Annotated in this window: 54 protein-coding genes (1 of these 54 cut by a window edge); 27 read left to right on the top strand and 27 right to left on the bottom strand. The window is 73.5% G+C overall.

Annotated features, from left to right (window positions below; all coding sequences use genetic code 11):
• Positions 1 to 85 precede the first annotated feature (85 nt).
• The 3 genes from AC07FV_RS21955 (at position 86) to AC07FV_RS21945 (ending at position 1422) form a co-directional block, all read left to right on the top strand.
• The gene (locus AC07FV_RS21955) at positions 86 to 595 is read left to right on the top strand and encodes an NUDIX hydrolase (protein ID WP_479089029.1); all 510 of its coding nucleotides are present in this window, start codon (positions 86 to 88) and stop codon (positions 593 to 595) included.
• Between the two features lie 123 nt (positions 596 to 718).
• On the top strand, positions 719 to 1111 hold the full coding sequence (locus AC07FV_RS21950; RefSeq protein WP_479021077.1) for a YidH family protein: 393 nt from the start codon (positions 719 to 721) through the stop codon (positions 1109 to 1111).
• Entirely contained in the window at positions 1108 to 1422 is a 315-nt protein-coding gene (locus tag AC07FV_RS21945) for a DUF202 domain-containing protein (RefSeq protein ID WP_479089252.1), read from the top strand. Before AC07FV_RS21950 ends, AC07FV_RS21945 begins: the two co-directional genes overlap by 4 nt.
• A 37-nt stretch (positions 1423 to 1459) precedes the next feature.
• On the opposite strand, the gene AC07FV_RS21940 is transcribed toward AC07FV_RS21945, so the two are convergent.
• Positions 1460 to 2401, bottom strand: a complete 942-nt coding sequence (locus tag AC07FV_RS21940) for an NADP-dependent oxidoreductase (protein ID WP_479089028.1) — start codon at positions 2399 to 2401, stop codon at positions 1460 to 1462.
• Between the two features lie 73 nt (positions 2402 to 2474).
• Here AC07FV_RS21940 and AC07FV_RS21935 point away from each other — a divergent pair, with 73 nt between their 5' ends.
• The 3 genes from AC07FV_RS21935 (at position 2475) to AC07FV_RS21925 (ending at position 5190) form a co-directional block, all read left to right on the top strand.
• A complete protein-coding gene (locus tag AC07FV_RS21935; protein ID WP_356606014.1) occupies positions 2475 to 2771 on the top strand; it encodes a hypothetical protein in 297 nt (98 codons plus the stop codon).
• 175 nt (positions 2772 to 2946) lie between these two features.
• Entirely contained in the window at positions 2947 to 3969 is a 1023-nt protein-coding gene (locus tag AC07FV_RS21930) for a phosphotransferase family protein (RefSeq protein WP_479089027.1), read from the top strand.
• Positions 3970 to 3975: 6 nt separating this feature from the next.
• Complete coding sequence (locus AC07FV_RS21925; RefSeq protein ID WP_479089026.1) at positions 3976 to 5190, top strand: acyl-CoA dehydrogenase family protein; 1215 nt, start codon at positions 3976 to 3978, stop codon at positions 5188 to 5190.
• A 37-nt stretch (positions 5191 to 5227) separates the two neighbouring features.
• Here the strand turns inward: AC07FV_RS21925 and AC07FV_RS21920 are convergent, their stop codons facing one another.
• From AC07FV_RS21920 to AC07FV_RS21910, 3 genes are read right to left on the bottom strand one after another with little or no spacing between them, the layout of a single operon-like run.
• Positions 5228 to 5821, bottom strand: a complete 594-nt coding sequence (locus AC07FV_RS21920) for a TetR/AcrR family transcriptional regulator (protein WP_479089025.1) — start codon at positions 5819 to 5821, stop codon at positions 5228 to 5230.
• Positions 5822 to 5855: 34 nt separating this feature from the next.
• Positions 5856 to 7526, bottom strand: coding sequence for a class I adenylate-forming enzyme family protein (locus tag AC07FV_RS21915; protein WP_479089024.1), 1671 nt, complete (start codon positions 7524 to 7526; stop codon positions 5856 to 5858).
• On the bottom strand, positions 7523 to 8293 hold the full coding sequence (locus AC07FV_RS21910) for an SDR family oxidoreductase (protein ID WP_479089023.1): 771 nt from the start codon (positions 8291 to 8293) through the stop codon (positions 7523 to 7525). The genes AC07FV_RS21915 and AC07FV_RS21910 overlap by 4 nt, the downstream gene beginning before the upstream one ends.
• A gap of 172 nt (positions 8294 to 8465) precedes the next feature.
• Between AC07FV_RS21910 and AC07FV_RS21905 the strand changes: the two genes are divergently transcribed.
• A complete protein-coding gene (locus tag AC07FV_RS21905) occupies positions 8466 to 9722 on the top strand; it encodes an exo-beta-N-acetylmuramidase NamZ family protein (protein ID WP_479089022.1) in 1257 nt (418 codons plus the stop codon).
• A gap of 55 nt (positions 9723 to 9777) precedes the next feature.
• Here the strand turns inward: AC07FV_RS21905 and AC07FV_RS21900 are convergent, their stop codons facing one another.
• Complete coding sequence (locus AC07FV_RS21900) at positions 9778 to 12597, bottom strand: penicillin acylase family protein (protein ID WP_479089021.1); 2820 nt, start codon at positions 12595 to 12597, stop codon at positions 9778 to 9780.
• 222 nt (positions 12598 to 12819) lie between these two features.
• Between AC07FV_RS21900 and AC07FV_RS21895 the strand changes: the two genes are divergently transcribed.
• Positions 12820 to 13422 carry a hypothetical protein gene (locus tag AC07FV_RS21895; RefSeq protein ID WP_356606030.1) on the top strand — a complete coding sequence of 201 codons (603 nt, stop codon included), beginning with the start codon at positions 12820 to 12822 and terminating at the stop codon, positions 13420 to 13422.
• 95 nt (positions 13423 to 13517) lie between these two features.
• Entirely contained in the window at positions 13518 to 14252 is a 735-nt protein-coding gene (locus tag AC07FV_RS21890; protein ID WP_479089020.1) for a 3-keto-5-aminohexanoate cleavage protein, read from the top strand.
• A gap of 140 nt (positions 14253 to 14392) precedes the next feature.
• Here AC07FV_RS21890 and soxR read toward each other — a convergent pair whose 3' ends face one another.
• Positions 14393 to 14914, bottom strand: coding sequence for a redox-sensitive transcriptional activator SoxR (soxR, locus tag AC07FV_RS21885; RefSeq protein ID WP_479089019.1), 522 nt, complete (start codon positions 14912 to 14914; stop codon positions 14393 to 14395).
• Between the two features lie 120 nt (positions 14915 to 15034).
• Here soxR and AC07FV_RS21880 point away from each other — a divergent pair, with 120 nt between their 5' ends.
• Entirely contained in the window at positions 15035 to 15496 is a 462-nt protein-coding gene (locus AC07FV_RS21880; RefSeq protein ID WP_383648606.1) for a MaoC family dehydratase, read from the top strand.
• On the opposite strand, the gene AC07FV_RS21875 is transcribed toward AC07FV_RS21880, so the two are convergent.
• The 3 genes from AC07FV_RS21875 to AC07FV_RS21865 all read right to left on the bottom strand — a co-directional run bounded on the left by AC07FV_RS21875 (position 15487) and on the right by AC07FV_RS21865 (position 17774).
• Positions 15487 to 16131, bottom strand: coding sequence for a TetR/AcrR family transcriptional regulator (locus AC07FV_RS21875; protein WP_479089018.1), 645 nt, complete (start codon positions 16129 to 16131; stop codon positions 15487 to 15489). The genes AC07FV_RS21880 and AC07FV_RS21875 overlap by 10 nt on opposite strands.
• Before the next feature lie 60 nt (positions 16132 to 16191).
• Positions 16192 to 16506, bottom strand: a complete 315-nt coding sequence (locus AC07FV_RS21870; RefSeq protein ID WP_053128400.1) for a YiaA/YiaB family inner membrane protein — start codon at positions 16504 to 16506, stop codon at positions 16192 to 16194.
• A gap of 116 nt (positions 16507 to 16622) precedes the next feature.
• Positions 16623 to 17774, bottom strand: coding sequence for an acyl-CoA dehydrogenase family protein (locus AC07FV_RS21865; protein ID WP_383648601.1), 1152 nt, complete (start codon positions 17772 to 17774; stop codon positions 16623 to 16625).
• Positions 17775 to 17879: 105 nt separating this feature from the next.
• Between AC07FV_RS21865 and AC07FV_RS21860 the strand changes: the two genes are divergently transcribed.
• The 3 genes from AC07FV_RS21860 (at position 17880) to AC07FV_RS21850 (ending at position 20421) form a co-directional block, all read left to right on the top strand.
• A complete protein-coding gene (locus AC07FV_RS21860; protein WP_356606042.1) occupies positions 17880 to 18521 on the top strand; it encodes a TetR/AcrR family transcriptional regulator in 642 nt (213 codons plus the stop codon).
• A 62-nt stretch (positions 18522 to 18583) separates the two neighbouring features.
• A complete protein-coding gene (locus tag AC07FV_RS21855) occupies positions 18584 to 19297 on the top strand; it encodes an ArsR/SmtB family transcription factor (RefSeq protein WP_479089017.1) in 714 nt (237 codons plus the stop codon).
• A gap of 131 nt (positions 19298 to 19428) precedes the next feature.
• Positions 19429 to 20421 (top strand): DMT family transporter, encoded by a 993-nt coding sequence (locus AC07FV_RS21850; protein ID WP_479089251.1) that lies wholly within the window; start codon positions 19429 to 19431, stop codon positions 20419 to 20421.
• Here AC07FV_RS21850 and AC07FV_RS21845 read toward each other — a convergent pair.
• From AC07FV_RS21845 to AC07FV_RS21810, 8 genes are all read right to left on the bottom strand, one after another.
• On the bottom strand, positions 20418 to 21515 hold the full coding sequence (locus AC07FV_RS21845) for a zinc-binding dehydrogenase (RefSeq protein ID WP_479089016.1): 1098 nt from the start codon (positions 21513 to 21515) through the stop codon (positions 20418 to 20420). The two genes, AC07FV_RS21850 and AC07FV_RS21845, sit on opposite strands and share 4 nt — an antisense overlap.
• 22 nt (positions 21516 to 21537) lie before the next feature.
• A complete protein-coding gene (locus AC07FV_RS21840; protein ID WP_479089015.1) occupies positions 21538 to 22926 on the bottom strand; it encodes an aldehyde dehydrogenase family protein in 1389 nt (462 codons plus the stop codon).
• Positions 22927 to 23048: 122 nt separating this feature from the next.
• Positions 23049 to 24386, bottom strand: a complete 1338-nt coding sequence (locus AC07FV_RS21835; RefSeq protein ID WP_479089014.1) for an ABC transporter ATP-binding protein — start codon at positions 24384 to 24386, stop codon at positions 23049 to 23051.
• A gap of 378 nt (positions 24387 to 24764) precedes the next feature.
• Positions 24765 to 26003, bottom strand: coding sequence for an MFS transporter (locus AC07FV_RS21830; protein WP_479089013.1), 1239 nt, complete (start codon positions 26001 to 26003; stop codon positions 24765 to 24767).
• 73 nt (positions 26004 to 26076) lie between these two features.
• Positions 26077 to 27534, bottom strand: coding sequence for a CitMHS family transporter (locus tag AC07FV_RS21825; RefSeq protein WP_479089012.1), 1458 nt, complete (start codon positions 27532 to 27534; stop codon positions 26077 to 26079).
• A 135-nt stretch (positions 27535 to 27669) separates the two neighbouring features.
• Positions 27670 to 29901: a molybdopterin oxidoreductase family protein gene (locus tag AC07FV_RS21820; protein ID WP_479089011.1), complete on the bottom strand. Its 2232-nt coding sequence runs from the start codon at positions 29899 to 29901 to the stop codon at positions 27670 to 27672.
• Positions 29902 to 30004: 103 nt separating this feature from the next.
• On the bottom strand, positions 30005 to 30622 hold the full coding sequence (locus AC07FV_RS21815) for a TetR/AcrR family transcriptional regulator (RefSeq protein ID WP_479089010.1): 618 nt from the start codon (positions 30620 to 30622) through the stop codon (positions 30005 to 30007).
• A gap of 152 nt (positions 30623 to 30774) precedes the next feature.
• Positions 30775 to 31344, bottom strand: coding sequence for a hypothetical protein (locus AC07FV_RS21810; RefSeq protein WP_479089009.1), 570 nt, complete (start codon positions 31342 to 31344; stop codon positions 30775 to 30777).
• 172 nt (positions 31345 to 31516) lie between these two features.
• Between AC07FV_RS21810 and hmgA the strand changes: the two genes are divergently transcribed.
• The 3 genes from hmgA to AC07FV_RS21795 are packed head-to-tail and all read left to right on the top strand — an operon-like array spanning position 31517 to position 34792.
• On the top strand, positions 31517 to 32833 hold the full coding sequence (gene hmgA / locus AC07FV_RS21805) for a homogentisate 1,2-dioxygenase (RefSeq protein WP_479089008.1): 1317 nt from the start codon (positions 31517 to 31519) through the stop codon (positions 32831 to 32833).
• 26 nt (positions 32834 to 32859) lie between these two features.
• The gene (locus AC07FV_RS21800; protein ID WP_384700466.1) at positions 32860 to 33609 is read left to right on the top strand and encodes a GntR family transcriptional regulator; all 750 of its coding nucleotides are present in this window, start codon (positions 32860 to 32862) and stop codon (positions 33607 to 33609) included.
• A gap of 22 nt (positions 33610 to 33631) precedes the next feature.
• Positions 33632 to 34792, top strand: coding sequence for a type ISP restriction/modification enzyme (locus AC07FV_RS21795; protein WP_479089007.1), 1161 nt, complete (start codon positions 33632 to 33634; stop codon positions 34790 to 34792).
• A 319-nt stretch (positions 34793 to 35111) separates the two neighbouring features.
• On the opposite strand, the gene AC07FV_RS21790 is transcribed toward AC07FV_RS21795, so the two are convergent.
• The 4 genes from AC07FV_RS21790 to AC07FV_RS21775 form a co-directional block, all read right to left on the bottom strand.
• The gene (locus AC07FV_RS21790) at positions 35112 to 35381 is read right to left on the bottom strand and encodes a hypothetical protein (RefSeq protein WP_053128431.1); all 270 of its coding nucleotides are present in this window, start codon (positions 35379 to 35381) and stop codon (positions 35112 to 35114) included.
• Between the two features lie 115 nt (positions 35382 to 35496).
• Positions 35497 to 36276, bottom strand: coding sequence for an anti-sigma factor (locus tag AC07FV_RS21785; protein ID WP_479089006.1), 780 nt, complete (start codon positions 36274 to 36276; stop codon positions 35497 to 35499).
• Positions 36273 to 36815, bottom strand: a complete 543-nt coding sequence (locus tag AC07FV_RS21780) for a sigma-70 family RNA polymerase sigma factor (protein ID WP_479089005.1) — start codon at positions 36813 to 36815, stop codon at positions 36273 to 36275. Before AC07FV_RS21780 ends, AC07FV_RS21785 begins: the two co-directional genes overlap by 4 nt.
• A gap of 201 nt (positions 36816 to 37016) precedes the next feature.
• Positions 37017 to 37823, bottom strand: a complete 807-nt coding sequence (locus AC07FV_RS21775) for an SGNH/GDSL hydrolase family protein (RefSeq protein ID WP_479089004.1) — start codon at positions 37821 to 37823, stop codon at positions 37017 to 37019.
• A 619-nt stretch (positions 37824 to 38442) separates the two neighbouring features.
• Here AC07FV_RS21775 and AC07FV_RS21770 point away from each other — a divergent pair.
• From AC07FV_RS21770 to AC07FV_RS21750, 5 genes are all read left to right on the top strand, one after another.
• Positions 38443 to 39327, top strand: a complete 885-nt coding sequence (locus AC07FV_RS21770) for a glycosyltransferase family 2 protein (RefSeq protein ID WP_479089003.1) — start codon at positions 38443 to 38445, stop codon at positions 39325 to 39327.
• Positions 39324 to 40325 (top strand): glycosyltransferase family 2 protein, encoded by a 1002-nt coding sequence (locus tag AC07FV_RS21765; RefSeq protein WP_479089002.1) that lies wholly within the window; start codon positions 39324 to 39326, stop codon positions 40323 to 40325. Before AC07FV_RS21770 ends, AC07FV_RS21765 begins: the two co-directional genes overlap by 4 nt.
• Before the next feature lie 34 nt (positions 40326 to 40359).
• A complete protein-coding gene (locus AC07FV_RS21760) occupies positions 40360 to 41130 on the top strand; it encodes a polysaccharide deacetylase family protein (protein ID WP_479089250.1) in 771 nt (256 codons plus the stop codon).
• Between the two features lie 100 nt (positions 41131 to 41230).
• Positions 41231 to 42325: a DUF5925 domain-containing protein gene (locus AC07FV_RS21755; protein ID WP_479089001.1), complete on the top strand. Its 1095-nt coding sequence runs from the start codon at positions 41231 to 41233 to the stop codon at positions 42323 to 42325.
• 15 nt (positions 42326 to 42340) lie between these two features.
• Positions 42341 to 43090: a DUF72 domain-containing protein gene (locus tag AC07FV_RS21750; protein ID WP_479089000.1), complete on the top strand. Its 750-nt coding sequence runs from the start codon at positions 42341 to 42343 to the stop codon at positions 43088 to 43090.
• Positions 43091 to 43131: 41 nt separating this feature from the next.
• Here the strand turns inward: AC07FV_RS21750 and AC07FV_RS21745 are convergent, their stop codons facing one another.
• Positions 43132 to 43500: a GntR family transcriptional regulator gene (locus tag AC07FV_RS21745; protein WP_479088999.1), complete on the bottom strand. Its 369-nt coding sequence runs from the start codon at positions 43498 to 43500 to the stop codon at positions 43132 to 43134.
• A 71-nt stretch (positions 43501 to 43571) separates the two neighbouring features.
• Between AC07FV_RS21745 and AC07FV_RS21740 the strand changes: the two genes are divergently transcribed.
• The 3 genes from AC07FV_RS21740 (at position 43572) to AC07FV_RS21730 (ending at position 45273) form a co-directional block, all read left to right on the top strand.
• Entirely contained in the window at positions 43572 to 44501 is a 930-nt protein-coding gene (locus tag AC07FV_RS21740) for a GNAT family N-acetyltransferase (protein ID WP_479088998.1), read from the top strand.
• Positions 44482 to 45000, top strand: coding sequence for a ribonuclease FAU-1 family protein (locus AC07FV_RS21735; RefSeq protein WP_479088997.1), 519 nt, complete (start codon positions 44482 to 44484; stop codon positions 44998 to 45000). Before AC07FV_RS21740 ends, AC07FV_RS21735 begins: the two co-directional genes overlap by 20 nt.
• Before the next feature lie 138 nt (positions 45001 to 45138).
• On the top strand, positions 45139 to 45273 hold the full coding sequence (locus AC07FV_RS21730; RefSeq protein WP_479088996.1) for a hypothetical protein: 135 nt from the start codon (positions 45139 to 45141) through the stop codon (positions 45271 to 45273).
• Positions 45274 to 45288: 15 nt separating this feature from the next.
• On the opposite strand, the gene AC07FV_RS21725 is transcribed toward AC07FV_RS21730, so the two are convergent.
• Positions 45289 to 45774: a GNAT family N-acetyltransferase gene (locus tag AC07FV_RS21725; protein ID WP_479088995.1), complete on the bottom strand. Its 486-nt coding sequence runs from the start codon at positions 45772 to 45774 to the stop codon at positions 45289 to 45291.
• 177 nt (positions 45775 to 45951) lie between these two features.
• On the opposite strand from AC07FV_RS21725, the gene AC07FV_RS21720 reads away from it, so the two are divergent.
• On the top strand, positions 45952 to 47028 hold the full coding sequence (locus AC07FV_RS21720; RefSeq protein WP_479088994.1) for a lytic polysaccharide monooxygenase auxiliary activity family 9 protein: 1077 nt from the start codon (positions 45952 to 45954) through the stop codon (positions 47026 to 47028).
• Between the two features lie 79 nt (positions 47029 to 47107).
• On the opposite strand, the gene AC07FV_RS21715 is transcribed toward AC07FV_RS21720, so the two are convergent.
• Both AC07FV_RS21715 and AC07FV_RS21710 read right to left on the bottom strand, forming a co-directional pair.
• The gene (locus AC07FV_RS21715; protein ID WP_479088993.1) at positions 47108 to 47971 is read right to left on the bottom strand and encodes an esterase/lipase family protein; all 864 of its coding nucleotides are present in this window, start codon (positions 47969 to 47971) and stop codon (positions 47108 to 47110) included.
• 176 nt (positions 47972 to 48147) lie between these two features.
• Positions 48148 to 48594: a MarR family winged helix-turn-helix transcriptional regulator gene (locus AC07FV_RS21710; protein ID WP_479088992.1), complete on the bottom strand. Its 447-nt coding sequence runs from the start codon at positions 48592 to 48594 to the stop codon at positions 48148 to 48150.
• Between the two features lie 93 nt (positions 48595 to 48687).
• Between AC07FV_RS21710 and AC07FV_RS21705 the strand changes: the two genes are divergently transcribed.
• Positions 48688 to 49062, top strand: a complete 375-nt coding sequence (locus tag AC07FV_RS21705) for a cupin domain-containing protein (RefSeq protein ID WP_479088991.1) — start codon at positions 48688 to 48690, stop codon at positions 49060 to 49062.
• Positions 49063 to 49074: 12 nt separating this feature from the next.
• Here the strand turns inward: AC07FV_RS21705 and AC07FV_RS21700 are convergent, their stop codons facing one another.
• Positions 49075 to 50043 (bottom strand): DNA polymerase Y family protein, encoded by a 969-nt coding sequence (locus AC07FV_RS21700; RefSeq protein ID WP_479088990.1) that lies wholly within the window; start codon positions 50041 to 50043, stop codon positions 49075 to 49077.
• Positions 50040 to 53591 (bottom strand): DNA polymerase III subunit alpha, encoded by a 3552-nt coding sequence (locus AC07FV_RS21695; RefSeq protein WP_479089249.1) that lies wholly within the window; start codon positions 53589 to 53591, stop codon positions 50040 to 50042. Before AC07FV_RS21695 ends, AC07FV_RS21700 begins: the two co-directional genes overlap by 4 nt.
• A gap of 153 nt (positions 53592 to 53744) precedes the next feature.
• Here AC07FV_RS21695 and AC07FV_RS21690 point away from each other — a divergent pair, with 153 nt between their 5' ends.
• Positions 53745 to 54380: the 5' portion of an ABC-2 transporter permease gene (locus tag AC07FV_RS21690; protein WP_479088989.1), read on the top strand. It continues 423 nt past the right edge of the window; 636 of the gene's 1059 nt are visible here — the first part of the coding sequence; its start codon is at positions 53745 to 53747; its stop codon lies beyond the right edge, outside the window.

The raw sequence follows: 54380 nt of genomic DNA, 5'->3' as shown, positions 1-54380 counted from the left end.
CGCGATGCCGCGAGGCACGGGCGCCCGACCGGCGCGCACCGGACCTGCACCGGCGCCGACCACGCGGCGCTGCTTGGATGGAGGCATGAGCGCTGCTGACGAGATCCTCGACATCGTCGACGGGAACGACCGGGTCGTCGGGCAGGCCCGGCGGGGCGAGGTGTACACGCGGGGACTGCGCCACCGCTGCGTGTTCGTGTACGCCCGGGACCCCGGGGGCCGCGTCTTCGTCCACCGCCGCACACCGACGAAGCTGGTGTTCCCGTCCCTGTACGACATGTTCGTGGGCGGTGTGGTGGGCGCGGGTGAGTCCTACGACGACGCGGCGCTGCGGGAGGCCCGGGAGGAACTGGGGGTGACCCGGCTCCCCCGCCCGGAGCACCTCTTCACGTTCCTCTACGACGACGGTGCCGGCCGGAGCTGGTGGTCGGCGGTGTACGAGGTGCGCTGCGAGGGGCCGGTCGCCCCGCAGGCGGAGGAGGTCGCCTGGCACGACTTCCTGACGGAGGCGGAGGTGGAGCGCCGGCTCCGGGAGTGGGAGTGGGTGCCGGACGGTCTGGCGGCGTACGAGCGGCTGCGCGCCCGGCGCGCCTGACGCCCCGCCCTCCCCATGCGCTCCCCGGCTCCCGCCCTCCCGTCGTGGGTGCGGGTGCCTCCGGCGGTCGGGCGGGGTGCCCGCGGCGGCGCCCGCCCGGCACCCGCCGGATAGGCTCGCCAAGTGATCGAATTCGTGCGGAACGTCCGGCTCTGGTTCGCCCCCGAGGAGGTCCGGCAGGAGGGCGGCACCCCCGACTACCGCTTCTCGCTGGCCAACGAGCGCACCTTCCTGGCCTGGCTGCGCACGGCCCTCGCCCTGATCGGCGGCGGTTTCGCGGTGGACCAGTTCCTGCCCGACCTGCGCTGGGGCTGGCGGGTGGGGCTCGCCCTCGCCCTGCTCGCCGCCGGCGTGCTCTGCTCGCTGCGCGCCGTGAACCACTGGGTGCGCTGCGAGCGGGCCATGCGCCGCGGCGAGGACCTCCCGGTCTCCCGCTTCCCGGCGCTGCTCGGTCTGGTGGTCGCCGTGGTCGCCCTGGTCATGGTCGTCGTGGTCCTCGTCGGCTGGGAAGGCTGAGCGTGAGCACCCGGGACCCGGGCCTCCAGCCCGAACGCACCCGGCTCGCCTGGCGCCGCACGACCCTGTCGGGCACCGTCGTCGCCGTACTCGCCGCGAAGGCCGCCCTGCACGGGGGCGCGACCCCGGCCTCGGTGGTCGCCGCCGCCCTGTGCTGCGCCGTGTGGACGGCCTTCCTGCGCCTCGCCCACGTCCGCATCCGCACCCTCGCCGCGACCAGCCGGCCCCGCGCGCTGACCCCGCCCTCGGCCGCGGCGGCGGCCCTGTGCACGGTCGCGCTCGCGGTGTGCGGCGCCTTCCTCGTCCTCTAGCTCCCGGCGCCCTCGGCTCCCGGCCCGGACCCGTGCGTCACCGCGGCTCCTCCCGGTCCACCGTGACCACGATCTTCCCCCGCGTCCGGCCCTCCTGGTTCCGCCGGTGGGCGTCCGCCGCCCGCTCCAGCGGGAAGGTCTCCGACACGTGCACGCTCACCACCCCCTGCTCCGCCAGCTCGGTCAGCCGCAGCAGGTCCCCCGCGTCGGGCCGTACGAAGCAGTACCGCCCGCCGTGGTCGACGACGTCCGCGTCGGCGATCGACGCCAGGCGGCCCCCGGCCGCCAGCAGCTCGGCCGAGGTCCTCAGCGTCTCGCCGCCGACCGTGTCGAACACCGCGTCCACGCCCTCGGGCGCCAGCCCCCGCACCCGCTCCGCCAGCCCCTCCCCGTACGCGACCGGTTCCCCGCCCAGCCCCCGCACGAAGTCGTGGTTGTGTTCGCTCGCCGTGCCGATGACCCGCGCCCCGGCGTGCCGGCCCAGCTGGACGGCGATCGAGCCCACCCCGCCCGCCGCGGCGTGCACGAGCACGGTGTCGCCCCGGCCGACGCCGAGCGCCCCGTTCATCACCTGGTACGCGGTCAGCCCGGTCAGCGGCAGCCCGGCCGCCTCCTCCCAGCTGAGGTTGCGCGGCTTGCGCGCGAGGGTGCGCACGGGCGCCGCCACGTACTCGGCGAAGGTCCCCCGGGAGAGGAAGTCCTCGCGGACGTAGCCGATGACCTCGTCCCCGGCCGCGAACTCCGTGACGGCCGCCCCGGGCCGCACCACGACCCCCGCGACGTCCCACCCGGGCACCACCGGGAAGACGGGCTGGAGGACCGCGTCGAGGTGTCCGTCCCGGCACTTCCAGTCGACGGGGTTGACGGCGGCGGCCCGCACCTCCACGAGCACCGAGTCGGGGCCCACCCGCGGATCGCGGACCTCCCCGTACTCCAGCGCCTCGGGACCGCCGTACTGTGCGTAACTGATCGCCTTCATGGCTCCGACCCTCCGGGGTACCCGGGCACCACGCAACCCACATGTCCGCATATGCACCCTTAAGGTGAGCGCCATGACCACACTCCACCAGGAACACACGGCCCACGAGCACGACCACGGCCCGGCCTGCGGGCACGACGAGGTGCCGCACGGCGACCACGTCGACTACGCGCACGACGGGCATCTGCACCGCGCCCACAGCGGCCACTGGGACGAGTGCGAGCCCGCCGGGCACACCGCGCACGGGAGCCACGAGCACCGCCACGACGAGAACTGCGGGCACGCGCGCGTGCGCCACGGCGACCACGTCGACTACCTCCACGACGGCCACCGGCACGCCGCGCACGACGGCCACTGGGACGACCACTGACCGACGGGCAGTACGCCGCCCCCGGGCACCCACGGACCGGCGGTCCCCCGCGAGCAGGGCGCGGGGGGCCGCCGGTCCGCCGTGGCACCGATCACGTTCCGTCCTCCCACTGGACGGCATACCGACTGGTCGGCATCATGACTCGGGTACTGTTCGCCTGCCCGTAGGAGCGATGATGAGCCCCGACCACCCGCCCGGACTCGATCTCGACCGGCTGCGCGGCCTGCTCGATCGCGAGCGGCCCGGCCTGGTGACCGGCCCGCTGTCCGGCCGGCTGATCGAGGGCGGACGGTCGAACCTCACCTACGCGGTCTCGGACGGCACCGCGCGCTGGGTCGTACGGCGCCCCCCGCTCGGCCACGTCCTGGCCACCGCGCACGACATGAAGCGCGAGCACCGCGTGATCAGCGCGCTGCACCCGACGAACGTGCCGGTGCCGCGGACCCTCCTCCTCTGCGAGGACGAGGAGGTCCTCGGGGCGCCGTTCTACGTCATGGAGTTCGTCGAGGGCACCCCGTACCGCACCGCCGACCAGCTCGCCCCGCTCGGACCCGAGCGCACCCGCTCCGCCGTGCTGAACCTGGTAGACACACTCGTCGAACTGCACGCGGTGGACCCCGCCGAGGTGGGCCTCGCGGACTTCGGCCGCCCCGAGGGCTTCCTCGACCGGCAGCTGCGCCGCTGGTCCAAGCAGCTGGACGCCTCCCGCAACCGCGACCTGGCCGGCATCGACGAACTGCACGCCACCCTGGGCCGGGAGCTGCCCGCCTCCCCGGCCCCGGCGGTCGTGCACGGCGACTACCGCCTCGACAACGTGCTGATCGGCGGCGACGACGAGATCAAGGCGATCCTCGACTGGGAGATGTCCACCCTCGGCGACCCGCTCACCGACCTCGGCCTGCTGGTGATGTACAGCATGCCGCTCGGCATGCCCGACTCGCCGGTCTCCACCACCGCCCAGGCCCCCGGCCACCCCGCCCCGTCCGAGCTGATCGAGCGGTACGCCGCGCGCTCGGGGCGCGACGTGTCCGCCGTGGCCTGGTACACGGCCTTCGCCTGGTTCAAGCTCGCCGTGATCCTGGAGGGCATCCACTACCGCTACACGCTGGGCCAGACGGTCGGCCGCGGCTTCGACCGCATCGGCGATCTCGTCCCCGTCTTCATCGAGCACGGCCTGACCACCCTTCAGAAGGGCTGACCCGTCATGGACTTCGCGTACGACGCACGCACCGAGGAACTCCGCGCCAGGCTGCTCGCCTTCATGGACGAGTACGTCTATCCGGCCGAGCCGGTCGCCCACGAGCAGCGCGCCCGCCTCGCCTCCCCGTGGGACACCCCGCAGGTCGTCGAGGACCTCAAGGCCGAGGCCCGCCGCCAGGGCCTGTGGAACCTCTTCCTGCCCGACGCCGAGCACGGCGCGGGCCTCACCAACCTCCAGTACGCCCCGCTCGCCGAGATCACCGGCCGCAGCCCGCAGCTGGCGCCGACGGCGGTGAACTGCGCGGCGCCGGACACCGGCAACATGGAGGTGCTCGCCCAGTTCGCCGACGAGACGCAGCGGAAGCAGTGGCTCCAGCCGCTGCTCGCCGGCGAGATCCGCTCGGCCTTCGCGATGACCGAGCCGGACGTGGCCTCCTCGGACGCCACGAACATCACCACGCACATCGAGCGGGACGGCGACGAGTACGTCGTCACGGGCAAGAAGTGGTACATCTCCGGGGCGATGAACCCGGACTGCCGGATCTTCATCGTGATGGGCAAGACCGACCCGGGCGGCGAGGACATCCGCCGCCAGCAGTCGATGGTGCTGGTCCCCCGCGACACGCCCGGCGTCACCGTCGACCGGGCCATGCAGGTCTTCGGCTACGAGGACCACTACCACGGCGGCCACGCCGAGGTGACCTTCGACCACGCGCGCGTGCCGGTGGCGAACCTGATCGGCGAGGAGGGCGGCGGCTTCGCCATCGCCCAGGCCCGCCTCGGACCGGGCCGCATCCACCACTGCATGCGGCTGATCGGCATGGCGGAGCGCGCGATCGAGCTGATGTGCCGCCGGGCGGTGGACCGTACCGCGTTCGGCAAGGCGCTGGCCCAGCAGGGCGTGGTGCAGAACTGGATCGCGGACGCGCGGGTCACCGTGGAGCAGCTGCGGCTCCTCGTGCTGAAGACGGCGTGGCTGATGGACACCGTCGGCAACCGGGGCGCGCACACCGAGATCCAGGCCATCAAGATCGCCACGCCGCGCGCGGTGGTCGACATCATCGACCGGGCCATCCAGCTGCACGGCGCGGGCGGCGTGAGCCAGGACTTCCCGCTGGCCGAGCTGTACGCGGGTGCCCGGACGCTGATGATCGCCGACGGTCCGGACGAGGTGCACCAGCGCTCGCTGGCCCGCCGGGAGATCAAGAAGTACCTCTGAACGGGACGGCGCCCCCCGGGACCCGGGGGGCGTCACCTCAGGGGCGCAGCGCGCGCAGCAGCAGGTCGGCCAGGTGGTCGGCCACCTCCTGCGGGGTGAGCGGTCCGTCGGGGCGGTACCAGGTGGACAGGTGGTGGACCGAGCCGAAGTGGTAGTCCACCACCAGCGAGGCCGGTGCCTCCTTGGTGAAGACGCCGGTCTGCTGGCCCTCCTCGATGAGCGCGCGGAAGCGTTCGTGGTAGCGCCGGCGCTCCGCGCGCACCTGCTTGTTCTTCTCCGGGCTCAGCTGGTGCATGGAGCGGAAGAAGATCGACGCGTCGTCGAGGTTGTCGATGGTGGTGACGACGACGTCGGCCGCCGCGTCCCGCACCCGCTTCTCGACGGGGTCGTCGGAGGCCGCGAAGGCGTCCAGGCGTTCCTGCTGGAGGCGCAGCACGCGCGCGTAGACCTCGTGCAGCAGGTCGTCCTTGGAGCCGAAGTAGTGGTACAGGGCCCCCTTGGTGACGCCGGCCGCCTCCACGATCTCCTGTACCGAGGTGCGGTCGTAGCCCTGCTCGGCGAAGAGCCGGGTGGCGGCGGCCAGGAGCCGCTGCGGCACCGGAGTGCCGTCCCCGTCCGTGGTCCTGGGCACTGCCGTCACCTGCCTTTCCGTTTTCAGTGTCCGTTCACTGTCCGTCCTGGTGCGTTCGGGAACGCAGTTCCCGACGGAGGATCTTCCCACTCGCCGTCTTCGGCAGCTCGGGCAGGATCTCCACCTGGCGCGGGTACTTGTACGCGGCCAGTTTCTCCTCGCAGTACGCGGCGAGTGCCGCCGGGTCCGCCTCGGCACCCGGACGGAGGCTGATGTACGCCTTGACGGTCTCGCCGCGGTACCCGTCGGGCACGCCGACGACGGCGGCCTCGCGTACCGCCGGGTGGGTGTAGAGCACGTCCTCGACCTCGCGCGGCCAGACCTTGAAGCCGGAGGCGTTGATCATGTCCTTCTTGCGGTCGACGACGTAGAGCCACCCCTGGGCGTCCATGAAGCCGATGTCCCCGGTGCGCAGCTCGCCGCCGGGGAAGGTCTCGGCGGTGGCGTCGGGGCGGCGCCAGTAGCCGGGGACGACCTGGGGGCCGCTCACGACGATCTCGCCCTGCTCGCCGAAGGGCACCTCGGCGCCCTCCTCGTCGACGATCCGGACGACGGTCTCGGGGCCGGGCACGCCGACGGCGAGGGTCCCGGAGACCGGGTCGACGGGCGCTTCCAGGTGGGGCGGTACGGAGGCGCAGGGGGCCGTGCACTCGGTCAGCCCGTAGCCGTTGCGGATGTACGGTCCGAAGCCGGCCCGGAACTTGTCGACCAGGGCGGGCGGCAGCGGGGCGCCGCCGGAGGAGATGTTCGCGAAGGACGCGAAGTGCTCGCGGGTCACCGACGGGTGGGCGGCCAGCGCCATGAACGCGGTGGACGGGCCGACCGTGTAGTGCGGCCGGTGCTCCGCGAGGGCGTCCAGCACGACGCCCGCCTCGAAGCGGTAGGCCAGCACGAGCGTGCCCGCGCTGTTCAGGCAGGCGCCGAACTCGCAGACCATGCCGGTGATGTGGAACAGCGGCGCCAGCGCGAAGTAGACCGGCGCCTCGGGCAGGCCGAGCCCGGTGCGCTGGCGCTCGGCGTTGTACATGATGTTGCGGTGCGTGTTGGTGGCGCCCTTGGGCGTGCCGCTGGTGCCCGAGGTGTAGCTGATGAGGGCGGTGTCGGCGGGGCTCGGGTCGCGTCCCTCGGGGGCCTGGTGGCCGCCGCGGGCCACCTCCGCGAGGTCGTCGGCGTCGGCGGCCCGCGGCAGCCGCTCGAAGGTCAGGACGCGCTCGTCCCGGCGGCTCTGGAAGTCCAGCTCGCAGCCGGTGAGCACGATCCGCACCGGCGAGTCGGCGGCCGTCCGGCGCAGGTACGACTCCCAGGCCCGGTCGGAGCAGATCAGGGCGGCCACCTCGCCGTCCCGCAGGACGTGCCCGACCTCCCCCGCCTTGTACATGGGGTTGACGGGCACGACCACCGCGCCGGCCTTCCAGGCCCCCAAAACCGCGAGCACGAAGTGCGGCGAGTTCTGCAACAGGACCGCGACCCGGTCGCCGCGCTCCAGGCCGCGTGCGGCGAGGTGCCCGGCGACGGAGTCGCTCAGCTCGTCCACCTCGCGGTAGCTGAGGCGGCCGTCGAAGTAGGCGAGGAAGGTCCGGTCGGGGGCGGCGGCCGCGGCCCGGCGCAGGGCGTGCACCAGGGAGGGCTCCGGGCTCAGCGGCGCCTTCTGGGCATCGGTCAGCAGGTCCAGCCAGGGCTTGGCCGCGTAACGGGAGCCGGTCATCGGGCCGCCGCCTCCTCCCACTGCCGCTGGAGCCTGTTCATGCCGTGCAGCCAGCGGTCCGGCTCGACGGCGCGGGCCTTGTAGTACTCGGCGACCTCGGGGTGCGGCAGGATCAGGAACCGGTCCTCCTCGATGCCCCGGAAGAGGGCGTCCGCGACGTCCTCGGGCTCGATGGCGGTCGGGGCGAGCACCAGGTCGCCGGCGCTGCCGCTCGCGGTGAGCATGTCGGTGCGCACGCCCTGCGGGCAGATGGCGTGGACCTTGACGCCGCGGTGGCGGTACGTCAGGGAGAGCCACTCGGCGAAGGCGTAGGCGCCGTGCTTGGTGACGCTGTAGGGGGCGGCACCGATCATGGTGAGCAGTCCGGCGGCGGAGACGGTGGAGACGAAACGGCCGCTGCCGCGCTCCAGCCAGTCCGGGATGAGTTCGTGCGCCGCCCGCACGTGCGCCATCACGTTGACGTCCCAGGCGAGCGCCCAGACGGTCTCGTCGGCCGCCTCGGTGCCCCCGGAGCCGACGCCCGCGTTGGCGCAGTACACGTCGACCCTGCCGTCCAGCGCCTCACGCGCCGCGGAGACGATCGACGAGGCGTCGCCCGGGACGGCGACGGCGCCGATCTCGTCGGCCACGGCCTTCGCCCGGTCGGCGTCCAGGTCGTTGACGACGACCCTGGCCCCCTCGGCCGCGAAGCGGCGGGCCAGCGCGGCACCGATGCCGCCTCCCGCCCCGGTGACCACGACTCCGGCATCCTGCACGGCTTCCACCATCGGTCTCCTTCGACACGGCTCGGGCACTGCTGGCTCCCCGTTGCAGCGCCAGACTAACCAGTCGGTATGTGCGGCGGAAGGGGCGAACCGCGGTCCGGTCCGTTCCGCCGGGCACTCGGCGCGGGTTAGCGTGCGTGCGCATGACACCCGCCGCGATCACGGAGGTCACCGCATGACGCTGTCCAGACGGTCCCTGCTCGCCACCACGGCCGCGGTCGCGGCCACCACCGGAGCCGCCGCGACCGGCACGGCGCAGGCGGCGCCCGGGGGGCACGGCGGCCGCCGGCTCCGTACCGGCTTCGAGCGCCTCGCCGACGACGGCTACGCCCTGCTCGACGGGCAGCGGGTCGGCGTCGTCACCAACCCGACCGGCATCACCCGGGACGTACGCCACATCGTCGACGTCATGCACGCCGACGACCGGGTGGACCTCACGGCCGTCTTCGGCCCCGAGCACGGGTTCCGGGGCACCGCGCAGGCGGGCGGTTCCGAGGGCCGGTACGACGACCCCGCGACCGGGCTGCCGGTCTACGACACGTACCTGAAGAGCGGGCAGCCGCTGGCGGACGTCTTCACCGCGTCCGGCGTGGACACCGTCGTCTTCGACATCCAGGACGCGGGCGCGCGCTTCTACACGTACATCTGGACGCTGTACGACTGCATGGAGGCGGCCCGGCTCGCGGGGAAGCGGTTCGTGGTCCTGGACCGGCCCAACCCGGTGACCGGGCGGGCGGCCCTCGGGCCGGTGCTGCACGAGGAGTTCGCGACCTTCGTCGGCCGCAAGCCCATCGCCCAGGCGCACGGGATGACGGTGGCCGAACTGGCGCGGCTGTTCAACGGCGAGTTCCTCGCCTCGCCGGTGCCGCTGGAGACCGTGGCGATGTCGGGCTGGCGGCGCTCGGATTTCTACGACGCCTCCGGGCTGCCCTGGGTGCCGCCGAGCCCCAACATGCCGACGCCGGAGTGCGCGCTGGTGTACTCGGGGACGTGCCTGTTCGAGGGCACGAACCTGTCCGAGGGGCGCGGCACCACCCGGCCCTTCGAACTGCTCGGGGCCGAGGGGATCGACGGGAGCTGGGCCGCCGCCGCGAACGAGCTGGGGCTGCCCGGGGTGCGGTTCCGCGAGGCGTACTTCGCGCCCACCTTCTCCAAGTTCCAGGGGAAGACGGTCGGGGGCGTGCAGCTCCACGTGCACGACCGGGCCGCCCTGGACCCGGTGCGCACCGGGATCGCGCTGCTGGTGACGGCGAAGCGGAGCTGGGACGGCTTCGCCTGGCGGCCGGACAACTGGATCGACAAGCTCACCGGCTCCACCCAGGTCCGGACCATGATCGACGCCGGTGCGGACACCGACGAGGTGGTGGGCGGCTGGGAGAGGGAACTGGCGGCGTTCCGAAGGACGCGCCGCCATTACCTGCTCTACAGGTGACCGCGGGGCCGGCTCCACAGGTGACCGCAGGTGACCGCGGGGCCGGCCGGTCGGGTCACCGGTGGGACGTGAACTCCACGACCTGCTGGTAGGTCGGACGGTTCTGCCAGCCGATCCCGCCGTGCTTGATGCCTCCCAGGGTGCGGTGGATCACGGAGTCGGCGCACCACTGGTCGCCCGCCGAGCAGTGGTCGTCGCCGGGGTAGACCTGGGCGGCGGTGCGGCCCGCCGCCTCCTTCAGGGTGGTGACCAGGGTGTCCCGGCAGGCGGCGAGGTCGCCGCCCCCGCAGTACGCGCGCGCGAGGGGTCCCTTCACGGGCTCGCCGAGCACGGCCCGGACGTCCTTGTCGACATAGCTCCACCAGCCGTACTGGAAGGCGCTGCCGGCGTGCGCGCCGGTCGGGCCGTGGGCGGCGGACGGGGCCTCGTCCACGGGGATGCTCCGGGTGATGGCGGTGTACAGCTCGCTGCCGAGGCCGGGTTCGAACGCGGCCTTCACCAGCAGCGGCCACCAGGCGTCCAGCGTGCGGATCGCGTCGGCATGGGCGTACTTCCTGGAACCGGCCGACGTCTCCGTACGCAGGGCGCCCGCCCCGGTCCATGCCCGCAGGCCGTCCACGGCCGCCTTGGCCGCGGGGTCGGTCACCGGCGCGGAGTCGATCACCTTGAGCAGGTCGGGCAGGACGGCCTCGGCCCGCAGGTCGGCGAGGCCCGCCTCGGCCATCGCCCGCACCAGCGCGGCCCGGGTGACACCGCCCTCGGCGACCAGCTTCCGCACCCGCTCGTCGAGGAGGTTGCCGCGGTGGACGGAGCCGTTGCCCCAGGGGGCGGTGGTGTAGTCCTTCGCCAGCTTGTTGTTCCAGGAGACGTAGTAGTCCTGGTCGACCGAGCGGGGGTGGGCGGACGCGGGCGTGTAGCGGGCGGTGTTGGCGGCCGGGTCCCAGTCGGCCCACTCGTGGGACGGGCGCGCCCACACCGGGAAGTCGGCGTCGACGCCGGTCGCCCGTACCGGGTTGTCGCCGCTGTTGTAGTACGCGGTGCGCTCGGAGTCGGCGTAGAACCAGTTGAAGGTGTAGTTGATGTTCTGGACGGCGCTCTGGAAGCGCTCGGGACCGGTCAGGTAGTCCGGGTCGTTCAGCATCTGGAAGCCGATGATCGAGTCGGCCTCGTGCAGGTACGAGGAGCGCAGCGAGGTGTAGGCGACCTTCTTGCCGCCGACGGTGGCGCGGTACTCGACCGGGCCGTACTTCGTGCGCCAGACCCGCATCGTGTAGGAGCCGGCCGCGGTGGAGTCGGCGACGGTCGGTTTCCAGGCGTTCTTGCGCTCGATCTTCTCCATCGGCGTGCAGGTGCCGCGGTACAGGTAGTGGTGGTCGTCCTGGCACAGCTCGACGGCGTAGGTGTCGATGATGTCCTGGCCGGAGGTGGTCGCGCTCCACGCGTAGTCCTGGCCGCGGCCCAGTTCCACGTACATGCTCAGGCCGGCGAAGGAGGCGCCGCGGGCGCTGATGCCGGGCCCCTGGATCTCCTGGAGCATCAGGAGCTGCGGGGCGAAGTAGCCGGTCTGCGGGCCGAAGACGGCGACCGGGTGACCGCTCGCGGTGTGCTCGCCGCTGACGACGAGGGCGTTGGACATGCCGCGCCGGGCCGAGGTGACGGCCGTGTCCGCCGCCGTCGCCGAGGCGCCGGCCGCGTCCGGGCCGGCCGCGCTGCCCGTGCGGTCGTGCACGAGCGGCTCGGAGGTCACCGAGCCGGCGTCGGGCAGGGCCCGGCCCTGGGGGGCGTCCGGCTTGGGCAGGTACGGGAAGCTGCCGTCCTGCTGGGTGAGGAGGGCCTCGGGGTCGTTGCGCTGGCGGAAGGACTCCCAGACCTTCGTCCCCTCGGCGACGCCGTGCTTCTCCTGGGCGGCGAGCAGGGAGAGGGCGTTGTTGACCTCGCCGCCGCCGCCCGAGCCGAAGAGGGAGCCGATCACGGAGGCCAGGGCGATCAGGTCGGTGCGCTTGAAGCGCTCGATGGTGCCCGCGTTGGTGAGGGCGTTCTTGTGGCCGGTCAGGACGTACTCGCCGGGGAAGTAGCGTCCCTTGTCGGAGGCGTCGATGTAGGCGTTGATGCCGGCGACGTAGGCGTCCACGTCGGCCAGGGCCAGCTCGCCGCGCTCGCCGGCCTTGGCGGCGGCGCTGAGGATCTGTGCCTCCAGGTCGGCCTCGGTGTACGGGGCGCTGCGCCAGAACTGCTGCTCCAGGCCCTGGTTGGCGGGGGCGCCGCCGGCGAAGGGCGTCAACTGGCCGCGTCCCACGTGCCGGAAGAGGTCCATCAGCCACAGCCGGTCCTGCGCGGCCGCGTACCCGGCCCCGAACTCGGTGCCGTAGCGGGTGGTGCCGGTGATGTGCGGCACCCCCGTCCTCTTGTCGCGGACGATGGTCACGTCATCGCGCCCGGCGGGGCGGACGGTGGAGGCGACCTGGCCGGCCGGGACGCCGAACGAGGCGTCGTTGAAGAACGTGTTGATCTTGTCGTTGGTGAGGCCGGAGTAGCCGGTGGCGAGGTTCGCGTAGGGCCCGAGCTGGTCCTCGGCGTGGGCCGGCTGGGTGCCGAAGGCCTGGTTGAGGAGGATCTGGGCGAGGGTGGCGTTGCCGTTCTGTCCGGGCGGCAGGATGTCGGAACACTGGCCGCCGCAGTGGTCGTTCGCCGCTGCCGCGGTCGCCGGTTGCGTGGTCCTTTCCGGGGCCGGGTCCGTTCCGGCGGCCATCGCGGGGGAAAGCGGTGACAGAAGACCGGCGATGAGGGCGCATACGGAAGCGCCCTTCAGGAACCCGTGGAGGCCGCGGGGAGTTCTCAGTCTGTCGAGGGCGTTGCGTGGGGTGCGCCGTGGCATGGCAGCTCCTCCCGACGGGGGTGGTGGCGGGACGTTACCGCCGGTATCGCCGACTTGGAAGATGAACATGCGTCACTTTTTGGAGTGGGTGGATCGGCTGATGAGGGGCATCGGAAATCGGATGGAGCCGAATCGCGTGTCGATACGTCTATTCGGCGACGTCCGTACGACGACGCCGAAGTGACCGAAGTGCAGGTGCAGGTGTGACGGAGGTGCAGGGCGATGGCCGGTTTCCGAAGTCTGGCGAGACAGGTCCGCGATCCACGGTGCGACCTGGCGCTGCGGCGCTATTCACTGCGCAAGTGTCTTGAGCGGTTCGCCCCCTACGGGCACAGGGCGACCTGGGACCATCTGTGCTCCCGGGCCGGGTTCGGCCCCGAGGACCGCTCTCCCGAACCGGCGCGGCTCGTGGCCGCACTGGAGGAGCTGGAGGCGGCGCGCTCGGTGTGGCTGGCCTACGAGGGCGAGTTCGCCGAGCGACGCAGGAAGGAGAAGCACGACGGGCTGCGCAGGCCGGGCAGCGTGGACGACTGGCACCGGCTGACCTGGGGCGGATTCGGGGTCGCCTGGTGCGACGACCCCCGCGTCCACCCCGACGGACCGCTGGCCGAGGTGCTGCGGAACCTCATCTCCGCGCTGGAGCGCGCACCCGGGTCCGTGTGCCCGGTGTGCGACGGGGAGCGTCTCGTCTGGAAGTACGACCTGGATCACGAGCCCTCGACCGGGCCCGTCTGCACGGACTGCGGAATACTCGTCCCGCGGCCCGTCCTCACCCCCGACGCGCTGGCGGACGCCCGCCGGGGGCGACTGCTGATGTCGGCGTAGCCGACCGGGGGTGCGCAGGGGATGCCGCACCCCCGACGGACCGCGGAGAGCCGCGGGCGACGCGTGTCGTCGCCGGCGCCGGGCACCATGGGGAGATGGTGCAGGTGTGCGCGAACGGCAGCAGGGCGGGCGTCGACGGGGCGGTGGTGCCGCTGTCCCCGGAGGCGGTCGCCGAGTCCGTGGCCGCGGCGGTCACCGCGGGGGCCACGGACGTCCACGTCCACCCCAAGACGCCGTGCGGGCGCGACTCGCTGTCGCCCCGGGTGCTCGCGGCCACCCTGGACGCGGTACGGGCACGGGTACCGGTCCCGGTCGGCGTCACCACGGGCGCCTGGGCCGAACCCGATCCGGCCGTCCGCGCGGCGCGGGTGCGCAGCTGGACGGTCCTGCCCGACCACGCCTCCGTCAACTGGCACGAGCCCGGCGCCGAGCAGGTCGCCGCGGCGCTGATCGAGCGCGGGGTGGGCGTGGAGGCCGGCCTCTGGTCGGGCACGGACGGTCCGGCCCTGTTCCGGCGCTCGCCCCTCGCACCGCGGGTGCTGCGCGTACTGGCCGAGGTCACCGACACCGACCCGGCGACCGCCCGGGAGACGGCGCGCGAGCTGCTGTCCGCCGTCGGCACGGCCCACGGACGCCCGGTCCTGCTCCACGGCGAGGAGGCCGGCACCTGGCCGGTCCTGCGCCTGGCCGGCCGCCTCGGTCTGGCGACCCGCGTCGGTCTGGAGGACACCCTGTGCCTCTCGGACGGCCGGCGGGCCGCGTCCAACGCCGAGCTGGTCACCGCGGGGCTGGCCGAGTGGGCGTCGGCCCGGCGGAGCGGACGGGCCTGAGGTCCCGGCTCCGCAGGGGCGGTCCGGGGCGGGCCTTGCGTCGCGCGACCGTACCGTCGCCGTGCGGCCCCGGGAGCGGGCGAGCACCTCCCCGGTGACGCGCCGTCAGGCAGGGGCGCGGACGGCGGCCCTGCCCGACCTCAGTCGCAGCACTCCGCCTGCGCGCGACGCCCGCGCCGCGTGCCGCCGCCCCGGGTGACGGGGTCCCGGCGCTCCACCAACAGGCGGGAGCCGGTGCCGCGTTGGCCGAAGGCGTCGTCGGGGTTGGACAGGACGCAGGTGTCCAGGGACAGGCAGCCGCAGCCGATGCAGTCGGTGAGGTGGTCGCGGAGCCGGTTCAGCTGCTTGATGCGCTCGTCCAGTTCGGAACGCCAGGACTCGGAGAGCCGGGCCCAGTCCTCCTCGGTGGGCGTGCGCTCCTCGGGCAGCTCGGCGAGCGCCTCGCGGATCGTGGCGAGCGGGATGCCCACGCGCTGCGCCGCGCGCACGAAGGCCACCCGGCGCAGCGTGTCACGGCTGAAGCGGCGCTGGTTGCCCGAGGTGCGGCGACTGCTGATCAGGCCCTTGGCCTCGTAGAAGTGCAGGGCGGAGACGGCGGCGCCGCTGCGCGCGGCGAGCTGGCCGACCGTGAGCTCGTGGATCTTCTCGGGAATCTGGGGCACTCCCCCAACCCTACCGACCCCGCCACGTCGCCGGTCCGTTGACATGGGCTCCGCGGGCGACCATGCTAAGCAGTCGCTTAGAGTCGCGGGAACAGGTCGAGCGAGCAGAGAGGCCGGGACATGGCAGAGCCCAGGATCTTCACATCCACCGACGAGGTGAAGGCGGCAGTCGGCGAGCAACTGGGGTACACCGACTGGCTGGAGGTCGACCAGAAGCGGATCGACCTCTTCGCGGAGGCGACCGGCGACCATCAGTGGATCCACGTGGACCCGGAGAAGGCCGCCGCGGGCCCGTTCGGCACCACCATCGCGCACGGCTACCTCACCCTGTCGCTGCTGCCGCTCTTCGGACCGCAGCTCATCCGGGTCGAGGGCGTGACGATGGGCGTCAACTACGGCACCAACAAGGTGCGCTTCCCCTCCCCCGTCCCGGTCGGCTCGCGGCTGCGCGCCACGGCGACGATCACCGGCGTCGAGGACGTCAAGGGAGGGATCCAGGTGACCGTCGCCTTCACCGTGGAACGCGAGGGCGGCGACAAGCCCGTGTGCGTCGCCGAGTCCGTCTCGCGCTACTACGTCTGAGCGGCGCCCGGCGCCCGGGCCCCCACCATCCGCAGTACGAGGTCGGCGTAGAGCGCGCCGACCTCGTCGGGCGTGCGGGGCCCGTTGACGTTGAACCAGCGGGCCACGTCGATGCAGAGCGAGAGCACGGCCAGCGTCGTGCCCTTGACGTCCGGCACGTCGAACTCGCCCGACAGCACACCGTCGTCGATGATGCCGCGCACGGCGGCGTCGCACTGCCGGCGCAGCGCGAGGATCTCGTCACGGGCCTCGGGTCCGAGCGCGTCCAGCTCGTACTGGACGACCCGCGCGGTGGTGCGCCGTCCGGCGTGCCAGCGTACGAAGGAGCTGACCGCGTCGGCGAGCCGCTCGGCGGCGTTCCCCTCGCCCTGGGCCGCGGCGCGCAGGATGGCGACCGCCCGGGCGTGGCCGATCCGGCTGATGCGGTGGAGGAGCTCCTCCTTGGTCTTGTAGTGGATGTAGAGCGCGGCCGGGCTCATGCCGGCCCGCCCGGCGATGTCGCGGGTCGTGGTCGCGTGGTACCCGCGCTCCGCGAAAGCCTCCACCGCGGCGACCAGGAGCCGCCGGGCCGCGTCCGGGGTGACCTCTTCCCACGGCTCGGTCTCGCCGCCCGTCTTCTCGGCCGCCGTACTCATCGCTTGTTCGCCCCTCTCGGTGACAGGAGCACCACCATACCGCCGAAGCTGAGCGGTCGCTTAGGGGCGCTGCTGTGCCGGGGTGCCGCCCGGCTTCTGGAAGGGGTCGTGCTCGACGAGGATCTTGTCCAGCCGCGCCTGGTCCACCCGGCTCACGATCTGCCCCACCTCCTGGCGGTCCCGGATGATCTTGGCCAGGGTGAAGGCCGAGGTGACCAGGTACAGGACGGCTATGGCGAGGAAGGCGCGCACCCAGGGGTCGGCCTCGAGCTGGTAGATGCCGATGGCGGTGGCGGCCATGGCGACCGAGAACGACGCGACGGCCTGACCGTAGAAGGCCGCCGTGCTCTGCTGCTTGACCGATGTGTCATTCATGGGAACAGGATCGGCGGACGCGGCCCCGGCCACATCCGCCCGCGTACTCAGCCCCGGTACTCAGGGCCGGGGCTCAGGGCCTGGGGCCCGGAGTCCGGGGCCCGGAAGGCCGGGGCTCAGAAGGCCGACACCCCCGTCAGCGCCCGTCCGATGACCAGCTTCTGGATCTGGCTGGTGCCCTCGTAGAGGGTCATCACACGGGCGTCGCGCAGCAGCTTCCCGGCCGGGTACTCGTCGATGTAGCCGTAGCCGCCGAAGACCTGGAGGGCGTTGTTGGCGGCGCGCACGGCGGCCTCCGAGGCGAACAGCTTGGCCTTGGAGGACTCGACGGTGAAGGGCTGTCCGCGGTCGATCAGGTCGGCGACCCGCCACGTCAGCAACCGGGCCGCGTCCACGTCGAGGGCGATGTCGCTGATCAGCTCCTGCACCAGCTGGTGGTGGGCGATGGTCTTCCCGAACTGCTCGCGCTCGCCCGCGTACCGCACGGCGACGTCCAGCGCGGCCTGGGCGATGCCGACACAGCCGGCCGCCACCGACATCCGGCCCTTGGCGAGGGCCGACATGGCGACCGAGAAGCCCTTGCCCTCGGGGGCCAGCATCGCGGAGGCGGGGACGCGCACGTCCTCCAGGACCAGCTCGGCGGTGGCCTGGCCGCGCAGCCCGAGCTTGCCGTGGACGGCGCGGCGGCTGAGGCCGGGCGTGTCGGTGGGCACCAGGAAGGCGGAGACGCCCTTGTGGCCGGGGGCGTCGGTCGAGCGGGCGAAGAGCAGCACGACGTCGGCCCAGGTGCCGTTGGTGATGAACATCTTGGTGCCGTTGATGACGTAGTCGCCGCCGTCGCGGACCGCGCGGGTGGACAGGTTCCCGGCGTCCGACCCCGTGCCGGGCTCGGTCAGTCCGAAGCAGCCGACGTACTCGCCGGAGGTGAGCCCAGGCAGCCAGCGCCGCTTCTGCTCCTCGTCGCCCCACGCGGCGACGGTCTTGGCGACCAGGCCGAGGGAGACGGAGACGATGCCGCGCACCGAGCTGTCACCTCGCCCCAGCTCCTCGGTGACCAGGCAGTACGCGAGGTGGTCGCCGCCCGAGCCGCCGTACTCCTCGTCGACGGTGAGCCCGAGGAAGCCGACCTCGCCGAGCTTCTTCACGATCGACCGGTCCACCTCCTCGGCACGGTCCCAGGCGACGACGTGCGGGGCGATCTCGCGCTCCACGAAGTCCCGCGCGAGCTGCCGTACGGCGCTCTGCTCCTCGCTGAGCTCCAGGTTCATGCCGAGTCACCCCACAGGAAAGACGTCTTGGAAGCCGTACACCTTGAAAGCCGTACATTTAAATTAGCACTGCTAGTTTCTGTACGCAGCCCTACTATGTGCGCCATGGCCCGACCGCGCAAGCCCCTGCTCAGCACCGACCGGATCGTCGAGACGGCCCGCGCGCTGGTGGACGCGGAGGGCCTCGCGGCCGTCTCCACCCGCCGGCTCGCGGCGGAGCTGGGGGTCAGCGGGCCCTCGCTCTACAACCACTTCCGCACCAAGGACGAGATCCTGGAGGCGGTGGCCGACTCGGTGAGCGCGCAGGTCGACCTGTCGATGTTCGAGGACGGCCGGGAGTGGCGGACCGCGCTGCACGACTGGGCCGTCTCCTACCGGGCGGCGCTGCGCGACCACCCCAACATCGTCCCGGTCCTCGCCCACGGCCCCGGCCGCCGCCCGGCCGCGCTGCGCCTCGCGGACGCCGTCTACGGGGCGATGGTCGACGCGGGCTGGCCGCCGGCCCAGGCCACGTCCATCGGCGCGCTGATGCGCTACTTCGTCATGGGTTCCGCGCTCGGCTCCTTCGCCCGGGGCTTCCCGGACGACGCGAGCGCGTACGACCCCGCCGACTACCCGCACCTCGGCAAGGCGCACCTGCTGGCCGAGCAGCAGGAGAAGATCGACGAGCGCGCCTTCGAGACCGGGCTGGCGGCCCTGCTGGACGGGCTGGCGCAGCAGTACCGGCAGGCCGCGGGGGACGCGTGAGGACACGTGCCGTGCGGACACTTCGGCGGGGGCCGAACGGTGCGTGACGCATCCTGGGACGCATGACCACCAGGGAAACCGGGGCCTCCGGACTCGCCCGGCTGGCCGGGCTGATCGCCGACGAGACCCGGGCCGCCTGTCTGCTGGCACTGCTCGACGGCCGGGCGTGGACCGCCGGCGAACTGGCCCGGCACGCGGGCGTCGCCGCGTCGACCCTCAGCGAGCACCTGGGCAAGCTCGTCGCGGGCGGCCTGCTCTCCGAGGAGCGGCAGGGGCGGCACCGGTACGTGCGGCTGGCCGACGAGCGGACCGCCCAGCTCGTGGAGGACCTGGCCGCGCAGGTCGCCCCCGAGGCCGCGGCCCGGCGACCGCGTACCCTGCGGGCTTCGAGCGCCGGGTCGGCGATGGCGCGGGGACGCACCTGCTACGACCATCTCGCCGGGCGGCTCGGGATCGCCGTCACCGACGCGCTGACCGGACGCGGACTGCTGCGCCAGGACACCGGCTTCGCCCTCACGGACGCGGGCCTGGGCTGGTTCGCCACCGCCGGGATCACCCTGCGGCCCACGGGGCGCAGGCCGCTGGCCCGCGGCTGCCTCGACTGGACCGAACGCCGCCCCCACCTCGCGGGCGTCGCGGGCGCGGCCCTGTGCCTGCACGCCCTGGAGACGGGCTGGTGCGTACGCATCGGCTCCGAACGGGCGGTGCGGGTGACGGCGGCGGGTGAGCAGGCGCTGACGGAGCTGCTGGGCATCGACCCGGTGGTACTGCGCTGAGTGCACCGTCCCCGTCCTGGACCGCCGCGTCCCCGTCCCCGGACCGCCGCGTCCCCGTCCCCGAAACCGCCGCGTCCCCGTCCGGAACCCGCCGGTCGACGAACCTCTTCCCTTCTAGCCTCGGGAGCATGATGAGCACCACCCCACGCGCCACCACCCCGCGCGCCGCTTCCCGCCGCCCGCAGCTGCTCGCGGCCGGCGCCGCCACCGTCACCGTCGTGCTGTGGGCCTCCGCCTTCGTCTCCATCCGCAGCGCGGGTGAGGTCTACTCCCCGGGCGCGCTGGCGCTCGGCCGGCTGCTGTCGGGCGTCCTGGCACTCGGCGCGATCTGCCTGCTGCGCCGGGAGGGGCTGCCGCCGCGGGCCGCCTGGCGGGGCATCGCGATATCGGGGGTGCTGTGGTTCGGCTTCTACATGGTCGTCCTGAACTGGGGCGAGCAGCAGGTGGACGCCGGTACCGCCGCCCTGGTGGTGAACGTCGGGCCGATCCTCATCGCCCTGCTCGGCGCCCGGTTCCTCGGGGACGGACTGCCGCCGCGGCTGCTGGCGGGGATGGCGGTGTCGTTCGCCGGTGCGGTGACCGTGGGCCTGTCGATGTCCGGCGAGGGCGGTTCCTCGCTGTTCGGCGTCGTGCTGTGCCTGCTGGCCGCAGGGGCGTACGCGGGCGGGGTCGTGGCCCAGAAGCCCGCGCTGGGACACGCGAGCGCGCTCCAGGTGACGACCTTCGGGTGCCTGGTCGGCGCGGTGCTCTGCCTGCCGTTCGCGGGGCAGCTGGTACACGAGGCGGCCGACGCGCCCGTCTCCGCGACCCTCAACATGGTGTACCTGGGCGTGTTCCCGACCGCCCTGGCGTTCACCACGTGGGCGTACGCCCTGGCCCGTACGACGGCCGGCCGCATGGGCGCGACCACGTACGCCGTGCCCGCCCTGGTCGTTCTGATGTCGTGGCTGGCGCTGGGCGAGGTGCCGGGGCTGCTCACCCTGGCGGGGGGCGCGCTGTGCCTGGCGGGCGTGGCGGTGTCCCGGTCGCGGAACCGGAAGGGGACGGCGGCTCCGAACGGGACGGCGGCTCCGGAGCCCGAGGGGGCCACGGAGCCGCACGCGGGACGCGGGGGCCGGGTCTAGAACACCACCAGCGCCCGTCCGCCCTTGCCCGCCAGCATGTTCTCGAAGGCCGCCGGGATGCCGTCCAGCGCGATCCGCTCCGTCACCAGGGCGCCGAGGTCCAGCCGCCCCGCGCGCACGTGCTCGGCCAGGACGGGCAGGTCCCGGACGGGGTCGGCGTCGCCGTAGACGCAGCCGGTGAGGGTGCGGCCCCAGTGGAAGATCTCCAGGGCGTTGAAGGTGACCTGCTGGTCCTTGCCGCCGATGCCGACGACCGTGGTGCGGCCGCCGCGCCGGGTGGACTCCCAGGCGGTGCGGATGGTGACGGCCCGGCCCACGCACTCGACGGCGACGTCGACGCCCTGCTTGCCGGTGAGGGCGCGGATCTCGCGGGCGGTGGTGTCGCCGGCGACCAGGTAGTCGGTGGCGCCGGCGGAGCGGGCCAGCTCCTCCTTCTCCGGGGACACGTCGACGGCGACGATCTTCGAGGCGCCCGCGATCCGGGCCGACTGGAGCGCGGCGAGCCCCACTCCGCCGACGCCGAACACCGCGACGGTCTCGCTCTCCCGGACCTTCGCCGAGTGGTGGACGGCGCCGTACCCGGTGAGCACGGCGCAGCCCAGCAGGGCAGCGTCGGTGAGGGGGATGCCGTCGGGGACGGGCAGGACGCAGGACGCGGAGACCACCGTCTCCTCGGCGAAGGCGGCGACGTTGAGCCCGGGGTGCAGGTCGGTGCCGTCGTCGGCACGGCGGGCGTGCACGTTCGCCGCGCCGGACAGGGCGTTCGCGCACAGCCAGACCTCGCCGAGCGAGCAGGCGTGGCAGGCGCCGCAGGACGGGGCCCAGTTGAGGACGACGTCGTCGCCGGGGGCGACGTGGGTGACGCCGTCGCCGACGGCGAGGACCGTGCCGGCGCCCTCGTGGCCGAGGACGGCGGGGACCGGGACCCGCATGGTGCCGTTGGACAGGGACAGGTCGGAATGGCAGACGCCGGCGGCGGCGAGCCGCACGTGGACCTGGCCGGGGCCGGGTGCGGGCAGCTCGATCCCGGTGACCTCCAGCGGGGAGCCTACGGCGGGTACGACGGCGGCACGGACAGCGGTACGGACGGCCATGACGTGGGCAACTCCCCTGGAGCTAGAACTGGAGGGACTTGGTCTGGAGGTACTCGGCCAGGCCGTGCGAGCCCAGCTCGCGGCCCACGCCGGACTGCTTGTAGCCGCCGAAGGGCGCCAGCGGGTTGAAGCGCCCGCCGTTGATGTCGACCTGGCCGGTGTCCATGCGGCGGGCGAAGGCGACCGCCTCGGCCTCGTCCCCGGCCCAGACGGCGCCGGCGAGGCCGTACACCGTGCCGTTGGCGATCCGCAGGGCGTCGTCCTCGTCCTCGTAGCGGAGGATGGTCAGGACGGGGCCGAAGATCTCCTCCTGGGCGACGGTCATCTCCTCGGTCACGTCGGCGAAGACCGTGGGGCTGACGAAGTACCCCTTGTCCCGCGGGGCTTCGGGGCCGCCCGCGACGAGACGGGCGCCCTCGGCGGCACCCTTCTCGATGTATCCGCGCACCCGCTCCTGCTGCTTGGCGTTGACGACCGGGCCGATCCGGTCGCCGTACTTCGCGGCGGCCTCGGCGGCCAGCTCCACGGCCTCGTCGTACCGGTCGCGGTGGACCAGCATGCGCGTCCAGGCGCTGCACGTCTGGCCGGAGTTGGACATGACGTTGGCGACGCCCACGTTCACGGCCTTGGCGAGGTCGGCGCTGGGCAGGATGACGTTGGCGGACTTGCCGCCGAGTTCGAGGGCGACCTTCTTGACGGCGGCGCCGGCGAGGGCGCCGATCCGCCGGCCCACGGCCGTGGAGCCGGTGAAGGAGACCAGGTCGACACCGGGGTGCTCGGCGAGGGCCTGTCCGGCGACCGGGCCCAGGCCGGTGACCAGGTTGAAGACGCCCGCCGGCACACCGGCCTCGTGCACGGCCTCGGCGAAGAGCTGGGCGGTGAGCGGGGTGTCCTCGGCGGGCTTCAGCACGATCGTGCAGCCGGCCGCGAGCGCCGGGGCGACTTTGGCGACGATCTGGTGCAGGGGGTAGTTCCAGGGGGTGATGGCGCCGACCACGCCGATCGGTTCGTGGTGCACGACGGAGTTGCCGACCTTCTCCTCGAAGGCGTACGTGGCCGCCAGCTCGGCGTAGGAGCCGGCGACGGCGATCGGCGCGCCGGCGTGCACGGCCTGCGAGAACTTCAGCGGGGAGCCCAGCTCGGCGGTGACCGTCTCCGCGATCTCGTCCTTGCGGGCCACCAGCACGTCCCGCAGGGCGGCCAGGCGTGCGGCCCGCTCGGCGGGCGGGGTGGCGGCCCAGCCCGGCAGGGCGGCCCGGGCGGCCCGCACGGCGTTGTCGACGTCCAGGGCGTTGCCGGCCGGGACCTGGCCGATCACCTGCTCGTCGGCCGGGTTCACGACGTCGATCGTGTCCCGTCCGTCGGCGGACCGCCAGGCTCCGTCGATGTACATGCCGTCGTGTGCCTTCATCGCGTTCCTTCCGGGCGGGCCTCGTCGTCCGGCCCCAAACTAGCGCCGATAGTTTTACGGCACCAGGGGCGGCCACCATGGTGGCGCGGGTCACCCTCCCGGTGGGGCGGCTTCCCGTGGGCTCACTCCTCCAGGTCCGGCAGCCGGGCGGGGGCGGGGCAGATCCGTTCGCCGTGCTGGTCGAAGACGAACAGGTGGGCCAGGTCGACGAGGAGCGGCACCTGCATGCCGTGGCGCAGGTCGATGTCGGGGGTGGTCCGGACGATCAGGTCGCCGGGCAGGCGGCCGTCGGGCGGGGCCACCGCGGGGCCGGCCTCCTCCGGTTCGTCCATGACCACCACCGGTCCGGCGCGCAGGGCGCCCGCCCGCTCCTTCAGGCGGTGCAGGACCGTGCCGTCGCGGCGACGGCGCCGGGCCGGGCGGGTGAGGGGGCGCGGCGCCTCCAGGTCGGGCACGACGGCCGGCCGTGAGCCGGTGTCGAAGTGCACGAGGATCTCGTGGCCCTGGAACTCGACGTGCTCCACGAGGCCGGTGAGCAGCACCTCGCCGGGGCGGGCGGAGGACGGTTGCGCGATCCTGACCGCCTCCGAGCGCAGGCCGACGATGACCTCACGACCCTGCTGGACGCGGAGCAGCTGGTGGTCCAGGGAGAGCGGTTCCGGCAGGCGCAGGAACTGCTTGCCCAGGCTGATGGTCATCGCGCCGTCCAGCGGGGCGCGCACCAGGCCGCGCAGCAGGTTGATGCGCGGGGTGCCGATGAAGGCGGCGACGAAGACGTTGCGCGGGAGCGCGTACACCGCGCGCGGGTTGTCCACCTGCTGGAGGACGCCTCCGCGCAGGACGGCGACGCGGTCGCCGAGGGACATGGCCTCGGACTGGTCGTGGGTGACGTAGACGGTGGTGACGCCCAGTTCCCGGGTCAGTCGGGTGATCTCGGCGCGCAGGTGGTTGCGGAGCTTGGCGTCGAGGTTGGACAGCGGCTCGTCCATGAGGAAGGCGGTGGGGTGGCGGGCGATGGCCCGGCCCATGGCGACGCGCTGGCGTTCGCCGCCGGAGAGCTGGGCGGGGAAGCGGTCGAGGAGGTCCTCGATGCCCAGCATGCGGGCGGTGGCGTCCACGCGGGGGCCGTGGTCGGCCTGCGGGGCCTCGACGCGCAGCGGGAAGCCGATGTTCCCGCGGGTCGTCATGTTGGGGTACAGGGCGAAGTTCTGGAAGACCATCGCCATGCTCCGCTCGGACGGCAGCAGGTCGTTGGCGTACGCGCCGTCCAGCAGCAGTTCGCCGTCGGTGATCTCCTCCAGGCCGGCGATCATGCGCAGCACCGTGGACTTGCCGCAGCCGGAGGGGCCGAGCAGGACGAGGAACTCGCCGGGCGCGACGTCCAGCGACAGCCGGTCCACCACGCGGACGCCTCGCGCGTAGGTCTTGCTCACGTCGTGCAGGGAGATGGCGCGTGTCATGGCAGGTGCCCCCGGGGGCTCACTGAGCGCTGGTGCTCCGCGGTCGGACGCCCTCGTGCGGGTCGTACGGGGCGTGTGAGTCACGGAAGTTAACGGACTGTACGCGGGCGGGGGAAGACACCGGACCCGAATTCCGTGCCGGCGTCCATCTGGTGAGAAAGCGGACGGCCGAATTCAGCCGCCGGGCCGCTCACGGAGGGGCGGCCGGCGGCGCGGCGCCGGGGGTGCCCGCACTGGACCGCCGGGGCACGGCCGCCGGGCCCTAGCCGGGACGCCGGACCCGGCACCCCGCCGCTGCCCCGGCCCCTGCCCCTGCCCCTGCCCCTGCCCCTGCGGCGCAGTTCCGCAGCGGGCCCCGGGACACGGGCGGCGGAGCCGTCAGCGGGCCGTGCGGCGCGGTGCGCGCCGGTTGCGGGGTGCCGCTGCCCCGGGGGGCGGCTCGTTCCCGGGCGGGCCGGAGGAGGAGCGCAGGGCGACGCCCGAGGACAGGAGGAGCAGCGCCCCGAGCATCACGAAGGGCGCCGCCACACCCGCGACACCGGCGATCAGTCCGGCCGCGGCGGGCGCGGCGACCTGGCCGAGGCGGTTGCCGGTCAGCCGGAGGGCCAGGGCGGTGGAGCGGGCTCCGTCGGGGGCCGCCCGGACGACCGTGGTCATGGACAGCGGCTGGCCGACGCCGAGGCAGAAGCCCAGGACGACCAGCATCAGCGCGAGCCCCCACACCGGCACCGGCAGCGCGACACCGGCGCACAGCAGGGCGGCCAGCAGACAGGTCACCGTGAGCAGCACGGTGCGGCCGAGCAGCCGCAGCAGGGGCGTCAGCACCAGCCGGCAGGCGATCGTGGCCGCCGCCCGCAGGCTGAGCAGTACGCCGATCACCGCCGGGGAGATGCCCCGGTGCTCGCCGACCACCGGGAGGTAGGCGGTCAGGATGTCGGTGGCGGACAGCACGGACAGGCTGATCAGGATGCCCGCGGGCACGCCCCGGGCGCGCAGGATGCTCCCCACCGGGACCCGCGTGCCCGCCTCCGGGCGGGAGCCGGCGGCCGTCGGGTGCTCTATGCGCCACAGCGACGTGAACGCCACCGCCGCGCCCGCTCCCGCCACCACCAGGGCCAACGCGCTGCTGCCCGCCATGTCGTGGCCGCCGATCAGCGCGCCCGCCGCGACCGGGCCGATCAGCTGGCCGAGCGAGGCGCCGATCGTGAAGTGGCCGAAGTTGCGGTCCTGTTCGTGCGGCGCGGACTGCCGGGCGACCAGCGACTGGGCGCCGATGACGAAGCAGAGGTGGCCGAGGCCCATGACGCCGCTCCACAGGGCCATCGCCCACAGCGAGCCCGCGACGCCGCTCAGCGCGCAGCCGCCGGAGATGAGCACCACGCCGACGGGCAGCAGCGGCGCGCAGCGGCCGTGGTCGGTGCGGCGGCCGAGCGGGACGGCGGCGAACAGCGGCAACAGCGCGTACACACCGGCGATGACGCCGATCGCCCGCTCGTCCGCGCCCAGCGCGAGGGCCCGGTAGGAGACGGCCGGCCGGGCCATCGACACCGCCCCCTGCGCGAAGCCGAAGGCGATGACGAGGCGGAGCAGCCAGCCGCGGTTCCCACCGGGCGCCATGGTCGTGTCCTTCCCGGACTGCCGTGTCCGTGAGCCGGTCCCCCGGTCGAGCCCGCGGAAGCCGGTCCGATGATCAGATGATGCCGAACAGGATGCCCGCCGCGAGGATGACCAGGCTCGTCAGGACCGCCCACTTGACCACGAACCGCGTGTGGTCGCCGAACTCGACCTTGGCCATGCCGACCAGGACGTAGACGGCCGGGACGAGCGGGCTGGACATGTGCAGCGGCTGGCCGACGATCGAGGCGCGGGCGATCTCCAGTGTCGACACCCCGTGCGCCTGACCGGCCTCGGCGAGCACCGGCAGCACGCCGAAGTAGAAGCCGTCGTTCGACATGAAGTAGGTGAGCGGCAGGCTCAGCAGGCCGGTGACCAGGCCCATGTGCGGGCCCATGCCCTCGGGGATGGTGTCCACCAGCCAGTTGGCCATGTGGTCGACCATGCCGGTGCCGGAGAGGACGCCGGTGAAGACGGCGGCGGCGAAGACCATGCCGGAGACGTTGAGCACGTTGTCGGCGTGGGCCGCGATCCGGGCCTTCTGGTCGGGGATGTGGGGGAAGTTGACGGTGAGCGCGAGCGCGGCGCCGAGCAGGAAGAGCACCGGGATCGGCAGCAGTTCCATGATCATGGCGGTGAGCAGGGCGACCGTGAGCAGCGCGTTGAACCAGTACAGCTTGGGCCGCAGGGTGGCCCGGTTCGGGTCGAGGCCCTGGAAGTCGTCGTCCGGCTCCCCGTCCCCGGCGGACGCCTTCTCCGCACCGGCACCGCCATCCGAAGCCGCCCCCGCCCCCGCACCCGAAGCCGCACCGGCACCGGAAGCCGCACCCGCACCCGCGCGGGCCCCCGCCCCGGCGCCGACCAGCACCGTCTCGCTCTCGCTCTCCGGCTCCCGCACCAGCGCCTCGTCCAGCGTCAGCGTGCCCACGCGCCGGCGCTCGCGCAGCCCGAGCACGTAGGCGAGGACGACGACGGCGAGCAGACCGACGGCCAGGGCCGGGATCATCGGGACGAAGATGTCGGTGGCGTCGACCTTCAGCGCGGTCGCGGCGCGGGCGGTGGGCCCGCCCCACGGCAGCGTGTTCATCACACCGTTGGCCATGGCAGCCACACCGGTCATCACGACCAGGCTCATCTTCAGGCGCTTGTACAGCGGGTACATGGCCGAGACCGTGATCATGAAGGTGGTGGAGCCGTCGCCGTCCAGGGAGACGATCGCGGCCAGCAGGGCCGTGCCGACCACGATCCGCATCGGGTCCGCCCGGCAGAACTTCAGGATGGCCCGGACGATCGGGTCGAAGAGCCCAACGTCGATCATCACCCCGAAGTAGACGATCGCGAACATGAGCATCGCCGCGGTGGGGGCGAGGCTGGACACGCCGTCGATGACGTAGTCCCCGAGGTGGGCGCCCTTGCCGACGAACACGCAGAACAGCGCGGGGATCAGCACGAGCGCCGCGATCGGCGACATCTTCTTCATCATGATCAGGACCAGGAAGGTCGCGATCATGGCGAAGCCGAGGATGGTCAGCATGAATGAGTACCTAACGTTCGCCCTTGAACATCCCACCGGGGCAGGCGGTGCGAGCGACGTTAGGTGCCGTGTACGCGCGTTAACAAGACGTGGACACGCGAGCAATAAGCGCAAAACTCCAGGTCACGGCTTTGCTCAGCTGACGGGGCTGACCTCCACGGGCACGCCGTTGAGGACCGCGTTGCCGGAGAGCGGGTCGAGCGCGCTGCCGTCGAGGAGCTGGTTGACGTTGACGCCGGGGTCGGTGGCGGCGTGGGTCAGCCGGGTGCCCGGCCGGTCGTGCCCCCAGCCGTGCGGGAGGCTGACCACGCCCGGCCGGACGGCGTCGGTGACCTCGGCGGGGGCGGTCAGCTCCCCGCCGGCGCCCTTCACGCGCACGCTCGCCCCGGTGCGCACGCCGAGCCGTGCTGCGTCGTCGGGGTGGAGGTGCAGCGTGCAGCGGTTGGAGCCGCCGGTGAGGGCCGGGACGTTGTGCATCCAGCTGTTGTTGGAGCGCAGGTGGCGGCGGCCGACGAGGACGAGTCCGTCGGGCCGCTCGGCCAGGGCCCGCCGCAGCCGCGGCAGGTCGTCGGCGATCGGCCCAGGCAGCAGCTCCACCTTGCCGCTGGGGGTCTTCAGCGGCTGCGGCAGCCGCGGGCGCAGCGGTCCGAGGTCGATGCCGTGCGGGTGCTCGAGCAGCCGCTGGAGCGACAGCCCGTCCGGGTCCGCGCCGAAGCCGTCGCCGTAGGGGCCGAGGCGCAGCATCATGTCCAGTCGTCGCTCGGGGCCGTTCTCCCCGGTGAGCAGGGCGGCCAGTTCGAGGGGGTCGCGGCCGTGCACGGGCGAGTGCGGGTCGCGGACGGACCTGGAGAGGGTCTGCTCGATCACCAGGGCGTCGACGGCGGCCGGGTCGGTCCCGTGCCGGCCGGAGGCGGCCAGGGTCAGCCGGGCCAGGATCTCGGTCTCGGCCATGCGGCCGGGCTCCAGCGGGACGGCGGGGCGGGTGTAGCGGACCTGGTGGCGCACGGCGAGGGTGTTGAGGGCGAAGTCGTGGTGCGGGCTCTGGGCCGGCGGGGGCGGCGGCAGGACGACGTGGGCGTGGCGCGAGGTCTCGTTGAGGTAGGGGTCGACGCTGACCATGAAGTCCAGCGAGTCCAGGGCCCGGTCGAGCCGGTTCCCGTCGGGTGCGGACAGGACTGGGTTGGCGGCGACGGTGATCAGCGCCCGGATCGGTTCGCCCTCGTCGGTGGCGGTGTCGATCTCCTCGGCGAGGACGGACAGCGGCAGCTCGCCCTTGGCCTCGGGGTGTCCGCCGACCCGGGAGCGCCAGCGGCCGAGCGCGAAGCCCCGGCCGGGCCCGGCGGGGCGAGGCGTCCGGTCGGTGGCCGCCTGCGGGAAGAGGGCGCCGCCGGGCCGGTCGAGGTTGCCGGTGAGGAGGTTGAGGACGTCCACGAGCCAGCTGGCGAGGGTGCCGTGCGGGACGGTGCAGCTGCCGATGCGGCCGTAGACGGCGGCGGTGGGGGCCGCGGCGAGTTCACGGGCGAGGGCGCGCGTCACGCCGGCCTCCACGTCACAGGCCGCGGCGACGTCCTCGGGCGTGAAGTCCCGTACCGTGGCGGCCAGTTCTTCCACGCCCTCGACGTGCGGGGCAAGCTCGCCGAGGTCCACCAGCTCCTCCTCGAAGAGCACGTGGGCCATCGCGGCGAGCAACAGGGCGTCGGTGCCGGGGCGGATCGCCACGTGCCGGTCGGCGAGCTTCGCGGTGCGGGTGCGGCGCGGGTCGATGACGGTGAGGGTGCCGCCGCGGGCCCTGAGGGCCTTGAGGCGGCCGGGGAAGTCGGGCGCGGTGCACAGACTCCCGTTGGACTCCAGCGGGTTGGCGCCGATCAGCAGCAGGTGGTCGGTGCGGTCCAGGTCGGGCACCGGGATGGCGTTGGCGTCGCCGAAGAGCAGGCCGCTGGAGACGTGCTTGGGCATCTGGTCGACCGTGGAGGCGGTGAAGAGGCTGCGCGTGCCGAGGGCGGCGAGCAGGACGGACGGGTAGAGGGCGCCGGCCACGGTGTGCACGTTGGGGTTGCCGAGGACGACGCCGACGGCGTGCGCGCCGTGCCGTTCGGCGACGGTCCGGACCCCGGCGGCGACCGCGTCGAACGCCTCCTCCCAGGTGGCCTCGCGCAGTGCGCCGTCCCTGCGCACCAGGGGCGTGCGCAGCCGGTCGGGGTCGGAGTCGACGGCGCCGAAGGACGCGCCCTTGGGGCAGATGAACCCACGGCTGAACACGTCGTCGCGGTCGCCGCGGGCGGCGGTGACCGTGGTGCCGTCGATGGTGAGGGCCAGGCCGCAGGTGGCCTCGCACAGGGGGCAGATACGCAGGGCGGTGCGGGACACGGGTCCTCCCGGGGCGGCGGCAGCGGCGCTTCCTCGCGGTGAGCATACCGACCGGTAGGCATGTTGGGGAGACCTGTGCGGGAGGCCGTACGGCACCGGCCCGTCACTCCAGTACGCGCCCCAGGTACGCCCGCAGCAGCTCCCTGGCCTCCTCGATGATCCTCTCGTCCCCGTCCGGCGCGACCCGGAAGGCGAGCTGGACCAGGGAGTCGGCGGTCTCCACGGCGACGAGGAAGACGCGGCGCAGATCGTCGTCGGGGCTGCGGCCGAGGTAGCCGGAGAGCAGTTCGGTGAGCCGGTCGGCGACCCGGTGGTTGGGGACGGCGTGACGGCCGCCGACCGGGATCTGGTTGCCGAAGTCGATCAGGGAGAAGCCGGGCGCGGTGCGCTTCATCGCCAGGTACTCGTCGAGCACCGCGTCCAGCGCCCCGCGCCAGCCGCCGTCGCCGGTCTCGGTGAGCCGTTCGGTGACGCGCTCCGCGTAGCGCTCCAGGTTGCGCTGGGCGAGCGCGTCGACCATCTGCCGCTTGTTGCCGAAGAAGCGGTACACCGAGCCGATGGGGACGTCCGCGCGCAGCGCGACGGCCCGGGTGCTCAGGGCGTCGTAGCCGGCCTCGTCGAGGAGGTCGGCGCAGGCGTCGAGGATCCGGGTCAGCCGTTCGGCGCTGCGCCGCTGGACGGGGGCGCGGCGGAGCGAGGTCGCGTGGGACACGGGTCTCATGATGCCCTTCCGCCGCGGTCCGGTGAACTGTGACCTTCAGTACGGTGCGGGCCGGCGCCCCCGTTCACCGGCCCACCGTGTCGGCGGCGCGCACTCGCACCCCCGTACCCACCGGCACCACCGCACCGGCGGAGCGGCCCCCTCCCCCGCTCTCACCGGCCCACCGCGTCGCCGGGCGGGCCCTGCCCCCCGATCTCCTCCGGCCCCGTCGCCTCCGTGGGCTCCGCCTCCGACGCCGTGATGTCCGCGGTGCTCTCGACGGGCTCGCCGTCGACGGCCCAGACGGTGCCGTCGTCCGCGTACAGGCGGACCGTGACCTGGTGCGTGCCGCGCGGGACGAGGCCGGCGGCGAGGTGGTGCTCCGGGCCGCGCAGGCGGGTGACGAGGTCGCCGTCGAGGAAGAGGTGGGCGACGCCGCGGCCGGCCACCGGCTTCGCCTCCGTGCCGGGCGGCGAGAACCTGAAGTGGCGGGCGGTCAGGCGTACGTCCCAGCCGCCGTCGCTCTCGGGCTGCACCTCGATACCGACCTCGGGCGCCCGCGCGCCGTCCACCTCCCGGTAGCGCCGGCCCTCCTCGTCGGTGGTGTCGAGCAGTCTGCCCACCGGGGTGGCCGAGGCCCGGGTCCCCGGTTCGTCCTCGGCACCGGAACCGCAGCCCGCGGATCCGGTCAGCAGCAGGACACAGACCGCGAGCACGGTGCGCACTCCCCGCGTCCACGACATGACGGGAGACTAGAACACAGGTCCGACCCGGCGAATCCCCCTGGGGTCCGGTTCCGGTCATCCTCCTCAAGAGGGACCCGTACGGGTCCGGAAGAACCCGTGCGCCCTCTTGCGCGGGGGAAACCGCAATCCTACGGTGTCCCATAGGAATCGGGTGGCGAGGGAGCGATCAATGAGCGGGGACGCGCGGAAGACCGCGGAGGGGCCGGCCTACCTGTCCGGCTTCGGCAACGAGCACAGCTCGCAGGCCGTGCCGGGCGCGCTGCCCGAGGGCCGGAACTCGCCCCAGCGAGCACCTCTCGGGCTGTACGCGGAGCAGTTGAGCGGCACCGCGTTCACGGAACCGAGGGCGGACAACCGGCGTTCGTGGCTGTACCGCATCCGTCCGTCGGCCGCGCACCCGGCGTTCACCCGCACGGGCAACGGCGCGATCCGCACGGCCCCCTTCACCCAGGCCGTACCCGACCCGAACCGCCTGCGCTGGAGTCCGCTCCCCGCCTCCGAGGCCGGTACGGACTTCCTGGCGGGCCTGTGGACGCTCGGCGGCAACGGCGACGTCACCCAGCGCGCCGGCATGGCCGTGCACCTGTACCACGCCACCGCCTCCATGGACCGCGTGTTCAGCGACGCGGACGGAGAGCTGCTGATCGTCCCGGAGCGCGGCGGCCTGCTGCTGCACACCGAGTTCGGGCTGCTGCACGCCGAACCCGGCCATGTGGCGCTGATCCCGCGCGGGGTGCGCTTTCGCGTGGAGCTGCTCGACGAGGACGCGCGCGGGTACGTCTGCGAGAACTACGGCGCCCCCTTCCGCCTCCCCGACCTCGGCCCGATCGGCGCCAACGGCCTGGCGAACGCGCGGGACTTCAAGGCACCCGTCGCGGCCTTCGAGGACGACGAGAGCCCCACGGAGGTGGTCAACAAGTTCTGCGGCAACCTCTGGACCGCCGTCTACGACCACTCCCCCCTCGACGTGGTCGCCTGGCACGGCAACCATGTGCCGTACGTCTACGACCTGCGCCGTTTCAACGTCATCGGCACCATCTCGTACGACCACCCGGACCCGTCGATCTTCACGGTGCTCACCTCCCCGTCGGACACCCCGGGCCTCGCCGGTGTGGACTTCGTGGTCTTCGCGCCGCGCTGGCTGGTCGGCGAGGACACCTTCCGGCCGCCGTACTTCCACCGGAACGTGATGAGCGAGTACATGGGCCTGATCGAGGGCGCCTACGACGCGAAGGCCGAGGGATTCGTGCCCGGCGGCGGTTCGCTGCACAACATGATGTCGGCGCACGGGCCGGACCGGGAGACCTTCGACCGGGCGAGCGCCGCCGAGCTGAAGCCGCAGCGGATCGACGACGGCCTGGCGTTCATGTTCGAGACGCGGTGGCCGGTGACCCTCACCCCCCAGGCGGCCCGCGCCGAGCACCTGCAACCGCGCTACGACGATGTCTGGCAGGGCATGGAGCGTCACTTCCGCCCCTTGCACTGAGCAATGCCTACCGGTACGGATGGCCCGTGACCTCCTTCGCCCCGGACTCCATCGTCCTGAACCGCAAGCTGCCGCTCTGGTACCAGGTGTCGCAGTCGCTGCGCGCCTCGATACTCGGCCGCTCGCCGCGGGACCCGCTGCGCCTGCCCACCGAGGAGCAGCTGGCCGGACACTACGGGGTGAGCGTGCTGACCATGCGGCAGGCCCTGAAGGAGTTGGAGGACGAAGGGCTGATCACCCGGCACCGCAGGCGCGGCACGTTCATCGAGCCGCACGCCCGGCGGGGCGCCCCGGTGCGGCTGCTGGGCTCGGTGGACGCGATCGTGGCCCAGCAGTCCGGCATGCGGACCGAGCTGCTCGACCACGGCACCGGCCCGGTCCCGGCCGAACTGGCCGAGCACTTCCCGGACCTGGCCGAGACGGCGACGTACCACCGGCTGCGCCGCGAGGAGAAGACGGGCGAACCCACCAACCACGCCCGCAACTACGTCCGCCCCGAGATCGCCGCCCGCGTCGACCCGGCCGACCTGGCCCGCTGGCCGATGACCAAGGTGCTGCGGGACGTGGTGGGCGTGGACATCAGCCGGATCACGGACACCGTCGAGGCCCGGCTCGCGGACCCGGAGACCGCCCGGCTGCTCGACGTCCCGCTGCTCAGCCCGATCCTGCACTACACCGGCATCACCTACGACACCGCGGGACGGGTGCTGGACGTGGCCGTCATCCACTACCGGGGCGACCGCTTCTCCTTCACGGTCACCCTGGACGCCACCTGAGGTCCGGGTGCCCCGTCGTACGATGCCCAGCGTGACGCACGACGACGCTCCGCCGCTGGCGGACCTCCTGCCGTGGTCCGTCGCACCGCCGCGGCTCGGCCGGGGGTGGCCGGCGGCTCCCGACCCGGCTTCCCTGAAGGCCCGTTGGGACGCCCTGGTGAAGGCGGAGGGCCCCGACCGCGAGGCCCTGCTGGAGCCGACGCGGTCCCGCACGCTGCACACGGCGGTCGGCCGGCTGCCGGGCGCGTCCGGCGGCACGGAGAAGCTGCTGCGCGCCCACGGGCCGTGCCCGGAACCGGTCCGCGTGCTGCGCGCGCCCTTCGACGAGCAGTGGCTGATCCCCGACCACCGGCTGATCGACGCGGCCCGTCCCGAGCTGTGGCGGGTGGCGGACGAACACCAGGTCTTCGTGACCGAGACCGCCGAGGCGACGGGCCCTCCGCTGCTCCTGGCGACCTCCCGGCTGCCCCTGCTCGGCGGCGCCCGGGTCCGCCCGCTGTTCCGCCGCCCCGGCGGCACGGAACCCAATCTCGCCCCCGGCCTCCTGGACCACCTGGCCGCCCGGCTCGGCGGGCGCCCCGAGCCGCTGGACGTCCTGGCCTGGACGGTGGCGGCCGTGCGGGAGGGCTCCCGGGTCCCGCTCACCGCGGACCCGGCGCTGTGGGAGTACGGCGTCGGGCTGGGCCGGCGCGCCCTGTGGCTGATGCGCCGCGACGGCGAGCGCCCCAAGCTGCCCGGCGGCCGCCGCCCGTACGTCCGTGCCCCGCTGCCCGCGCGCCCGCTGGCCCTGCGCTACGACCGGGACGAGGAGGCCCTGTATTTGGACGAGGGCCGGGTCTCCCCCGTGCCGCCCGGCGCCTGGGACTTCGAGGCGGGCGGGGTGCGGGTGCTGGAGCAGTGGTTCGCGGCCCGCACCGCCGAGGGCGAGCCGGGCACGCTCGCGGCGATCCGTCCGGCCGGCTGGCCGCAGACCTGGACGTCCGAGCTGCTGGAGCTGATCACGGTCCTCGCGCTGCTCGCCGAGGTCCGGCCGCGGTGCCGGGAACTCACGGTGTCGGCGGAGATCACAGCGGCCGAACTGCGCGCGGCGGGCGTTCTCCCGGTGCCCTCGGCGGCCCGTCGGCCGGCTTCCGTCCTGGACGGCCGGGAAGAGGGCCCGGAGGGCCAGCTGGCACTGCTGTAGCCCGGCCGGGGGGCCGGTGGGCGTCACCGCCGGGCGGGGAAACGGCGAAGCGAGGAGACGAACCGGGGCACGGGACGAACCGGCCGGACCAGCGGACGCAGCCGGGCGCGCCAGGCGGACCTACGACGTCGGGCGCGCGAGACGGACCGTCGCAGTCGGGCGTACGGGTCGGGCGTACGGGTCGGTCAGGCGTACGAGCGGGGCGTACGAAATCGTGCCCGCGCTCGGGAACACACCGGGGCGCCGCTGCGTGCCGTGGGGATGACGGACGTGTGCGGCGGCGCCGCGCCGGGGACGGTGTGCGGCCGGAGCGCGGGCCTCAGTTGCTGCCGAACAGCGAACGACGCAGTCGGCGCAGCGGCGCGAACAGCGAGACCCGGCGCACCCTGGCGCCCCTGCTGCTGCGCTTGTGCGCGGGCTCACGCGCGGTCAGCTCACGCATCAGCGACGTCGCCTCCACCGTCTCCCGCTGTGGAAGGGCAGGCCCTCCCAGCACCGCGAGATGGCGGTCGAGACGCGAGCTGGTCGCGCTGCTCCCGCAGGTGATCGCAGGGACCCTGGCCCTGCTGCGCACTGTTATCTGTTCCATGTCACTCCCCACCCGTACGAGTCCACCCGGCCCGGGCAGGGTAACCCTATCGCCCCGGTGCGGCATGCGTGTATCGCGGTCACAGGATTCACCTTCCCCGTAAGGGGGTTGACGATTACTCTCCGAATCCAACAGATTCCAGGGTGAGTTGGACAACCGGCCTGCTCGTCGGCCGGTCGGAGCCGCCACCGGGTTCGACGGTCACGGCCAGTGACGTGCCGGACGGCCGCAGACCGGAGGCGATCAGGGGCGTGTCGCCGTCGAGGAGCCCCAGGGAGCGCGGCCCGGCGCCGGGGCGCACGAGCCACAGCTGGTGCACGCGGTCGCCGGACGGCTCGCCGTATCCGCTCAGGGTGACGACCGCGCGCCCCTCGGACGCGGAGGCGACCACGGCGAGGGTGCGGCCCCGGTCGTCCGTGTCGGACGCCGCGCGGACGTCCGGAGCCGCGAGAACGTGGGCCATCTCACGTGCCCGGTCCCCCGCGGCGTCCAACTCCCCCAGCGTCCGGTCCGCCTGTACGGCGAAGAGCGAGGCCACCACGAGGGCCGCCGCGGCCGTGACCGTGGCGAACGGCACGCGCAGGGGGCGCGGCCGGGAGGCGCGGGAGCGGCCCGGCGGCAGCCTCGGTACGGCCTTGGGCGCGGGCTCCTGCGGGGTGGTGCGTACGGCGGCCAGGACACGGTCGCGCAGGGCGGCCGGCGCCGGGGCGGCCGTGGACCGGGCCAGCCGGACGGCGTCCTCGGTCAGGACCCGCACCTCGGCGGCGCACCGGCCGCACCCTCGCAGGTGCCGGTCGAAGCGGACCCGTTCGGCGCCCTCCAGGGCGTCCAGGGCGTAGGGGGCGGCGAGCGAGTGGAGGTCGCCGCGGCGCGACAGCCGGCCGAGGGCGCTCATGCCGCGCCTCCCAGGCAGTCGCGCAGGCGGGTGAGGCCGTCCCTCATCCGCGTCTTGACGGTGCCCAGGGGAAGGGAGAGGCGTTCGGCCACCTCCCGGTAGGTGTAGCCGTCGTAGTAGGCGAGGGTGACCGACTGGCGTTGCAGGGCGGTCAGCCGGTCCAGGCAGCGGCGTACCCCTTCGCGTTCGAGACCCGCCTCGACCTCCTCGGACACCTGGTCGAAGGCGGGGAGGCGGGCGCGGCGGGCCTCGCGCCGTTCGCGTTCGCCGGCCGCGCGGGCGCTGCGGACCCGGTCGACGGCGCGGCGGTGCGCGACGGTGAGGATCCAGGACAGGGCGCTTCCCCGGCGCGGGTCGAACCGCGCGGCGGACCGCCACAGTTCGAGCAGCACCTCCTGCGCCACCTCCTCGGACTGGCCGGGGTCGCGCACCACGCGCCGTACGAGTCCGAACACCGGCCCGGACACCAGTCCGTACAGGTCCTCGAAGGCCTTCTGGTCACCGTCCGCCACGAGCACCAGCAGCTCGTCCGCCTCCACGGGTCCCCCCTCTCCGCGGGCCGCGCCGGCCCGTCGTCATCACCGCGGGGCGCGCACGGCGGCGCGCCCTCGGGCGGAGGTACGGATCCGCGGGCGGAAAACGCGGGTCGGCGGCTCGACCCGGAAGCGGGAGGGGGGAGACCCCGACCGGCGGGGCCTCCCCTCCTCTTTTCCGCTTTCTCCTTCTGCTTCCGTTTCCGGTCAGGCGGCGCTGTTGAGGACCGGCAGGTAGCCGCCGGACTGGCCGGCCGCGGTCGGGTGGTACGACTCGCCGATGTTCAGCCAGTTCACGCTGTGCAGCCAGGAACTGCCGGAGCAGATCTCGTGCCCGGTGAACGTCGTCCGCACGTCGCCGAAGGTGAAGCCGTGGTCGGCGGCGCGCTTGGCGATCGCGGTGTTGAGGTGGTCGGCGGCGTCGTTGATCGCCTTCCGCTTGGTCTCGGAGAGGCCGAGGCAGGAGGCGCCGAGCCGGTAGAAGCGCGGGTAGCCGATGACGACGACCTCGGCGTTCGGGGCCCTGCCGCTGATCGCCGAGTAGACGCCGTCGAGGTTGCCGGGCAGCGTCGAGTCGACGTACGCCTTCGCGGTGGCGATCCGCGACAGGCAGGAGCTGTCGGACTGGAGGACGCAGGTCATCATCACGTCGGCGAACCCCGCGTCGTTGCCGCCGACGCTGATCGAGACCAGGCCGGTGGCGGTGGTGAGCGGGCCGAGTTGTCCGGCGAGAACATCACCCGTACGGGCGCCGGAACAGGCCGTGAAGTCGAAGGTCGAGGGTGAGTTGGCGGCCGCCCAGAGGTAGGGGTGAGCCTTCGTGCTGCGCTTGCAGTCGCCGCTGGAGGCGATGTAGCTGCCCGCTCCGACGCCGGAGGAGTAGGAGTCGCCGAGCGCCACATAGCCGCCGGACACTGCGGGTTGGGCTGCCTGGGCGGTCGCGGCCCCGGTGAGGGCGGCGCCGGCGGCGAGGAGGACGGAAGTCAGGAAGCCGACAAGTCGGGAACGTCTCATGGAACCTCCTTTAGCAGGATCTCTGCCATGAACCGTGGTAGCAGCTACGCGTGTTGACAGGAAGTGTCCATGCCAATAAATGGCTGACGGTCGTTCAAAATCGGACGAAAAGCAGCGGGAACACCTGTGCCGTCTTGACGGTCTCCTGAGAGCTGCGCCACATTGAGGCCCGGCATCTTGGGCTTCGGGGGGCAAAGCGGAACGGTCCGGGGGACCGGTTCCGCACGAAATCGCCCCGTGTGAAGAACAGATGGCGGCAAACCGACAAAAACGTGAGTCCTGCTTCCAGGTCTTGCCATACAGCTTCAATCGTCAATACCGTCATACATCTCTCGCATCGGAACGTCGGCAAGCGGCTCAGGGGAGGGCTCGAGGCCGCGGCGGACCGGGCGGGAGGCGCGGTAGGGGGGTGCCGTGCTCGGTGGCCGCACAGGCGACCGGGCCGTGCCGCGCGGTCGGCTGCCGTTTCTTTCCGGCGCCGGCAGGCCATGCCAGCTCGTCCGGCACGTACGGAGTTCCACTCCGCCGTGCCGTGGGGCGAGAACCCCCCTTTCGAACCGGACACAGAGCCGGACCGCCCCTGGGGCGGGCGGTCCGCCGGACGAGAGGGACCAGACTCATGAGCTCAGTTCTGCAGCCGGCGTCGACGGGCAACGATCCGTCACCCGATCCGTCAGCGGCCGAGAAGTACCGGCCCGTCTCCTCGCACCTGGCGATAGCACCGCCGGTGAGCGTGGTCATACCCGCCATGAACGAGGCGGAGAACCTTCCCTACGTCTTCAAGACGCTGCCCGACTGGATCCACGAGGTCGTCCTCGTGGACGGCAACTCCACCGACGACACGGTGCGGGTCGCACGGGACCTGCGGCCGGACGTCAAGGTGGTCGAGCAGCGCGGCAAGGGCAAGGGGGACGCGCTGATCACCGGCTTCGAGGCGTGCACCGGGGACATCATCGTGATGGTCGACGCCGACGGCTCGGCCGACGGCCAGGAGATCGTCTCGTACGTCTCCGCCCTCGTCTCCGGCGCGGACTTCGCCAAGGGCTCCCGCTTCGCCAACGGCGGCGGCACCGACGACATGACGTTCATCCGCAAGCTCGGCAACCGCGCCCTGTGCGCGGTGGTCAACCGGAAGTTCGGCGCCCGCTACACCGACCTCTGCTACGGCTACAACGCCTTCTGGCGGCACTGCCTGGACAAGATCGATCTCGACTGCACCGGCTTCGAGGTGGAGACCCTGATGAACATCCGGGTCGTCAAGGCCGGCCTGAAGGTCCAGGAGATCCCCAGCCACGAGTACCTGCGCATCCACGGCGTCAGCAACCTGCGCGCCGTCCGGGACGGCCTGCGCGTCCTCAGAGTCATCCTCGACGAGCGCTCCAACCGGCGTGCCCTGCGCAGCCGTACGCACTCGCCCACGCTCGGCCCGGTCGGCGCCGTCGGCCCGGTCGGCCCGGTGGGTGCGGTCGGCCCGGTCGGCGCGGTCCGGAGGAAGGCGTCTTGAGCGGTTCCGGCGCCCCGCTCACGATCTCCGTCGTGATCTGCGTCTACACCGAGGACCGCTGGGAGGACATCCTCGCGGCGGTCTCCTCGGTGCGGGCGCAGTCCCGCCCGGCCCGCGAGACGCTGCTGGTCGTCGACCACAACGAGGCGCTGCGGGAACGGCTGTCGCGGGAGTACGACGAGAGCCGGGAGGTGCGGGTGCTCGCCAACGCGGGCCCCCGGGGCCTGTCCGCCGGCCGCAACACCGGCATCGCCGCCTCCCGCGGAGAGGTGATCGCCTTCCTCGACGACGACGCCGTGGCCGAGCGCGACTGGCTGCGGCACCTCACCGAGGGATACGCCGACCCGCGCGTGATGGCCGTCGGCGGGCGCACCGAGCCCGTCTGGGCGTCGGGGCGCCGGCCCGTCTGGTTCCCGGAGGAGTTCGACTGGGTGGTGGGCTGCACGTACCGGGGTCTGCCGCCCGGCCGGGTCCGGGTGCGCAACGTGCTGGGCGGCAACGCCTCCTTCCGGCGCGAGGCGTTCGAGGCGGCGGGCGGCTTCGCCACCGGCATCGGGCGCGACGGCGACAAGCGGCCGCTGGGCTGCGAGGAGACCGAGCTGTGCATCCGGCTCGCCCGCGCCCGCCCCGACGCCGTCCTGCTGATCGACGACCGCGCGGTGATCCACCACCGGGTGCCCGGGGTGCGCGAGCACTTCGGCTACTTCCGCACCCGTACCTGGGCCGAGGGGCTGTCCAAGGCGCTGGTGGCGCGCAGCGTCGGCGCGGGCAAGGGGCTGGAGTCCGAACGCCGCTACGCCACCCGGGTGCTGCCGGCCGGGGTGGCGCGCGGGCTGCGCGACGCGGTGCTGGCCCGGCCGGGCGGCGCGGGTCGGGCGGGCGCGATCGTCGCCGGGGTGCTCACGGCGGCGGGCGGCTACCTGGTGGGGACGGTACGGGCGCGGCGGGGCGGGAGCACCTTCTCCGTGGCGCCGGTGGAAGGGGGTGCGCGTGGCTGACGACCCGGGGGACGACGCGCGCGTGCCGGTCCTCATGTACCACGCGGTCGCGACCGATCCCAGCGACGCCACCCGCGCCCTGTCGGTGGCCCCGCGGGCGTTCGCCGAGCAGATGGCGGCGATCGCCGACCGGGGCCTCACGCCCCTCGGCACGGCGGAGCTGGCCGCCGCGTGGCGCTCCGGGCGCCCGCTGCCCAGGCGGCCCGTCCTCATCACCTTCGACGACGGCTACGAGGGCGTCCACCGGCACGCCCTGCCCGTCCTGGCCGCGTACGGCTTCCCGGCCACCCTGTTCGTCTCCACGGGCTGGCTGCGGGGGCCGTACGACACCGGCGGGGCCCTGGACACCATGCTCGACTGGGACCAGGTCAGGGAACTGGCCGCCGCCGGTGTGGAGATCGGCGGGCACAGCCACACCCACCCGCAGCTCGACCAACTCGGCGAGGAGCGGCTGCGGTTCGAGCTGATCCACTGCCGGGAGATCGTCACCGACCAGGTGGGCGCGGCGCCCGGGTCCTTCGCCTATCCCTACGGGTACTCCGACCGCCGGGTGCGGCGGGCGGTGCGCGAGACGGGATACGCGCAGGCGCTCGCCGTCGGCAACGGCCTGGCGCGCCGTGCCCAGGGCCCGTACGCCCTGCGGCGGGTCACCGTGCGGCGCGGCACGGGGCCGGACGAGTTCGCCCGGCTGGTCGAGGGCCGGGCGATCGCCCGCACCTTCGCGCGGGACCGCGTGCTCACCAAGGGGTACGCCGTGCTTCGCGGGGCACGGCGGGCGCGGGGGTGGTCGAGGGCCGGCGCCTGAACCGCCGGCCGTCGGTCCGCCACGCCGCGCCACGCCTTGGGTGCCGCGTGTCCCCGGGAAAGCGGGTGCACGCGGCGGCCGCGTGCCGGATCATGGCGGCATGTCCGTCAACCCGCACGACGCCCTGCCGATCAGGCTCAACGTCGACGACAGCGACTCGCCCTCCGATGTCGTCGACGCGCTGTTCCTCGGCCGCTTCGCCACGGGTGAGCAGCCCTTCGCCCACGCGGCCAACATCGACCGGGTGCGGTCCGGCGCGACCCTGCTGCCGCCCGGCGCGCGCGTCCTGCGGCTCGCCCGCGACGACGACCGCAGCGCGACCCTGGCCGAGGGCGACGGCTGGACGCTGCTGATCTCGCGCTGGAGCCGGGGCGCCGACGTCACGGTGACGGCGACCAGCGCCGAGCTGGCCGAGAAGGTGCTCGCCGACGCCACGGACGGCGCCGCGGACGAGCCCGAGCCGCAGCCGGAGAACGTCACGATGGGCTTCTGGTACGTCTCCCCGCGCCGCGGCCCGCACCGCACCACCCGGCAGATCTCCGCGGGCACCTGGGACGAGGTCCGGGCCAACTACACCGCCCCGGTCGCGGAGGCGATGGACGGCCTGATGAAGACCACCCCCGAGGACATCGCGGGCCGGCTGCTCCTCCTGCACGGGCCGCCGGGCACCGGCAAGACGTCGGCGCTGCGCACCCTGGCCCGGTCCTGGCGGGACTGGTGCCAGGTGGACTGCGTGCTCGACCCGGAGCGGCTCTTCTCCGACGTGGGCTACCTGATGGACATCGCCATCGGCGAGGAGGACGCGGCGGGCAAGGCGCGCTGGCGGCTCCTGCTGCTGGAGGACTGCGACGAGCTGATCCGCGGCGAGGCCAAGCACACCGCGGGCCAGGCCCTCTCCCGGCTGCTGAACCTCACGGACGGGCTGCTCGGCCAGGGCCGCAACGTCCTGGTCGGCGTGACGACCAACGAGGACCTGGAGCGTCTGCACCCCGCCGTCGTCCGGCCCGGCCGCTGCCTGGCCCGTATCGAGGTCGGACCGCTGACCCGCCGGGAGGCGGTGGGCTGGCTCGGCAGCGAGGAGGGCGTGGGCCGCGAGGGCGCCACCCTGGCGGAGCTGTACGCGCTGCGCCGGGGCACCTCGCCGACCGCGCTGCCGGAGCCGCGGGCCGGTGCGGACGCGGGACTCTACCTCTAGCTGTTTGATGGGGGTATGACCCTGTTCATCGGCACGTCGGGCTGGCAGTACCGGGACTGGCGGGACGTCCTGTACCCGGCCGGGCTGCCCGTGCGGCTGTGGCTGGAGCGGTACGCGGCCCATTTCGCGACGGTCGAGATCAACAACGCGTTCTACCGGCTGCCGACGCGGGAGACCTTCGAGGCGTGGCGCGAGCGGGTGCCGGCCGACTTCGTGGTCGCGGTCAAGGCGAGCCGCTACCTCACGCACATCAAGCGCCTGCGGGACCCGGCGGAACCGGTGGACCGGCTGATGACCCACGCGGCCGGCCTGGGTGACCGCCTCGGTCCCGTCCTGCTGCAACTGCCGCCGACGCTGCGGGGCGACGCGGGGCTGCTGGACGCCTGCCTCGCGTGCTTCCCGCCCGGCACGCGGGTCGCGGTGGAACCACGGCACGCGTCCTGGTGGACGCCCGAGGTGCGCGGCGTCCTGGAGTCCCGGGGCGCGGCGCTGTGCTGGGCCGACGTCCGGGCCAGGCCGGTGGCCCCGCTGTGGCGCACCACCGACTGGGGCTACGTCCGCTTCCACCAGGGGCGTGCCGCCGCCTGGCCGCACTACGGCCGCCGGTCCCTGGCGACCTGGGTCGGGCGCATCCGGGACACCTGGCCTCACCAGGACGTGTACGCGTACTTCAACAACGACCCGGACGGGGCGGCCGTGCGGGACGCGCGGGTCTTCGCACGGCTGGCGCGGGCGTCGGACCTCACGGTCACACGCACGCCCTGAGGGCGGGGAACGGCGCGACGCGCCGCGGCCCCCGCCGGCGCTCAGCCCCCGTAGGCCGCCCGCAGCGCGTCCCGCACGGCCGCCTCGGCGTCCTCCTGGGTGATCCCGAGCCTGCGCGCCCGCGACGCGTACTCCTGCGCGGCGGACGCCGCCTCCCGTTCCGCCGCCGGGCCCGCGGCGGCGACGAACGTGCCGTTGCGCCCGCGCGTCTCGATCACCCCGTCCCCCTCCAGCGCCCGGTACGCCTTGGCGACCGTGTTGGCCGCCAGGCCCAGGGACTCGGCCAGTCCGCGCACGGTCGGCAGCCGGTAGCCGACCGGCAGCACCCCCGACCGCGCCTGTTCGGAGATCTGCGCACGCACCTGCTCGTAGGGCGGGGCACCGTCGTCGATGTCGATCCTCAAGGTCACGCGGCGATTGTCCCGCACCCACGGAAAAATGAGAGGCAGCCGCACACCCGGCCGCCGTAGCGTGCGCTCACATGACCGTTCTCGTACGCGACCTGCGCGGCGACGATCCGGCCGACGTCGCGGCCTTCGCCCGGGTCCGCCACCTCGCCCTGCCGTTCCTCCTGTGGACCCCCGAGGCCGTCGTCCATCACCTCCGCCACGCCCACCCGCACGCCCGGAGCCGGTCCCTCGTCGCGGAGGAGGACGGGGAGGTGATCGGCACGGCCCAGATCGGGCTGGTGCACGACAGCCCGGAGCCCGGGCAGGCGTACCTGAACGTCTACGTCCACCCGGACCGGGTCCGGCGCGGCGCCGGCGGGCTGCTGGTGCGCACGGCCGAGGAGCACCTCGCCACCGAGGGCGCGCGGAAGCTGTTCGCCTGGGTGCTGGACGAGCCCGCCAACCTGGTCTTCGCCCGGCGCCACGGCTACGAGCGGCGACGGTCCGCGCACTTCCTGCGCCTCGGCCTGGCGGACGGCGCCCTCCCGCCCCTTCCGCCCCTGCCCGCGGGCGTCGAACTGCGCACCGCCGCCGACTTCGCCGACGACCCCCGCCCGATGTTCGAGCTGGACGCGCTGACGCTGGTGGACGAACCGAGCGACGTCTCCATGGAGTTCACCGACTACGAGGCCTGGCTCGCCGAGACCTGGCGGCATCCGCTGCTGAACCGTGAACTGACCTCGGTCGCGGTGGCCGACGGCCGTCCCGTCGCCTTCAGCGTCGCCCACACCGACGGCGGCAGCCGCTACGCGAGCGCGATGACCGGCACGGTCCGCGCCCACCGCGGCCGGGGCCTCGCCAAGCTCACCAAGACCGACTCCCTGCGCCGGGCCCGGGCCGCCGGGTACACGGAGGCGTTCACGGGCAACGACACCGGCAACGGCCCGATGCTGGCGATCAACAAGTGGCTCGGGTACGAGGTGTGCGCGACGGAGGTGCGGTATGTCCGCGAACTCGGCTGAGGCACCGGCCGGGGTGACGGTCGTCCTGGTCAAGGCGGGCCGCACGAAGATCCGTTACGCGAGCCGGCTGCTGCACGACGACGGCACCCGTATCGCCGTCCGCGCCCCCTGGGCCGGCGCCGGCGTCCGCGACTTCGGCTTCGTGCGCTTCGAGGCGGGCGACGTGTTCACCGAGTACTACTGGCGCGACCGCTGGTACTCAGTGAAGGAGGTCCGGACCGGCACCGGCGTGTTGAAGGGCTGGTACTGCGACATCACCCGCCCCGCCGTGCTCACCGGCACGGAACTGGTCGTGGAGGACCTCGACCTGGACCTGTGGCGCTCCGCGGACGGCACGGACGTACGGCGGCTGGACGAGGACGAGTTCGCCGGGAGCGGTCTGGCGGAGCGGGACCCCGAGGCCGCTGCCGCCGCCGTGGCCGCCCTGGACGAGCTGGAGCGGCTGGCCCGCGGGGAGGGGTTCACCGACCTGCTGTCATCAACCGAGCGCCCACAGTGACGTCCGGGGGTGACGGCACGGGTGTGACACGGGAACGTGACAACCGCCACTGACAGGAATGCATCGATGAGCAAGTCTCGGGGAAAGGGTCTACCTCCGTGACAACGCGGAACCCGGTGGATCCGTAAGGAGGCAGCCATGCGCCGTCTGACCGTGCAGAAGCCCCTGAAGAAGTCCGACGCCCGCCGTGTCCGCGAGGAGTCCGACGAACGCCCCTCGGGGCGCCCGGAGGTCCGCAAGGACGTCGCGCGCACCTGGTGGCCGGACAGCTGACCGGGGCCGGTCACGTCATGAGACGCCTCGGGGCAGCCGCTTGCGGTAGTGGAGGCGGTCGTAGGGCCCGTCCGTCCGGCGCTCCACGAGTTCATAGCCGTACTTCGGATAGATCTTCTGGTTCTCCCACATCAGGGCGTTGGTGTAGAGCCTGACCTCGGGCAGGCCCAGCGCTCGCGCGCGTGCGTCCGCGAAGCGCAGCAGCCGCCGTCCCACGCCCCTGCCGTGTGCGTCGGGGTGGACGGCGACGCTGTCGAGGAAGAGGTGGTCCGCGCGCGCCTCCAGGACCACGACGCCCACCACTCCCCCGCGTCCTCCGGGCTCGTCCGGGGCCGTCGCGACGAAGACCTTGCCCGCGGCCACGTCCGCCGCGTGGTCCGCCTCCATGGGCTGCGGGACCACGGCGATGCGTTCGATGCAGGGGCGGTAGGCGGCGTCCGTGACGGCCTTCACCGCCGGCAGGTCGGCGGGGACCGCCTGCCGGATCTGCTCTTCTGCCATGCCGTGAACGGTAGCTACCTGAGCCCAGCCTGAGCACTCCCTTAACGCGACCATAAGGATCTCCTTCACCCGCCTCCAGCAGGCGATTTCGCGGTTCTTCGGGGCTAGCTTGCTGATCACCCCCACGGGTTCCGGCCCGGATTCCACGTCCCCTGTGACCGTTTCGAGGAGTTCCCCATGCCCGCATCGTCCGTCTCCCGCAGGGCCGCCGCCGTCGCCCTCGCCGGTGTCGCCCCGCTGGCCCTGACCACGCTGGCCGCCACCCCCGCGGCCGCGCACGGTTCGATGGGCGACCCGGTCAGCCGGGTCTCGCAGTGCCACGCCGAGGGGCCCGAGAACCCTCGGTCCGCGGCGTGCAAGGCGGCCGTCGCGGCCGGCGGCACGCAGGCGCTGTACGACTGGAACGGCATCCGCATCGGCAACGCCGCCGGCAAGCACCAGGAGCTGATTCCGGACGGCAAGCTGTGCAGCGCCAACGACCCGGCCTTCAAGGGCATGGACCTGGCGCGTGCCGACTGGCCCGCGACCGGCGTGCGCAGCGGTGCGTACACCTTCAAGTACCGGGTGACGGCTCCGCACAAGGGGACCTTCAAGGTGTACATCACCAAGCCCGGGTACGACCCGTCGCAGCCGCTGGGCTGGGGTGACCTGGACCTGTCCGCCCCGGTGGCCACGGTCACCGACCCGGTCGCCTCGGGCGGCTTCTACACCTTCTCCGGCGCCCTTCCCGAGCGCTCCGGCAAGCATCTGCTGTACGCGGTGTGGCAGCGCTCGGACAGCCCGGAGGCGTTCTACTCCTGTTCCGACGTCTCCTTCGGCGGTGGCGGTGGTGCCGCCGCGGGCGGAGGTGCGGCGGACGACGCGGCGTCGGACGGGGAGACCGCGGAGGGTGCCGCCCCGGCTCCCGTGGCCTCCGCGCCGTCCGAGGAGCAGATCGCCGCCGCGGCCGACAAGTCGACCATCGAGCACCACGGCCACGGCGACCAGGACGCCGAGACGACGACGGACCCGGTGGACCCGGCAGGCCCGGCCACCCCGGAGGCGGCTCCCGAGGCGGCCACCGAGGCGGCCGCGGGTGAGCCCAACGAGGTCAGGGCCGCCGGCGCCGGCACCGAGAACCTCGCCGAGACCGGCGGGGACAGCACCACGCCCTACATCGCCGTCGGTGGCGCCGCCGCCCTCGCGGTGGGTGCCGCGGCACTGTTCGCGTCGGTCCGCCGCCGCGCGCAGACCGGCGGCCGGCACGGTCGCTGACCCGGGACACGGGGGGGGGCGCGGGGCCTGTCGGGCGGCTCAGGCCGGACAGGCCCCGCGCGGCGTACCGGCGGCGGGGTCAGTCGAGGACCGAGGCGCAGGTGGTGGGCTCGGCGTGCGCAGGGTCGAGGGCGCCCGCCACCGCGTGGAAGGCGACGCGGTCGAGGAGCCCGATCGCCAGGTGCTCGGACAGGTCGAGGGGGCACAGGTCCTGCAACAGGATGTTGCGCACCCCGGGGCCGCTCAGGAACTGGCTGCGGTGCGGGGTGACCACCTGGTCGTACCGGGTGGCGAGGACGGTGTAGCGGACACCGGGCACGGTGTCGCCGCCCTCGTTCAGCCTGGTGAGGACGTCGGAGCCGACGACCTGGTCGGCGAGGGCGGGCGTGTGCTCGTTCAGCAGGTCCTCGGCGCCGGGGAAGTACGGCAGCAGCCGGGTGAGGCCGGACAGGGTGGTGCCGTGGTTGCTGGGCGCGATGCCGACCAGGGCGTTCACCTCGTCGGCTCCGCCGAGGAACTTCAGGTAGTAGCGGGGCATCATGCCGCCCTGGGAGTGGCCGACGATGTCGGTCTCGGCGGCGCCCGTCGCGGCGAGCACCTTGTCGACGTGGGCGGCGAGCTGCTCCGCGGACTTCTCGACCGGGCCGAGGCCGTGGAAGAACGGGACGCCGGGCAGTTGGCCGTAGTCGAGGGAGAAGACGCAGTAGCCGCGGTCCACCAGGTAGGGCGCGAGGCCCAGCCAGTTGTCGACGGAGTTCCCGAAGGTGCCGTGGACCAGGACGACGGGGCGCGGGTGGGCGGCGGAGGGCCGGCAGGACCAGTCGTTCCAGCCGGCGCCGGGCCGCGCGTCGGCGGCGTGGGCGGTGGTGGCGGGGACCAGGACGGCCGCGGCGGTCAGCAGCAGCGCGGCCAGGGGTCTGAGCACTCGCCTGAAGGGCAGCATCGGGTGATCTCCTTGCGGCTCAAGGGGGACGTGCGGCGGCAGGACGCCCTGTGATCCGGATCACGGGATGCTGGTTCACTCATCAAGTTACGGACGAGTAGCGCAGGCGTGAAGTTACGCGTCGGTAAAAACTTCCAGCGACAACCGGCGCCGATTGCGGCGCAGGTGATAGAGGGTCACCAGGCGGGCCGCACGGGCCCATTGGGGGCGACCCGCGCCAGCAGGCCGTGCAGCGCGCACACCTCGCCCTCGCCGATGACGTCGGCCCACGCGCGCACCGCCTCGGCCGCCGCCTCCTCGGCGGCCCGCGTGCAGTCCCACCCCCGCTCGGTGAGCACGATCAGCCGGGCCCGCGCGTCGACGGGGTGCGGCCGGCGTTCGGCGAACCCCTTGCGGACCAGTTCCTCGACGAGCTGACTGGCGGCCTGCTTGGTCGTGCCGAGGTGGGCGGCGAGGTCGGTGACCGTGGCGCCGTCCGGGGCGAGCCGGGCGAACGCGAAGCCGTGGGCGGGCCGCAGGCCCTCGAAGCCGCGGGCGACCACACCCTCGTGGATGCGCTGCGTGAGTCCGCCGGCGGCGGCGAGCAGGGCGGCGGACAGGGCCATGGCGTCGGAGTTCTGCACGGGGGAATTGAAACACCCTTGACGGCATGGTCAAGCAGCTTGACCATAGAGAGGTAGTCAAGAAACTTGACCATTTCGTGCGAGGAGTCCACCATGCCCGTCGTCCGCTCGTCCGAGGCCGTGATCCACGAGATCCACGGCGTCCGTTTCGTCTCGTACGCCGCTCCCCGCACCGGCAGCAGGGAGCTGTGCGCCTGGCGGGGCGAGATCCCGGCCGGGACGAGGGCGCCCGCGCACACCGTCACCCGGGAGGAGATCTTCCACCTGCTCGCCGGCGAGCTGCTGATCACCCTCGACGGCCGCACCGAGCGCGTCACCGCGGGCGACACGGTGATCATCAACTCGGGGGCGACCCTCGCCGTCGAGAACCCCACCGACCGGACCGCGACGTCCTGGGTCACCACCTCGGTGGGCCTGGAGGCCGAGCTGGCCGACGGCACCCGGCTCACTCCCCCGTGGGCCAACTGACCCGCGGGGGCCTCACGCCGCCAGCGACCCCGGCATCACCGCCCTCGGCCCGAACTTCGCCCGCGCGCGGTCCGCGACCTCCTCGATCCGGCGGACCTTCTCGTCCACGGGATCGAAGGTGAGCTGGTGGGAGGCCTGCTCGGCGGGGGCCAGGCCCTCGGCGCGCAGGGCGACCGAGCGGACCCGGGCGCGCTGGAGGCCGAGCGCCTCGTACAGGTCGTAGGCGGTCCGCGTCAGGGCCGCCGAGTGCGCGGTCGGTTCCTTCAGGGTGCGGCTGCGGACGGTCGCGGAGCGGTCGGCGTAGCGCACGGTGAGGGTGAGGGTGCGGCACACCTTGTCCACCGCCCGCAGCCGGGAGCCCAGCTCCTCGGCGGCCGAGAGCAGGGCGCGGCGGTGCCGCCCGGGGTCGAGTTCGTCGCGGGTGAAGGGGCGTTCCGCGGCCAGGGAGCGCGAGACACCGTTGGGGACCACCCGGCCGCGGTCGACGCCGTTCGCCTTCTCGTGCAGTTCGCGGCCGGTCTTCGCGCCGACCAGCCGCTGGAGCGTGGACAGGGGCGCGGCGGCGACCCGGCCGAGGGTGTCGAGGCCGTACTCGCACAGGGTGCGGGCGGTCGCGGGACCGACGCCGGGCAGCGCGGCGACGGGCTTCCCGGCGAGGAAGTCCCGCTCCCCGCCCTCGGGCACCGCGCGGGTCAGCCCCGGCCGGGCGTCCCGCAGCGCCACACGGGCGAGCATCGGGCCCGGTCCGGCGCCGATCACGCAGTCGACGCCGTACAGCGCGAGGGCGCGGACGCGGATCACCGAGGCCAGTTCCACGGCGTCCCGCCCGAAGTACCGCTCGGCGCCCCGCAGATCGGCCAGCGCCCCGTCCGGCGGCAGCGCCTCGACGACCGGTGTGAACTCCTCCAACAGCCCCAGCAGCCGGGGCAGGGCCGCCTCGTACATGGGCGGCAGGTGGAAACGTACGCAGAGGATCGTCATCCCGCACTCCCCGGACTCCGGTGCCACAACTTCCTTCCCACCGCGGGCCCTTCGCCCGCGGGGCGCAGATCGGCCCAGGGGTGCATCTCGTACCCCGTGGGCATGCGGATGGTCCGCTGCCGTTCCATCGCGTCCTGGGCCGCGGACCCGGCCGGCGCGGGCAGCCCGTCCGACCCGGCGAGCCGGCGGCGCGCGGGTCCCGAGTCGCCCTCCGGGGGCCCGCCCTCCGGGGGCCCGCCCGCTCCGGCCAGCCGGGCCGCGACGCCCTCGAGTCCCTCCTCGCGGCGCACCTCCAGCAGGTCGGCGAGGTTCCAGGCGGCGGAGCCGACCACGCTGAAACTGCGCGGGCCGCGCCGCTGCACCACCCCGCGCACCAGCAGCAACCAGGAGTGGAAGACGGTGTGCGCGCAGGTGTCGTGCGAGTCGTCGAAGAAGGCGAGGTCGACCAGGCCGGTGCCGTCGTCGAGGGTGGAGAAGATGACCCGCCGCCCGGAGCGGACCGGCGGGGTCTGCGTGGCCGCCTTGGCGCCCGCGACCAGCACCGTCTCCCCGTGCCGAAGCTCGCGCAGCCGCTTGGCCGACACCACGCCCAGCTCGTTCAGGAAGGTCCGGTGGTCGTCCATCAGGTTGCGGGAGGCGTCCATGGACAGCACGCCCAGCTCGGCGCTGAGCTTCTCCGCCGAGGTGAGGTCGGGCAGCCCGGCCGACGCGGTCCTGCGCCCGCCGGCCAGCGGGAGCTGGTCGCCGCGTCCGCCCCGGGCGCCGCGGTGCAGCTCGGTCAGGTGCAGTTGCAGGTCGCGGCGGTTGGCGCCGAACGCGTCCAGCGCGCCGACCTGGGCGAGCCGTCCGGCCAGCGGCCTGCTGGGGCGGGCCCGTTCCCAGAAGTCGAGCAGGGAGGCGTAGGGCTGCCCCTCGGCGATCCGCTCCGCCTCGGCCTCGCTGATGCCGTGCACGTCCAGGAGGGCGAGGCGCAGGCCCCATGTCCCCGGTCGACGCCGCTCACCTGATTCAGACACCAGTTCGATCCTGTGTGCGGCCCCCGACGCGTTGACGTCCAACGGCAGGATCGGCACCCCGCGCCGCCGCGCGTCCGCCAGCAGCAGCCGCTTGGGGTACATGCCGGGGTCGTGGGTGAGCAGACCGGCGTAGAAGGCGGCCGGGTGGTGGGCCTTCAGCCACGCCGACTGGTACGTCGGCACCGCGAAGGCGACCGCGTGCGCCTTGCAGAAGCCGTACGACCCGAAGGCCTCGACGATCCCCCAGGTCCGCCCGATCGTCTCCGCGTCGTACCCGCGCGCCGCCGCGTGCTGGGCGAACCACACCTTGATCCGCCCCTGCGACTCCGGGTCGGACAGCCCGCGCCGCACCCGGTCCGCCTCGCCGCGTCCGCAGCCGGTCATGACGGCCACGATGTCGATGACCTGCTCGTGGAAGACGACGACCCCGTAGGTGCCCGCCAGCGCTTCCGCCAGGTCCTCGTGGGGGTAGCGCACCGGCGCCCGCCCGTGCCGGGCCTCGATGAAGGGCCGCACCATGTCGGCGGCGACCGGACCGGGCCGGAAGAGCGAGATGTCGACGACGAGGTCGTGGAAGGTCGACGGCTGGAGCCTGCCGACCAGGTCCCGCTGACCCGGCGACTCGATCTGGAAGCAGCCCAGCGTCTCGGCGGAGCGGATCATCCGGTACGTCGCCGGATCACCCTCCGGCACGGAGTCCAGGTCGACCTCGGCGCCCGTGGCCCGCTTCACCTCGGCCACCGCGTGCGCCATCGCCGACTGCATCCGCACCCCGAGCACGTCCAGCTTGAGCAGCCCGAGGTCCTCGACGTCGTCCTTGTCGAACTGCGCCATGGGGAAGCCCTCGCCGCTGGTCGGCACGACCGGCGTCCGGGAGAGCAGGGAGGCGTCGGAGAGCAGTACCCCGCAGGGGTGCATGGCGACCCCGCGCGGAAGGGCGTCCAGGCCCTCGACCAGCTCCCAGAGCTTCCCGTACTTCTCCTTCTCCCCCGCCAGCTCCCGCAGCTCGGGCAGTTCCTCCAGGGCGGCGCGGGCGTCGCGGGCGCGGATGTGCGGGAATGCCTTGGCGACGCGGTCGATCTCCGCCGGGTCCATGGACAGGGCGGCGCCGACGTCGCGGATGGCGTGCCGCACCCGGTACGTCTCCGGCATCGCGACCGTGGCGACCCGCTCGGTGCCGAAGCGGCCGATGATCGCGCGGTAGACCTCCAGGCGGCGCGCGGACTCCACGTCGATGTCGATGTCGGGGAGCACGACCCGCTCCTTGGACAGGAAGCGCTCCATCAGCAGCCCGTGCTCGACCGGGTCGGCGTGCGCGATGCCGAGGAGGTGGTTGACGAGCGAGCCCGCGCCGGAGCCGCGCGCGGCGACCCGGATGCCCATGTGCCGTACGTCGTCCACGACCTGGGCGACGGTGAGGAAGTACGAGGCGAAGCCGTGGTGGGCGATGATGTCCAGCTCGTGGTGCATCCGCTCCCAGTACTCCCGGTGGTCCCGGCGCCGGTCGTAGCCGCGCCGCACCATGCCCGCCGCCACCCGGGAGGCCAGCGCCCGCTGGGCGGTGCGGCGCCCGGCGCCGACCAGGTGCGGCTCGGGGAAGTGGACGGCGCCCATGCCGAGGTCGTCGTCCGGGTCGACCAGGCACTCGGCGGCCGTGGCCTGCGTCTGCTCCAGCAGGCGGTGGGCCGTGTCGCGCCGGAAGCCCGCGGCCTCGACGATCCGCTCGGCGGCGTGGTGCATGGCGCCGGCGTCCTTCAGCCAGGCCTCACCGGAGTCCAGTTCCTTGGTGGCGTCGATCGGGACCAGGCGGCGGGCGGCGTCCAGGACGTCGGCGACCGGGCCCTGGCCGGGGTCGGCGTACCGGACGGCGTTGGCCAGCACCGGCCGGACGCCCTGCTCGGCGGCGAGGCCGACGGTGCGGGCGGCCAGGCGCAGGGAGCCGGGGCCGGTCCCTTCGCGGCCGTGCCAGACGGCCTCCAGGCGCAGGGCGTCGCCGTAGACCTCGCGCCAGGGGGCGAGGAGCTTCGCCGCGCGGTCGGGGCGGCCGGCGGCGAGGGCGCGGCCGACGTCGGAGGAGGGACCGAGCAGGACGGTCAGGCCGGCCCCGTGGTTGTCGGCCCAGGACAGCAGCGGGGTGCCCTCGGCGGTGTGGGCGGCGGACACCAGCCGGCACAGGTCGGCCCAGCCGCGGGCGCCGTCCCGGGCGAGGAAGGTCACCCGCGGGGCCGACTCGTCGACGAAGGCTCCGCCGCGCACGGGGGTCCGGCGCCGGTCCCGGCGTACGGAGGTCTCCGTGCGGTCCGCCTCGGGCTCGGGGGCGGCCACCGCCAGCTCCGCGCCGAACAGCGGACGGACGCCCGCCTTCGCGCAGGCCTTGGCGAAGCGGACCGTCCCCGCAAGGGTGTCGCGGTCGGTGAGGGCGAGGGCGTCCATGCCCCGTTCGAAGGCACGCTCGGCCAGCCGCTCCGGGTGGGAGGCGCCGTAGCGGGCGGAGAACCCGGAGACGGTGTGCAGATGCGTGAAACCCGGCACACGCACCTCCCGATCCTTTGAACCCGACGCCTTATCGAACGTCTGTTCCCAACCACTTCACCCCCACCATACCCCCATCCTCGAATGTTTGTGCGACATCCGTTCGGCCCCTCCCCACCTGCGCAAACGTCCGTCGGCCCGGACCGTGGGGACATGTCGCACACCCCAGGCACCGGCACCCGGAGCGGCTCCTTCCTCGATGGGGTGAAGGACGCCGTCACCCCACGGGCCACCCTGCTCGTACTCGGGGTGATCGCGCTCCAGCTGCTGTTCATCGCCTCCTACGTGGGAGCACTGCACGACCCGAAGCCGAAGGACGTGCCCTTCGGCGTGGTCGCGCCGCCCGCGGTGGCCGAGCGGACGGTGAGCGGACTGGAGCGGCTGCCCGGATCACCGCTGGACCCGCGCACGGTGGCCGACGCGGCGAGCGCCCGGAAGCAGATCGAGGACCGGGAGATCGACGGCGCCCTGATCGCCGACCCCTCCGGCCGCACCGACACGCTGCTGGTCGCCTCCGGCGGCGGCACCGTCCTCGCCACCACCCTGGAGGGGATCGTCGCCCAGGTGGAGCGGTCCGAGGGCCGCACGGTGCGCACCGTCGACGTGGCCCCCGCCTCGGACCGGGACTTCGACGGACTGTCGTCCTTCTACCTGGTCGTGGGCTGGTGCGTCGGCGGCTACCTGTGCGCCTCGATCCTCGCGATCAGCGCCGGCGCCCGCCCGGCCGACCCGCTCCGCGCGGCGATCCGGCTGATCGTGATGGCGCTGGTCGCGATCGTCGGCGGTCTC

The sequence above is a fragment of the Streptomyces sp. NPDC045956 genome (genome assembly GCF_056430705.1).
The sequence above is the reverse complement of the archived record's forward strand: the minus strand, read 5'-3'. Positions and strand labels throughout refer to the sequence as shown.

What these genes read in the sequence shown, in the direction of transcription:
- AC07FV_RS21955 (WP_479089029.1), top strand. Translation starts at nt 86, where the DNA reads ATGAGCGCTGCTGACGAGATCCTCGACATCGTCGACGGGAACGACCGG.
- AC07FV_RS21940 (WP_479089028.1), bottom strand. Translation starts at nt 2,401, where the DNA reads ATGAAGGCGATCAGTTACGCACAGTACGGCGGTCCCGAGGCGCTGGAG.
- AC07FV_RS21935 (WP_356606014.1), top strand. Translation starts at nt 2,475, where the DNA reads ATGACCACACTCCACCAGGAACACACGGCCCACGAGCACGACCACGGC.
- AC07FV_RS21930 (WP_479089027.1), top strand. Translation starts at nt 2,947, where the DNA reads ATGAGCCCCGACCACCCGCCCGGACTCGATCTCGACCGGCTGCGCGGC.
- AC07FV_RS21925 (WP_479089026.1), top strand. Translation starts at nt 3,976, where the DNA reads ATGGACTTCGCGTACGACGCACGCACCGAGGAACTCCGCGCCAGGCTG.
- AC07FV_RS21915 (WP_479089024.1), bottom strand. Translation starts at nt 7,526, where the DNA reads ATGACCGGCTCCCGTTACGCGGCCAAGCCCTGGCTGGACCTGCTGACC.
- AC07FV_RS21910 (WP_479089023.1), bottom strand. Translation starts at nt 8,293, where the DNA reads ATGGTGGAAGCCGTGCAGGATGCCGGAGTCGTGGTCACCGGGGCGGGA.
- AC07FV_RS21905 (WP_479089022.1), top strand. Translation starts at nt 8,466, where the DNA reads ATGACGCTGTCCAGACGGTCCCTGCTCGCCACCACGGCCGCGGTCGCG.
- AC07FV_RS21900 (WP_479089021.1), bottom strand. Translation starts at nt 12,597, where the DNA reads ATGCCACGGCGCACCCCACGCAACGCCCTCGACAGACTGAGAACTCCC.
- AC07FV_RS21895 (WP_356606030.1), top strand. Translation starts at nt 12,820, where the DNA reads ATGGCCGGTTTCCGAAGTCTGGCGAGACAGGTCCGCGATCCACGGTGC.
- AC07FV_RS21890 (WP_479089020.1), top strand. Translation starts at nt 13,518, where the DNA reads ATGGTGCAGGTGTGCGCGAACGGCAGCAGGGCGGGCGTCGACGGGGCG.
- AC07FV_RS21880 (WP_383648606.1), top strand. Translation starts at nt 15,035, where the DNA reads ATGGCAGAGCCCAGGATCTTCACATCCACCGACGAGGTGAAGGCGGCA.
- AC07FV_RS21875 (WP_479089018.1), bottom strand. Translation starts at nt 16,131, where the DNA reads ATGAGTACGGCGGCCGAGAAGACGGGCGGCGAGACCGAGCCGTGGGAA.
- AC07FV_RS21870 (WP_053128400.1), bottom strand. Translation starts at nt 16,506, where the DNA reads ATGAATGACACATCGGTCAAGCAGCAGAGCACGGCGGCCTTCTACGGT.
- AC07FV_RS21865 (WP_383648601.1), bottom strand. Translation starts at nt 17,774, where the DNA reads ATGAACCTGGAGCTCAGCGAGGAGCAGAGCGCCGTACGGCAGCTCGCG.
- AC07FV_RS21860 (WP_356606042.1), top strand. Translation starts at nt 17,880, where the DNA reads ATGGCCCGACCGCGCAAGCCCCTGCTCAGCACCGACCGGATCGTCGAG.
- AC07FV_RS21855 (WP_479089017.1), top strand. Translation starts at nt 18,584, where the DNA reads ATGACCACCAGGGAAACCGGGGCCTCCGGACTCGCCCGGCTGGCCGGG.
- AC07FV_RS21850 (WP_479089251.1), top strand. Translation starts at nt 19,429, where the DNA reads ATGAGCACCACCCCACGCGCCACCACCCCGCGCGCCGCTTCCCGCCGC.
- AC07FV_RS21845 (WP_479089016.1), bottom strand. Translation starts at nt 21,515, where the DNA reads ATGGCCGTCCGTACCGCTGTCCGTGCCGCCGTCGTACCCGCCGTAGGC.
- AC07FV_RS21840 (WP_479089015.1), bottom strand. Translation starts at nt 22,926, where the DNA reads ATGAAGGCACACGACGGCATGTACATCGACGGAGCCTGGCGGTCCGCC.
- AC07FV_RS21835 (WP_479089014.1), bottom strand. Translation starts at nt 24,386, where the DNA reads ATGACACGCGCCATCTCCCTGCACGACGTGAGCAAGACCTACGCGCGA.
- AC07FV_RS21830 (WP_479089013.1), bottom strand. Translation starts at nt 26,003, where the DNA reads ATGGCGCCCGGTGGGAACCGCGGCTGGCTGCTCCGCCTCGTCATCGCC.
- AC07FV_RS21825 (WP_479089012.1), bottom strand. Translation starts at nt 27,534, where the DNA reads ATGCTGACCATCCTCGGCTTCGCCATGATCGCGACCTTCCTGGTCCTG.
- AC07FV_RS21815 (WP_479089010.1), bottom strand. Translation starts at nt 30,622, where the DNA reads ATGAGACCCGTGTCCCACGCGACCTCGCTCCGCCGCGCCCCCGTCCAG.
- AC07FV_RS21810 (WP_479089009.1), bottom strand. Translation starts at nt 31,344, where the DNA reads ATGTCGTGGACGCGGGGAGTGCGCACCGTGCTCGCGGTCTGTGTCCTG.
- hmgA (WP_479089008.1), top strand. Translation starts at nt 31,517, where the DNA reads ATGAGCGGGGACGCGCGGAAGACCGCGGAGGGGCCGGCCTACCTGTCC.
- AC07FV_RS21795 (WP_479089007.1), top strand. Translation starts at nt 33,632, where the DNA reads ATGCCCAGCGTGACGCACGACGACGCTCCGCCGCTGGCGGACCTCCTG.
- AC07FV_RS21790 (WP_053128431.1), bottom strand. Translation starts at nt 35,381, where the DNA reads ATGGAACAGATAACAGTGCGCAGCAGGGCCAGGGTCCCTGCGATCACC.
- AC07FV_RS21785 (WP_479089006.1), bottom strand. Translation starts at nt 36,276, where the DNA reads ATGAGCGCCCTCGGCCGGCTGTCGCGCCGCGGCGACCTCCACTCGCTC.
- AC07FV_RS21775 (WP_479089004.1), bottom strand. Translation starts at nt 37,823, where the DNA reads ATGAGACGTTCCCGACTTGTCGGCTTCCTGACTTCCGTCCTCCTCGCC.
- AC07FV_RS21770 (WP_479089003.1), top strand. Translation starts at nt 38,443, where the DNA reads ATGAGCTCAGTTCTGCAGCCGGCGTCGACGGGCAACGATCCGTCACCC.
- AC07FV_RS21760 (WP_479089250.1), top strand. Translation starts at nt 40,360, where the DNA reads ATGTACCACGCGGTCGCGACCGATCCCAGCGACGCCACCCGCGCCCTG.
- AC07FV_RS21755 (WP_479089001.1), top strand. Translation starts at nt 41,231, where the DNA reads ATGTCCGTCAACCCGCACGACGCCCTGCCGATCAGGCTCAACGTCGAC.
- AC07FV_RS21750 (WP_479089000.1), top strand. Translation starts at nt 42,341, where the DNA reads ATGACCCTGTTCATCGGCACGTCGGGCTGGCAGTACCGGGACTGGCGG.
- AC07FV_RS21740 (WP_479088998.1), top strand. Translation starts at nt 43,572, where the DNA reads ATGACCGTTCTCGTACGCGACCTGCGCGGCGACGATCCGGCCGACGTC.
- AC07FV_RS21735 (WP_479088997.1), top strand. Translation starts at nt 44,482, where the DNA reads ATGTCCGCGAACTCGGCTGAGGCACCGGCCGGGGTGACGGTCGTCCTG.
- AC07FV_RS21730 (WP_479088996.1), top strand. Translation starts at nt 45,139, where the DNA reads ATGCGCCGTCTGACCGTGCAGAAGCCCCTGAAGAAGTCCGACGCCCGC.
- AC07FV_RS21725 (WP_479088995.1), bottom strand. Translation starts at nt 45,774, where the DNA reads ATGGCAGAAGAGCAGATCCGGCAGGCGGTCCCCGCCGACCTGCCGGCG.
- AC07FV_RS21720 (WP_479088994.1), top strand. Translation starts at nt 45,952, where the DNA reads ATGCCCGCATCGTCCGTCTCCCGCAGGGCCGCCGCCGTCGCCCTCGCC.
- AC07FV_RS21715 (WP_479088993.1), bottom strand. Translation starts at nt 47,971, where the DNA reads ATGCTGCCCTTCAGGCGAGTGCTCAGACCCCTGGCCGCGCTGCTGCTG.
- AC07FV_RS21705 (WP_479088991.1), top strand. Translation starts at nt 48,688, where the DNA reads ATGCCCGTCGTCCGCTCGTCCGAGGCCGTGATCCACGAGATCCACGGC.
- AC07FV_RS21700 (WP_479088990.1), bottom strand. Translation starts at nt 50,043, where the DNA reads ATGACGATCCTCTGCGTACGTTTCCACCTGCCGCCCATGTACGAGGCG.